The following is a 55,504-nucleotide window of genomic DNA, read 5'->3' on the forward strand; positions in this document are numbered from 1 at the left end:
TCCTTGCGTGTGCAAGGGCACACGCTGCGTCACGCGCCTAGATTGGCACGCCGGCAAGGGCCTTCGCGACCCCGAAATCAGTGTGAACAGGCCCTGGAGAGGCCCCCTGCTGATCGCAAAAAAACACACCAGATTTCAGGGGGGAGAGATTGCCACCATGGCGTGCCCACCGTTCGCTGCGAACGGCCATTCCGAAGAGGGAGATGGCCGATGTTCCGCAGGCCCGACCCCTATTTTTAGAAGGCATTTTCAGATGACCATCCTTGCGCATTGTGCGAGCCACCGCCTGCGGGCCACCCTGTCCCGCCGCCTGGCATCCCTGGCCTTTCAATGCGGGCTGCTGCTCGCCCTGGTGGCGGGCATGGGCAGTAGCGTGCACGCCGCCACGGTGGTGCACATGGCCACGGGCTATGCCAACTCCGCCGCCGTGCTCAGCGATGGCACGCTGTGGGCCTGGGGCGACAACCAGTATGGGCAGGTGGGCAATGGCACCACGGTGGGTGCCGACCGACCCGTGCAGATCGGCAGCGGCTTTGCCAAGGTGGCAGTGGGCGGCACGTACATGGTGGGCCTCAAGCCCGATGGCAGCCTGTGGATGTGGGGCTCGGTGCAGCTGAAAAACCAGATCCTGAATGAAACCCGGCCGGTGCAGGTGGGCAGCGGCTTTGCGCAGCTGATGAACTCGGACACCGCCAGCAAGGCCGATGGCGCTGTCTGGTACTGGGGCCACATGAAGAGGCTCATCAAGGCGAGTGCTGGTGGCGACGACATGCTCGACCGGCTGCCACCCGGCTACGTGCAGATGCACAACAACCGCTACAACGTGTTGCTCATGCTGGGAGACGGCGCCATACAGTTTCTTTTTGTGCCCTGGGACTACTCGGCCATGATCAGCATGGGCAGCTGGATGGGCGGCTACGGCAGCGATGGCCCGGTGGACCGTGGTTTTGTGCAGCTGGCCTTGGGCAACTACTCGGCCGCAGGCGTGAAGGAGGATGGAACCCTTTGGCAATGGTACGGGCCCGATGCCCCCGTGCTGGTGGGCGGCGGTTACCGCCAGGTCGCCAAAGGTAGCGGTCACACGCTGGCGCTGAAAGCCGATGGCACGGCCTGGGCCTGGGGCGCCAGCAACTACTGGGGCGAACTGGGCAATGGCACCCGCACCGAGAGCGTCAACCCGCAGTCCCTTGGCGGTGGGTACACACAGGTGGCGGCCGCTGGCGAGCACTCCCTGGCACTCACCACCAACGGCACGCTCCTGGCCTGGGGCCGCAACCGCGCAGGGCAACTGGGCGTGGGGCAGGCGGGGCAGGACCAACTCTCGCCGCTGCCCGTGGTGTTCGAAGGCGCGGCTGCACCGGGCCTGGGCTCCATGGTGGCCACCGGCACCCTGACGCGCCTGACGCTGTCTGCCCACCTGCGCATCCCACCCGAGCACCTCGGCGCCCAGGGCAACCCTTACCTCGTGGCGATCACGCCCGACGGCACCATGTACACCTACTCGGCGCCCAATTTCGAGCGCCTCAACCCGGCCAACCCGCTGCCCTGGGCCGACCGCCTGCAAAACACATCGTCCATGCTGTTTGCAAACCAGAACCTGACCCACCTGTCGGGCACTGCGTTTTTCATCGGCTATGGCCTGGGCGCGACCCCTGCCGAGAGCCTGGGTGACATGTTCAACAGCTACCGCTACCAGCGGGTCTACGACATCCAATAACTCAATAGGTCGATAGCCGGTAGCTGCTTCGCCCATACGTTCAAAGAGAGGGTTTTCCGATGGAATTTTTGTTGAATGGTGCGAGCCACCGTTTGCGGGCCACCCTGTCCCGCCGCCTGGCCTCCCTGGCTTTCCAATGCGGGCTGCTGCTCGCCCTGGTGGCGGGCCTGGGCAGCGTGCACGCCGCCACGGTGGTGCACATGGCCACGAGCTACACCAACTCCGCGGCGGTGCTCAGCGACGGAACGCTCTGGACCTGGGGCGACAACGAGAGCGGGCAGTTGGGCAATGGCTCCATGGTGAGTGCGGACAGACCCGTGCAGATCGGCAGCGGCTTCGCCCAGGTGGCCGTGGGTAGACCCTACATGGTGGGCCTCAAGACCGATGGCACCTTGTGGATGTGGGGCTCGGTGCAGCTGAGAAACCAGACCTTGAACGAAACCCGGCCGGTGCAGGTGGGCAGTGGCTTTGCGCGGCTGATGACCTCGGACACCGCCAGCAAGACAGACGGCTCCATCTGGTACTGGGGCCATGCGAAAACACTCTTCAACGCGAGTGCCGGTGGCGACAGGCTGGACCTGCTGCCATCCGGCTACCTGCAGATGGTCAACAATGCCGTCAAGAACGTGTTGTTCGTGCTGGGAGACGGCGCCATACAGTCTCTTCATGTGCACTTGAACCCCTCGGACATGTACTCTGGCTGGAGGGACGGCTACGGCAGCGCCGGCCCGGTGGACCGTGGTTTTGTGCAGGTTGCCTTGGGCTCCCGCTCGGCTGCGGGCGTGAAGGAGGATGGAACCCTGTGGCAATGGAAAGACAGCGAAGTCCCCATGCTGGTGGGCGGTGGCTATCGCCAGGTCGCCAAAGGTGCCGTCCACACGCTGGCGCTGAAGGCCGATGGCACGGCCTGGGCCTGGGGCGACAACCTGTGGGGCCAACTGGGCAATGCCACTCTCACGGGCAGCGAAAGCCCGCAGCCCCTTGGAGGCGGGTATGCACAGGTGGCGGCAGCCGGCGGTCACTCCCTGGCACTCACCACCAACGGCACGCTCCTGGCCTGGGGCAACAACAACGCAGGGCAACTGGGTGTGGGGCCGGTGGGACAAAAGCAAGTTTCGCCGCAGCCCGTGGTGTTTGAAGGCGCGGCCGCACCGGGCCTGGGCACCATGGTGGCCACGGGTAGCCTGACGCGCCTGACGCTGTCTGCGCACGTACAGATCAAACCCGAGCACCTCGGCGCCCAGGGCAACCCGTACCTCGTGGCGATCACGCCCGACGGCACCATGTACACCTACTCGGCGCCCAATTTCGAGCGCCTCAACCCGGCCAACCCGCTGGCCTGGGCCGAGCGCCTGCAGAACACATCGTCCCTGCTGTTTGTGAACCAGGACCTGACCCACCTGTCGGGCACCGCCTTTTTCATCGGCTATGGGTTGGGCGCCACCCCCGCCGAGAGCCTGGGTGACATGTTCAACAGCTATCGCTACCAGCGGATCTACGACATTCAATAAATGGCCGGTAGCCGGTAGCTTCACCAGTACTTTCAAAGAGAGGGTTTTCCGATGAGATTCTTATCGTCTTCTGCGCGGCATCGCTTGCGATCCATCGTCTCCCGCCGCCTGGCATCCCTGGCCTTGCAATGCGGTCTGCTGCTCGCCCTGGTGGCGGGCATGGGCAGCGTGCACGCCGCCACGGTGGTGCAGATGGCCACGGGCTCGAATAGCTCCGCAGCGGTGCTCAGCGACGGAACGCTGTGGACCTGGGGCAACGGCCGGTATGGGCAGTTGGGCACTGGCTCCACGGTCAGTGCAGACAAGCCTGTGCAGATCGGCAGCGGTTTCGCCCAGGTTGCCGTGGGCAATTTGCACATGGTGGGCCTCAAGACCGATGGCACCTTGTGGATGTGGGGCGTTGTGGGGACGGCGAGAGCCCAGGAGCTGGCCGTAACCCAGCCGGTGCAGGTGGGCAGTGGCTTTGCGCAGCTGATGACCGCGGAAACCGCCAGGAAGACAGACGGCTCCTTCTGGTACTGGGACAACATGAAAAATCTCTTCAACGGGAAGGCCGGTAGCGACGGCATACTGGACCGGGCGCCACCCGGCTACCGGCAGATGGTCAGTGGCCGCAACAACGCGTTGTTCGTGCTGGACGACGGCGCCATACGGTCTGTTTTCTTGAACGTGTACTCCGGGGACCTGTTCATCAACCCGGGCTGGGAGGGCGGCTACGGCAACGCCGGCCCGGTGGACCGTGGTTTCGTGCAGGTGGCCTTGGGCTCCCGCTCGGCCGCGGGCGTGAAAGATGATGGAACCCTCTGGCAATGGAAAGAGCGCGAAGCCCCCGTGCTGGTGGGCGGCGGCTATCGCCAGGTCGCCAAGGGGTACAGCCACACGGTGGCGCTGAAGGCCGATGGCACGGCCTGGGCCTGGGGCTCCAATGCAAAGGGCCAACTGGGCAATGGCACCCTCACCAACACGGAAACCCCGCAACCGCTGGGCGCCGGGTATGCACAGGTCGCGGCATCCGACTCGCACTCCCTGGCACTCACCACCGACGGCACGCTCCTGGCCTGGGGCAACAACGACTATGGGCAACTGGGTGTGGGGCCGGTGGGGCCATCGCAATCGTCGCCGGTGCGCGTGGTGTTCGAGGGCGCGGGTGCATCGGGGCTGGGCACCATGGTGGCCATCGGCACCCGCACCCGCCTGACGCTGACCGCGTACGTGGAGATCAAGCCCGAACACCTGGCCACTGGCGCCAAGGGCAACCCCTACCTCGTGGCGATCACGCCCGACGGCACCATGTACACCTACGCGGTGCCCAATTTCGACCGCCTCAACCCGGCCAACCCGCTGGCCTGGGCCGACCGCCTGCAAAACACATCGTCCGTGCTGTTTGTGAACCAGGACCTGACCCACCTGTCGGGCACCGCCTTTTTCATCGGCTACGGACTGGGCGCGACCCCCGCCGAGAGCCTGGGCGACATGCTCAACAGCTACCGCTACAAGCGGGTCTACGACATTCCATAAGTAGCCGGTAGCCGCTTCGCCCATACGTTCAAAGAGAGGGTTTTCCGATGGGATTTTTGTCGAATGGTGCGCGCCACCGCATGCGGGCCACCCTGTCCCGCCGCCTGGCATCCCTGGCCTTGCACTGCGGGCTGCTGCTCGCCCTGGTGGCCGGCATGGGCAACGTGCACGCCGCCACCGTGGTGCACATGGCCACGGGCGCTGCCAACTCCGCCGCCGTGCTCAGCGACGGAACGCTGTGGACCTGGGGCGACAACCAGAGCGGGCAGTTGGGCAATGGCTCCATGGTCAGTGCCGACAAGCCCGTGCAGATCGGCAGCGGCTTCGCCCAGGTGGCCGTGGGCGGTACCTACATGGTGGGCCTCAAGACCGATGGCAGCTTGTGGATGTGGGGCTCGGTGCAGCTGAGAAACCAGACCCTGAACGAAGCCCGGCCGGTGCAGGTCGGCAGTGGCTTTGCGCAGCTGATGACCTCGGACACCGCCAGCAAGACAGACGGCTCCATCTGGTACTGGGGCCATGTGAAGAAACTCTTCAACTCAGGTGCCGGTGACGACAGGCTGGACCAACTGCCACCCGCCTACCTGCAGATGGTCAATACCCGCAACAACGTGTTGTTCGTGCTGCAAGGCGGCTCCATACAGGCCAAATATGTGGACCTGGACTACAACGACGCGGTCAGGTGGCTCAAATGGAATGGCGGCTACGGCTTCGCCGGCCCGGTGGACAGCGGTTTCGTGCAGGTGGCCTTGGCCCCCTTCTCGGCTGCCGGCGTGAAGGGGGATGGAACCCTCTGGCAATGGAGCTTGGGCCAAGGCCCCACGCAGGTGGGTGGCGGCTATCGCCAGGTCGCCAAAGGTGGGCTCCACACGGTGGCATTGAAGGCCGATGGCACGGCATGGGCCTGGGGCTCCAACTCCATGGGCCAACTGGGCAATGCCACCCGCACCGACAACCCCAGCCCGCAACCGCTTGGCGCGGGGTATGCACGGGTCGCGGCATCCGCCGAGCACTCCCTTGCACTCACCACCGGCGGCACGCTCCTGGCCTGGGGTCGCAACGACCGGGGGCAACTGGGTGTGGGGGCGGTGGGGCAGGAGCAACTCTCGCCGGTGCCCGTGGTCTTCGAAGGCGCGGCTGCACCGGGCCTGGGCACCATGGTGGCCACGGGCAGCCTGACGCGCCTGACGCTGTCTGCGCACGTGCAGATCAAACCCGAGCACCTCGGCGCCAAGGGCAACCCCTACCTCGTGGCGATCACGCCCGACGGCACCATGTACACCTACTCGGCGCCCAATTTCGAGCGCCTCAACCCGGCCAACCCGCTGGCCTGGGCCGAGCGCCTGCAAAACACGTCGTCCCTGCTGTTCGTGAACCAGGACCTGACCCACCTGTCGGGCACCGCCTTTTTCATCGGCTATGGGTTGGGTGCCACCCCCGCCGAGAGCCTGGGCGACATGTTCAACAGCTACCGCTACCAGCGGATCTACGACATTCAATAAATAGCCGGTAGCTTGTAGCTCCCAAGACAACGCCCGCCCTTACCGGTGGGCGTTTTCGTTGTTGCCTCTTCACGCGCTGGCCTACCCACTCAACCAAGCACCCAAGCACCCACCTTGGCCTTGCACGCGATGCCGTGCGCAGGGGGGTGCAAGGCCCGTTAGACTGCGGCGACGAACGAACCATGCACAACCACGCCACCCCCTTCTCCGCAGCCATCGCGGGCTTTGTCCTGGGGTTCGGCCTGGTGTGCCATGAGGAGCTGGGGCTGCCCTCCTTCTTGCGCGCATCGGCGTGGGGCGGTGCCCTCGAAATTGGTGCGGCAGTGCTTGGCTTCGCCATGTTCTACCTGTTCGTTTTTGGCATTCATGCCCCGTTCGAGCGCACCTGGTTTCTGGACCGGGAGGAAAGCAAGCGGCACCACGCGATGAGCCAGCGCATGCTGGTTGCCTTCCTGGCAGCCGGGGTGGGGGGATTGGTGGCCCTGCCGCTGTGCGCGATGCTGCGCCTGCTGGTCCGATAAGGCGCGCCGGCAGCCTGCCTGCCCCTTCGCGGCCCCAGCCGATGAACCCGCGCAGCCCCTCCAGGCGGCTCGCCCCGGGTCAGCTACGGGCCACCCACCCTGCGCCGCGCAGGGCCCTTGTCACGCAGCGTGGGCGCGCAGCCAGGCAACGATGTCGGCCGTCACCTCGTCGCGGTTCGTCTCGTTGAGGATTTCGTGGCGGGCGGCCGGGTACAGCTTCACCGTCACATCGGCAATGCCGGCATCGCGGTAGCGCTGGCCCAGCAGCTCGATCAGCGCACCGCCACCGGCCAGCGGATCGGCGTCGCCCGAGGCAATGAGGAGGGGCAGGTCACGGCGGATGCCGGCCAGCAACGCGGGGTCTGCCAGCCGGGCGGCGGGGGCGAAGAGCGAGGGGATCACATCGCCCGGCACCTCCCACCCGCACCAGGGGTCGGCCACATAGGCATCGACCTCGGCCTCGTCGCGCGACAGCCATTCGTACCCCGTGCGGTGCGCAAAGCCTGCATTGAAAGCCGCCAGCCCTGCCGGCGCATCGGCCGGGGCATTGGCCATGGCCGCGGCCAGCGCATCGAGCGCGGTGGAGCCCGAGAGAACGGCCCCCGCCCATGTCGATGCGTGGTCCAGCAGCGCGGCCTGCGCTGCAAACGAACCCATCGAATGCGCAAACAGAAACACCGGCAGGCCGCCATGCTGCGCGCGCAGCGCCGACCCGTACTGGGCCACATCGGCAATCAGCCCGCCGAAACCCGCAGCACCGAAGTCGCCCAGGCGATCCCCGCCGGTACGCCCGTGCCCCCGGTGGTCGACCGCGTGCACCACAAACCCCGCCGCATTGAGCTGCTGGGCAAAGCGGTCATAGCGCGCGCCATGCTCGGCCAACCCGTGGGCAATCTGCACCACCCCGGCCGGCTGGCCCGCAACGTGGGCCCAGGTGTAGGTCGCCACCTGGGTGCCGTCGGCGTTGGAGAGGAAGGAAGCGGTGGATGTGGTGCTCATGCTTTCATTCTGACATGCAGGGGGCTGCAACGACGCCAGAAGAGTTTTGTTAGCCGCTCTCAATACACCGGCCACGGCAGCCCCAGGTCGGGCCCCAGCTCCAGCACCTCGCGAAAGCGCCCTGCGCGCAGCATCTCGTCCACATCGCTGCCGTAGCCGATGAACAGGCGCAGCCCCTCCAGGCCCGGGCCGTCCAGGCGCGGCAGCAGGGTGAGCGGGGCGGACTGCGCCTCGCCCGTGAGCTGCAGATTGCTGGCCGCAGCCGGCACCGGCCAGCCCAGCGGGCTCCAGTGGCCTTGCGCGTCGAGCTGCAGCCAGGTGCTGCCCGGGCGCGGCACGCCCAGGGTGGCCAGGGCGTACAGGTTGGCGCTGGCCGGCGTGCCGGCGCTGCCGAACACCTCGCCCTTGAAGGCCAGGCTGCGCGGGCTGCCCGCCAGCTCCATGTTCACGCCAAACGGCGGGCGCCGGGCATCGGTGGTGGCGGCCGTGGTGGGCACGTTGGGCGTGGCGGGGGCCAGGTCCAGCTCACCCCGGCCGGCCTCGCCCGCCACGGGCACGGGCTCGGCCGTGCTGGCGTAGGCGCCCGTGCCCAGCTGCCCATAGCGGCCCTGGCCCAGGGCCCACACCGTGCCATCGGCCAGGCGCAGGTGCACCGAGCCGCCGCGCTGATTGAAGATGCTGGTGAGCTGCTTGTCCTCGTCCATGCCCATCGACACCGCCACGATGGGCGCATGCATGCGCAGGCGCCGGCCCAGGTGGTTGTTGAACAGCTTGCCATAGCACTGGGCCGTGCCGTCTTGCAGCACCGCGCAGGCGTTGAATTCGCCGCCGTGGATGGACACCGCCTTGCCCGGCATGGGCAGCACCCTGGGCTCCATCACCAGCCAGTCGGCCACGGGCAGCGCGCCGCCATCCACCCCGGCGATGCCGCTGTTCATGCGCTGGCCCCAGAACCACACCTGGCCCGCTGCATCCAGCGCGTACGAGGCGCCATACGCATCATCCACCGTGGCCACCTGCACGATGGTGGCGGGCAGGCCCAGCACCTTGCGCGGCGTGCGCAGCCATGCAAACGCGTCCTGGCTCAATGGGTTGGTGCCCGCCGGCAGGTAGCCCGCGCCGCCGCTGCTGCCAATGCGCCACACCGAGCCATCCACCCCCAAAATGAGCCCGTGGCCATTGCCGCCCACCGCCACATCGCGCGCCAGCGGCATGCCCGGCGACGATTCGCCCACGATCACCGGGCGCATGTGCATCGGGGGGTACACGCCCCAGCCGCCCGAACTCCACACCTTGCCATCGGCATCCACCGCCAGCCACTGGCCCAGCGCCGTGGCCAGCTTCTTGATGGGCACCGGCAGCGCCATGGGCGTGGGCACCTGCAGGGGCTGGCTGGCAACAAAGCCAGCGCTCGGGTCGTACCGCGTGGCGCCATTGCCCCAGGCAAAAATGCGCCCATCCTGCAACAGCACATGGCTGCCCGTGCCGCTGGCGTGCACACTGGCCGCGGGCCCTGGCAAGCCCACCCGGCGCGGGCTGGCCGACGACTCCAGCTCACCCCCCGCCGGCATGGCCAGGTGCAGGCCCGAGTTGGAGCCCTGGGCATACAGCTTGCCATCGCGCGTGATGTACATGGCCACCGAGGTCAGGCCCAGCGACTCCGTGCCCGAGCCGCTGGCATCCACCACGTTGGTGGCCAGCTTCTCCAGCGACACCTGCCAGCCCGGTGGTTCGCTCGGGTTCACATAGCGCCAGCGCCACAGGTCGCCCTCGGCCGTCCAGCCCAGGTAGCCATCGCCGCCGTGCACCGTCGTCTTGATCTGCACGCCGTTGCGCACCAGCTCCGGGTGCATCGTGCTGCGGTAGGGGTCGAACGGGTCGTACGCATTGGTGGCACTGGCGGCCAGGCGCACCGGCGGGCAATCGGTCTTTGGCGGTGGCGGCAGCGAGGTCTGGCTGCGGTACACCGGGTCGGTGCCCCAGGTCCACCGCGAGCCATCGGCCGCCTTGCCCGTGATGCGCGAGGCGGGCACCTCGCGCGGCACATAGCCGTTGCGGTCTGCCACCGGGGCCGACGCCGCCACCGACACATCCACCAGCGGCGGCACATCGCGCATGGCCACCGGCTGCGCCGTGTACGCGGCCGATGCGGCGCACGCCACCCCCTCGCCCCACGACCAGACCACGCCCTGCTCGTCCAGCGCCACCGTGGTGCGCGCACTGTGAATGATGCGCGCCAGCCGCGCCGGCACCCGCGCGGCCGCAGCGCGCTGGGGCACGGTCGCATCCACCCCCGTGGGCAAGGGCCCCCACCACCAGGGCTGGCCGTCCTTGTCGATCACGAACGAAGGCGCCCATTCCCCGCCGTTGGCGATGAACGTTGCCCCGCGAAAAATGATTTGCGGCGTGGGCCGGTCCGCCCGCGTGCCATCGCCCAGCTCGCCGCGCACATTGCGGCCCCAGGTCCACACATTGCCCTCGGCATCCAGCACCAGCGCCGTGGTGCGGCTGGTGCGCACCATCGTGGCCTTGGCCGGCAGCGCAATCTCACGCGCCGTGGCGGCAAACACCGTGCGCCCCTGGCCCAGCTGCGCCTGCCGGTTGTCGCCCCATGCCAGCACGCTGCCATCGGCCTGCAGCGCCAGGCCGTGGCGGGCGCCGGTGGAGAGGGTCTGGGCGTGGGTCGTGGTGTGGAAGGCGGGCAGGGGGGCTGCGCAGAGGAGCAGCAAGGCGGGGGCGAGCAGGTGCTGCCGCTGCTGCCTCCATGCGCGGGCCCAAGCCCGGGTGGGGGCGTTGGGGTGTTGTTGTTGTTGTTGAACTACCGGCTGCGGCAATCGCCTTGCCGGGGTGCTTGCTGTTGCTGTCTGCATGGCCTCGCCTCTCTGTAGAACTATCTCGGTGTTGTGGAGGCCATTGTGGGGGTGGGGTGGAGACTGGGCGGTGACGGGGGTCACGTGGGGGTGGGCTTTGCGTAAGAGACTTTGGATGCTTTGTGGCTTCCGTTTTCAATGCTGGCGTTCAGGCGTGTGGTGAGCGAAGAGCTTCGGCTGCAGATACAAGTCCAGCGCTTTTGCTCACAGTGTCAGGCGCACGTTGAAAGCGAATGAAAGGCCGCGATCCCGTGAGGATCGATAGGGCGCTACCGCGCATCGCCATTCAGTGGTGCGGATAAAAAACCTAGTATCCGGCAGCGACCAGCTCCCTGAAGTCCTCGACAAATTCAGGCCGCAGGTAGAATTTTCGATACGCTTTTTCTACCAATCCAAAGAACTCGTTTGGATGCTGCCAAGTGACACTTTCCAGGCGTTCCTTGGCATATCCTTCTTGTGCGTGATAGTCGTTGTACTTCACAAGGTCATCGAACCTAAACCCCATTTTGGCAAGCTTTTTATAGACATGACGCTCAATGGCGTTTGCGGGTTCAACTAATTTGCGCGCCGTCTTTAAATTGGTAGCTTTGCTGATAGTCGAGAAAGCGTCGTCCCATCCAGCCAGCAATTGGTCGTAGTCAAGCAGGCTTGCCGTCACGGGATGCCCGATCTTCCGAACTTTGCGTAGTTCTTTCTGCGCATCAACGAAATCCTTATAGAGCGCGAAGTACGCCAGACTGGCCCCGGATTCCATGGCGAAGGAGATGGTGCGCTCAGTAGACTGAGCGGTTTCTTTGTGTCCGCCTATGATGAAATATGCTTTGGTGAAGATATTGGCGCTCCGAAGGCGTTTGAAGAGTTGTTGGATCGCAGCGTTCGTGAACTCTCGGCCCCCGGCCTTGAGGGAGTATCGGTTGTCGGCGTCTCCGGATTCAACGCCGAACGCCAGCATGTTGCAGCCCGCTTCAGCAAGTACGCGCACGAAGCCACCCGTCTCCCCGAACGCCTCGTATGCGGCGAAGTCTTCCAAGCGAAATATGCCCCGCCAGCTAAGCTTTCCGTCAAGTTCGTCGCGAATCTCTTTCAACCCCGCAAGAAACCTAACTGCCCAGGCCTTGCCCTCCTCCTGCCGAACACCGCTGCTGTTATAAGGTGAGGCGATCTGGGGCAGCAAGTTGTCGTCGATAAACTGGATGCGAAGGTCGCGGTACCGCTTGGCTAGTTGGCTAACCTCATCAAGAACTGACTCGACGTCGCGCCGCCGCTCACCATGGCTGAGGGGGCGCCGCTCCGTACAGAAACTGCAACTCCAATCGCAACCTTTGGACATCACGATGTGTGCCTCGTGGACGCCTCCCTTCATGTTGCGAGTTCGAGCTGGTTCGTACTGACCACTAGGCCCCGAATAGAGGCGGCGATCCACATTGACCTTCATCCAGCCCTCGTCTCTTGTAAGATTGTTCCCTTCACTCGAAGCGCTCGAATTGGGGTCTGCGACATCCCTTAGCGTAATGATTGTGCTTCGGGGGTTTATCACCAACCCCTCGCTCGCCGGCCACGGATCTGGCGACTTGAGCGCATCCACAAGCAACTGCAAGTTTCTGACTGCATCGTTGGAGATGGCAAAGTCCCAGTTCGTTAGATCGTTTTCCTCTAGGGCAGAAAAGCGCCACCCATCGAGATTCGCTGCCGGTCCTCCAACCACCAAAACGGGCCGCTGCGTCGCTGCACGGATCTGGGTCAACATTTGGCGTGTAGACCTGACAGTGCTGAATACTGTGTTGAAGCCGATTAGGTCAAAGGTCTTCGCACGGCTGACGATTTCATCAGCAAGCTCTGGAAATCGATGGCAATCCACTAGATGCACGTCGTGCCCGAGTCGAGACAGGTGGGTGGCGAGGAGGCCTAGACCGAGCGGCGGTGTGCTGGTTTTCGATGCCGCTCGTCCAGTAGGGGCGACGGAGATCGGGGGCAGTACAAGCAATACACGCTTGACGCTGCCTGCTGCCCGAGTCCTTGCGTCTTCGACTTCAGGGTGCATCGTCCGGGAAAACCGGCTGAGTTCTGTTGTTATTGCAGGGCCGAACAACTCGCGTGAAACAGGGAAATCCGTCAGCGTAAAACGAGTGAGTTGTTGGTGCTGATCGCGAGGCGCGGCGAGTTCATCGCGATAGTGATTGATGAATTCGCGCATAAGCCACGGATGGCCATCATCTTTGCTTACGGCCATGTCCACGATGCGTCCTAGACTGGCGCAAAGCTTACTTTCTCCGCTCAAGTCAGTTTCTAGGGCATGCAGCCGCGCTCGCAAAGTGGGCGAAAATGCTAGATTGAGCGCAGCCCAGCGAATCGCCTCTTCCTCGTCGTTTGCCATTGCTTCAAGTACGGCTTCAATCTTTTCGCATGGCAGCGCAACCGTTACCATACCTGCGACGAGGCGCTTATCTCCACGCCATGCGCGAGTTATCGCATTCTTATGGCTTAAATCTCTGAAGAATCCTATCGGTTGGTCAATAGACTGCCGCGAGATATCAGGCTTTAGGCTAGAAATGGCTAGCATCGCCGGTGCCAGGTCCGGCGAGTCTTCAAGGGCACGTCTGCTGTCGAAAGGCCGCATGAGTGCACGCTCACATCGACTAATCTCAGCCTCAAATGCAGTGTTACCCTCGATGGGCATGAGTTGGCGGAGGCCAGGATGAACCGCAGTTAGTCGTGCAATACGGATAACCAAGGCCGCATCTACTTTCAGGTACTGGCGTAATGGCGATAGAAAGCTCACCGCCAACTCGTCAGCGCCACTTTCGAATTCGTAAGAAAAGCGGCAGACATAGAACAACAACTCGCGTCGCAGGAAGCCATCGTTGAATATGGCTTTGCACATCTGGCTAGATAGCGTTGATACAAAATCGCTGAATGTCTTGGCAATTTTCGATGCTGCAGCGAGGTATCGCCAGCTTAGATCCAAGAAGACGGTATCCGCGATCTGGGAAGCGCCGTGTGTTGCCCGCGTATTCAGAGAGGCCTCAACTGCGCTGCCGATGGCCAGTAGATCGTCTTTCAGCGTGCGAAGCTCTCGCATCGTTGCCTTGCCGCTTACGTCGCTGAAGTAGTTAAGAGCTGAGCACACCAAAGCCCAGTTTTGCTCAACCTTCCCTGCTCGGCAAGCGGCTAGGGCCTCGAGTACAACGCCCGCGCTGGCCACGCTGTCGCCAAACTTCACGGCAAGCTCGGCTGCCTTTTGGCGTTGATGCCAATCCGCAGAATCCGCCCATGGCCATTTGAATGGCGCGATCAATTCTTTTGCACATCGCTCCCATGTGAAGTGCCGTTGAATTCGCAACGCGAGCGCGAGTGCGGCCTTTTTCCGCGCTGGGTAGTCCTCAACTACCTTTTGTAGCGCGACGGACAGAGCGTCCACATCGGATGGGTTGGGCATACCTGCGGGTGCCCCACCGGACAATTGAACTGCCTCGACGCTGAGAAAGTCGGCGTCCGCTAGAGTTGTTCGCAATTGATCAATCAGCAATGCGAGTCCCGACTGGCTTGAGCACACTAGCGGCACGCCGGCGCAGATCGCCTCCCAACCTGTGAGACCAAAACCCTCGTGCCATGACGGCATGATCGCAACATCGGATCGGGCCAGATGCTCGTACACCTCATCCTGTCTTTCTGAAAACGGGATAGCCTCAATGACGAACTTCGCATCTTGCAGTGCTTCCCTCTTCAGCAGATTTAAAAGATCCTCATCCTTCGCAGGGTCCACGCCGCAGGCGTAGAAATTGCCACGCGTTGTCCAGCGGCTTGTCTGTCCAGTCTTGCGCATGGATTCGTAAGCGGCGATGACGGCCCGGACACTTAGCACACCGTTTTTGATCGTGTCGTCTTCCAAGCCAAGTCGACCGCCGACGTAGAACGTGAGCGAATTTTTTTTCTCAGGCTCGGGTTGGATATCCGCTGCGCCTGGGGTTAAGGCGATCACACGATCGTTGTGCTCGCTACGAGCGCTCTGGAAGCTGTTCGCAAGAAGTGGTCCCACAGCGAAGGCGTGGTCAGAGTTCGCGACAATCTCGCGTTGGTCACGCGACTTGTTCAAGACTTCGGTGAGTGCTTGACCTTTACGGCGGGCGTACTCGATGTAGGACATGTGGCTGATCACCGCCGACCGCACTTGCATGCTGCGCGGCCATCGGCCTTTCAGCTGCTTCGCACACTCAATTGCCAAAGTGCCAGTATGAATGTCGTGGCCGATAACGAGAATCTCTTCAATGTCTCTCAGTGACAGCTCCTCGACTTGCTTGAAAACGAGATCTGTGATGGAAACCAAGTCCCATTTTTCGGGTCTCAGTAGCTTAGCCTTGGTGTCTGGCTCAGTTGGTGGCACCTCCTCCACCACGCAAAAGCACTGGCCAGGTTTCGGCAGGATGCTCGCAAAACCCTGCGTTAAACCTGTATTGAATACGTTGATGCCACCAAGGGCGCTGCCCCAGCGAGTAGCAATGCAGACCACGACGTAGGCCATTTTCTCCCCCCTTTTTTGTCGATCCGAGCTACCTCGTTCGACGTCTTCAATTCAGACCGCAACGACCGCGCAAGCGGTCGCCCCCATCAGGCTACGAACTTCCAATAGCGAACTGCAAAGTTAGCTGCCTGTTAAGCTCCTCTGGCTTCAATTGGGGGGAGTATGACAAAGCTAGTCGATCAAATGCTAGATGCAGTGCTGCGGGGCCTGTTTGCCATCACTCCGCGACGTTGGCTGGGCTCGCTTTCCTGGCATGTCGAGCAGTTTTTGCGTCCATGGAAGGAGTCTGCTGCTGATCTCCAGAAGAGCACTTGGTTCGAGCGCGTCGTGCTTGGCGCGACCGAAAGCCCATGGAAATTTTTAGTGGTAGCTACCCTCATTTGGACATCCATAGCGGTGTCAGTGGGTGTTTTGGTTGATTACGAATGTCTGCCGCTGATTGAGTGGGAGCAGTCTGACCAGTTGAGCTATTTCGGGACCGCTTGGTCTGTTCAAGCAACTGTTGTTGCACTTGTCTATCCCCTGGTCATCTCGTTTGTGACCTTCCTGCTTCAACGACGGGCAACTGCTCGAGTAGCGCTGACCGCTTACTTATTAGAAACTGGCGCAAAGCTTTCGGTAGCCAGTTCGTTTGCTTTATTGGTCTTGATGACACTCCAGTACTTGGTGTTGCCTTGGATCTCGATACTCAACGTGCAGGCGTTGATGGTTGCCAACATCGCTTGGCTCGCTATTAACCTGTTTCTCACAGCCTGGTTTTTGGCGTGCACCGCGCGATACCTGCAGGATGAACGTCGAGTGCGGACCTTGCAGTGGCTCACGCAGTGCGTCACCCTGCCACGGGAGGTGCAGGCCTATGCAAAGGGCCTGCTGCTGCAAAACGCTCAGAAGCGAGGCTGGGTTCCCGGAGATAGTCTGTCGGAGAACAGTCTCAAACCAAAGGTTTACTTGTTTCCGATGAGCGAAGGGCGCGCGGTTTCGTACCGTTGTTTCTCGGTGCCCAAAGAGCTTCAAGACGTTCATTTCAAGCCTCTCGGTTGGGCCATTAGCCGGTGGACGCTTGCAGCGAAGTCAGTCAGGGATGGCTCTCCGTTGCTCGAACTGCCATGCACGCCAAACGATCCTGCTGAGGAGCATGTGTTGTACCGTGTGCGTGACGCCGAACCGCCAAACAGGTTGGCAGCTCTCGCTATTCGTGCGTCATACCAGTTCGTTCGACCGGAGGTATCGGCTATGCCCTTCACTTCCCTTGAAGTCATGAATGAATTGAGCCAGGAAGCGTCGGCACAGGCCGAACTCCGGCGTGATTCTGGTTTTCGGCAAGCTTTGGATGACCTGGTGGCCGTCCATACAGGTTTGTTGCGCGCGGCCCGAGTTCGTTCGAGTGACGGTTCGCTCGATAGCGTATCCCTCCTCAGCGATCCCTATGGATGGGGCTCTCGTCCCATGCTCCGTGATTGGATGAGTTCGTATCGCCTTGTCGCAGAAGCAGCGGTTGGAGCGCTGGTGGACGACGCCCGCTTTTTCCTGCGAACTGCAGCTCTATCCGGAAGGCTTACACACAGAGCAGGGGAGCAGCCTGAGGGGGTACTAGTGCCGTTGATGCTGCCATCTACGCTGCTGATGTACCACCTGAGCCTTTGGTGGAGCCGCCATGCTGCTACAGAGCCCACCTTGCAGGCTCATGCCCCTCGTCTTCTATCAGCCCCACTGCGCACGGTGTATCGAGAGGCGTTGCAGGAATGGGTCGGATCCTGGGAGTCCATCCACGTCAGTATCGGCAAGGACGTGGAACTGCATGGCTATGAGCTGTGGAGAGCCCATGCCACGCGCGTAAGAGTCTACGCTGCACACCTCGACGAGACGGCCCGAGTGCTATTGTCTGCTGTGGCACGGGGCGATGCCGAGGCTGCGAGACGCTTTGAGGTCTCGTTGATCAAGTGGTGGAGTAGGCGCCAGCATGAATTTAAGTTGGACCACCGTGGACCCGAGCCAGGGTGGACCGAGTTCACTCTGGCGCTCGCCGAGTTGAATTGGGACGAGGCCAAGGTGCGTATTCCGGATCTACCGGAAGGCCCTCAAGCAGAGGATGCCGCCACTAGACTCCTTTCGATAACACTGCAGAGGTACTGGTCTGACGTGTGCATGGTGGTTGCGCTGGTTCTGCTTGAGAGCGCGACTGCTATGGATCAACCAGAAGAGTCGTTGTGCGTCGAAATCGTCGGCGCCCTTCTAAGCGGACAGGGTTATGACGAGGGCGGCACTGTTGATTCTGATCTGCACCACGACGCGGGATCTGCGGCGGCTCAATTGGCTCGCTCTCAATTTTCTGACCGTGCCTATTCCAATCGCCTTGACAAAATTGTGCAAACGTATCGCTCCGATACCCGCGAGACTTGGACCTCTGGCCGCACATACTTGTTGGTCGGCTCCGAAGATGTCGACTCGCTGATTCGCGGACAAGCTATATACCTAGCGGCGTTAGTGGCCGGAAATCATGACCAGCTTCGAGCATTCAAGAGACTGGTGGACGGATGGAGCGAAAACCTCCAACGGCTTGGTCGCGTACAGCGACACTTCGAATCTATCGCAGCTGAACTTCGCAGAGAGGAATTCGGCATGCATTTTGTGATTGTCGAGAAGCTGCGAGCGATCCTTGGCCGCAGCGGGGCGGCAGATGTTGCTGTCGAGGGCGCTGCAACCGTTTGCGGAGAAGCTGCCAATGCCGCATCCACTGCGCACGAAGCGACCATCAATGACGCGCAGCTCGATCCGGCACGTCTGATTGAACTGGCACAACAGGTTCACGCACACGTATTTACCAACGATGAGGGCGCAGCGTTTCCTATCGCCGCGACCAAGGATTTCTTACCTACAGATGATGAGGTTGAAGCCGCTACCCTGAGCTTCGAGAGAGTTTCTAAACTGATCTTTACCAGTCCGCAGCATGAGACATTGGACGACCACCTCGTGCGTTTGTTCAGTGAATACACGGCGCACCGTGCATTCGCTGTTGCCGTGGAAAAACTGCAGCGGAAGCTCGGTATAGAGCCTGTGCGGGATGATCGAGCCGATGCGTTTTACGCTGACCTTAAAGGTAGGATCGCCGCGGTCGTTGCCAAGGGGTGGACGCCGATCATATTGGTTGCCTCAGGCAGACGTGCTGACTATCTGGCGCCATACCGTCTTCCTGAAGATGGTGAGGTCGCTGCTGGCTTCGACATTCGCCCGCCAGATATCCCCGAGCGCGGCCTGCACGCCTTGGTCAACGATGTAAAGGTATATTCGGTTTCAAGGCTGCAAAGCCGCTACTTGGTGCTGCCCGAAGAGTGTGTCAAGACAATGCGATTTCAGCAGCGGCAGGCGGGAACAGCGTTCTCGGTTAAGGCTGATGGGGAGGCTGCGGGGAAGATCAATCTAACTTTTGAGTTCGCATGCGAATTTGTGGTGCCGTCGAATCAGGAAGAGATCACGCAACACGATGACGCTGCACTGACGCCAGAAGATTTGCCGTCGCCGTCCTCACCACTTACCTCGGCAACACCCGAATCGTCTCCTCCAACTCCAGCAACAGTAGATACATCCGGTCCCCCATCAACTGCTGGATGATGCTGATGCGCTGCCGGCATTGCCACGCCCCAGCGGCTCGGTGTTGATCCAAGCGAGCTTGGGGAAGGCGTGGGCCACGCGCTGAATTCATGAGGCACCGGGTTCTTCGTTGTGGCATTCCGCACCGCAGCCTGTCTGTAGAGTCTTGGGAGGGGAGGCCGTACCCATTGAAGAAAACGAGTAGGCTGCCTCGCCCTTGGGCTCCGATAACGTGGGGTTTCCTGTTGTCCGCGGCCCCTCATCTCTTTTGATTCAACCCCCATGCCCATCCGCACCGCCACCCCCGACGACGCAGCCTCCATCGGCGCCATCCGCGTGGCGGCCTGGCAGGCGGCCTACCGTGGCGCCATGCCCGATGTGTACCTCGATGCGCTGGACCCTGGCGCGAATCTGGACGGGCTGCGTGCGGCGCTGGGTGCAGAGCCGCCGCCCTTCACGCTGCGCGTGGTAGACGATGATGTGGAGGGCCAGCCGGTGGCCTTTTCCATCGTGGGCAAGCCGCGGTATGCGGTGGTGGCGAGCCCTTCATCCACCATGGAGCTGTGGGCGCTGAATGTGCACCCCCTGCACTGGCGCAGGGGGGCGGGCCAGCAGTTGGTGCAACAGGCGTTGATGGATGCCCGGGCGCAGCCAGGAGTCGCCTTGGTCGAGCTGTGGTGCCTCCACAGCAACGCGGCCGCGCGGCGGCTGTACGAGGCGTGTGGGTTTCGGGCCAGCGGCGCGGTGCGCACGACCAGCCATCTCACAGGCTATCCGCTGCAGGAGGTGGCGTACCGGGTTGCACTCTGACCCTTGCGGCGGGAAGGCGCGCGCGCATTGCACAGGTTGAGCGCCAGAGCACAGGCGCCACAATAGGCGCAGCAAGCCCGACGCCCCCACTTCCCCATGACGACCACAACTACCCCCGCCCCCATCCGCCTCACCCAGTTCTCCCACGGCGGCGGCTGCGGCTGCAAGATTGCCCCGGGCGTGCTCTCCGAGATCCTGCGCGGCAGCGGGGCGGCGGGCATGCTGTTGCCCCCGGAGTTGCTGGTGGGCATCGAGACGGCCGACGATGCCGCGGTGTACCAGCTCAACGATGAACAGGCGCTCATTGCCACCACCGATTTCTTCATGCCCATCGTGGACGATGCGTTCGATTTTGGGCGCATTGCGGCGACCAATGCCATCAGCGATGTGTATGCCATGGGCGGGCGCCCCATCATGGCGCTGGCCATTGTGGCCATGCCGGTCAACCAGCTGCCGGTGGAGGTGATCGGGCGCGTGCTCGAAGGCGGGCAGTCGGTGTGCCGCGCGGCGGGCATTCCCATTGCCGGGGGCCACACCATCGACTCGGTGGAGCCCATCTACGGCCTGGTGGTGCTGGGCCTGGTGCACCCTGCGCGCGTGCGCCGCAACCGCGATGCGCGCGCCGGCGATGTGCTGGTGCTGGGCAAGCCGCTGGGCGTGGGCGTGCTGTCTGCCGCGCTCAAGAAGGGCCTGCTCGACGATGCCGGCTACGCCTGCCTGGTGGACACCACCACGAGCCTGAACACCCCCGGCATGGCGCTGGCCGAGCTGGACGGCGTGCACGCGCTGACCGATGTGACCGGCTTCGGCATTGCCGGCCACACGCTGGAGATGGCGCGCGGCGCCGGCAACCTGCACGCGGTGCTGGAGTGGCAGCGCCTGCCGCTGTTGCCGGGCGTGCAGGCCTGGGCCGCGCAGGGCACCGTCACCGGCGCATCGCGCCGCAACTGGGAGGGCTATGGCGCCGAGGTGGCGCTGGCCCCGGGCCTGCCCGCGCACGCCCAGGCCCTGCTCACCGACCCGCAGACCAGCGGCGGCCTGCTGGTGAGCTGCGCGCCGCACGCGGTTGATGCGGTGCTGCGCACCTTTCGCGAGCAGGGCTTTGCCGATGCCGCGGTGGTGGGCCGCATGGAAGCGCTGGCCGCGGGCGGCGACGGCGGGCCAGCGGCTGGCCGCCCCGCCACCCGCCTCACGGTGGCGCCATGAAGGAGCCCACGCGCGTGCACGACCGGCACGCCTTCGACACGCTGATCGACGCGCGCAGCCCGGCCGAGTTCGCCATCGACCACGTTCCCGGCGCCATCAACCTGCCGGTGCTGGGCAACGAGGAGCGCCGCATCGTGGGCACCCTGTACAAGCAGGTCGGCGCGTTCGAGGCGCGGCGCGTGGGCGGGGCCATGGTGGCCGCCAACCTGGCGCGCCATCTGCAGGGCCCGCTGGCCGACAAGCCGCCCGGCTGGAAGCCGCTGGTCTACTGCTGGCGCGGCGGCCTGCGCAGCGGCTCCATGACCGCCTGGCTGCGCCTGGTGGGGTGGGACGCACAGCAACTGGCGGGCGGCTACAAGGCCTGGCGGCGCCATGTCATCGACACCATCGACCAGCGCGCGCCCGGCCTGCCCCTGGTGGTGGTGTGCGGCGCCACCGGCAGCGCCAAGACGCGGCTGCTGCACACCCTGGCGGCCCAGGGCCAGCAGGTGCTGGACCTGGAGGGCCTGGCCCGGCACAAGGGCTCGCTGCTCGGTGCGCTGCCGGGGGTGGAGCAGCCTTCGCAAACCGCATTCGAAACCGCCATTGCCAGCGTGCTGGAGCGCGTGGACGCCGCGCGCCCGCTGTATGTGGAGGGCGAAGGCCGCCGCATCGGTCGGCTCACCCTGCCCACGCCGCTGGCCGAGCGCATGCGCGCCAGCCCCTGCATCGAACTGCAGGCCAGCACCGCATCGCGTGTGGAGTACCTGCTGCGCGACTACGCCTACCTGGGCGAGCGCCCGCAGTGGCTGGCGGACCAGCTCGACCCGCTCAAGCCCCTGCACGGCAACGCCACCATTGCCGCCTGGCAGGCCATGGCCCACGCGCGCCAGTTGCCCCAGCTGTTCGAGGCACTGGCCACGCTGCATTACGACCCCTCGTATGCGCGGTCGCAGCGTGCGTACTTCAAGGCCTGGGCAGGCCGGCAGGTGGTGCCGGCCGACGACCTGAGCGCAGAGGGCATCGAGGCGCTGGCGCAGCGGGTGGTTGCGGCATTGCCCCGTGGGGCGGCCGCGGCGCCCGCCTGAGCGCAGGGCGGGCTGGGGGGAGATGGCAGGTGCTAGGGCAGGGCCTGCGCCCCGCCCCCCATCACTTCGACAACAACCGCATCGTCTCTTCCAACCCCTTGAGCGACAGCGGATACATCCGGTTGCCCACCAGCTGCTGGATGATGCTGATGCTTTGCCGGTACTGCCACACGCCCTGGGGCTCGGGGTTGATCCAGGCGAACTTGGGGAAGGCGTGGGTCAGGCGCTGGATCCATTCGGCGCCGGGTTCTTCGTTGTTGTATTCCACGCTGCCGCCGGGCTGCAGGATCTCATACGGGCTCATGGTGGCGTCGCCCACGAAGATCAGCTTGTAGTCCTTGTTGTACTTGCGGATGATGTCCCAGGTGGGGAACTTCTCGGCAAAGCGGCGGCGGTTGTTCTTCCACATGAAGTCGTACACGCAGTTGTGGAAGTAATAAAACTCCAGGTGCTTGAACTCGCCCTTGACGGCGCTGAAGAGTTCTTCCACGCGCTGCACGTGTTCGTCCATGGTGCCGCCCACGTCCATGAGCAGCAGCACCTTCACGTTGTTGTGGCGCTCGGGCACCATCTTGATGTCCAGGTAGCCGGCGTTGGCGGCCGTGCTGCGTATGGTGTCGGGCAGGTCCAGTTCCAGGTCGTTGCCTTCGCGCGCAAACTTGCGCAGGCGGCGCAGCGCGACCTTGATGTTGCGGGTGCCCAGCTCTTGCTGGTCGTCGTAGTCTTTGTAGGCGCGCTGCTCCCACACCTTCACGGCGCTTTTGTTCTTGCCGGCGCCGCCAATGCGCACGCCCTGGGGGTTGTAGCCGCCGTGGCCAAAGGGGCTGGTGCCGCCCGTGCCTATCCACTTGTTGCCGCCCTCGTGGCGTTCTTTCTGCTCTTCGAGGCGCTTCTTGAGCGTCTCCATCAGCTCGTCCCAGCCCATCTTTTCGATGGCGGCCTTTTGTTCGGGCGTCAGCTCGTTTTCCAGAATCTTGCGCAGCCAGTCGGCGGGCACTTCCTTGGTGAAGTCGGCCAGCATTTCCACGCCCTTGAAGTAGGCGCCAAAGGCCCGGTCGAACTTGTCGTAGTGCTTCTCGTCCTTCACCAGGGTCAGGCGCGAGAGGTTGTAAAAATCGTCCAGGCTCCACGCGTCGTCCGACCGGGGGCCCACCACGCCGGCGTCCAGCGCTTCGAGCAGGGTGAGGTATTCCTTGACCGACACGGGCAGCTTGGCCGCGCGCAGGGTGTAGAAGAAGTCGATGAGCATGGTGGGGTGCCTCCTCGGTCAGGCAGGGTCAGGCTGGGTCAGGCCGTCTCGCGGCGTGCGCGCAGGTACATGAGCTGGGCGCGGGCCTCGGCCCATTCGCCGGCGCGCATGCTGTACATCACGGTGTCGCGGATGGTGCCGTCGCGGCGCAGGGCGTGGCCGCGGATCACGCCGTCCTTGTGTGCGCCCAGGCGCTCGATGGCGCGCTGCGATGCGAAGTTGTAGTTGTCGGTGCGCCAGCCCACCACGTTGCAGCCCAGGGTGTCGAAGGCGTGGCCCAGCAGCAGCAATTTGCAGGTGGTGTTCACATGGCTGCGCTGCGCGCTCTGGCGGTACCAGGTGTAGCCAATCTCCACGCGCTTCACGGCCGGCAGGATGTCGTGGTAGCTGCTGGTGCCCAGCACGGTGCCGGTGGCCTCGTCGATCACGGCAAAGGCAAAGCGGTCGCGTGTGGCCAGCGCCGTTTCGATGTAGGCGCGCGTGGCCTGGGGCTCGGGCACCGAGGTCACGCGCAGCTTCCACAGTTCACCGTCGGCCGCGGCGGCCTTCAGGCCCTCTTCATGGCCCAGGGCCAGGGGCTCCAGGCGCAGGCCGTGGTCGCGCAGGGTGACGGCTTGCACGAAGGGGGCGGGCTGGGGGCTGCTGCTGCTCATGGCGGTTATTTCTTCTTCTTGGCGGGCGGTTGCTGCGGGGGCTGCTGTTGCGCTTGTTCAGCCAGCAGCTTCTGGCGCCGCTGCTGTTGCCAGCGCCGAGCGGCGTGCAGGCCCAGGCCGCCGCCCAGGCCCACCAGGGCAATGCCGAGCAGGGCCTTGGTGCCGTAGCCCGGGGCAAAGATGTCGAAGCCCGCGAGCTGGCCCAGCCAGAAGCCGGCCAGCGCGCCGCCGACAAAGCCGATGGCGTCGGCCACGCCGTCGATGAGCGAGGGGGTGGTGGGCGGGGTGGGCTGGCTCATGGCGGCCCGTTCAACGGTTCCTTTGGTTCATGAACACCAGTTTTTCGAACAGGCTCACGTCCTGCTCGTTCTTGAGCAGCGCGCCCACCAGCGGGGGCACGGCCACCTTGTTGTCGGCGCTTTGCAGGGCGCTGAGCGGAATGTCCTCGGCCACCAGCAGCTTGAGCCAGTCGAGCAGTTCGCTGGTGGAGGGCTTCTTCTTGAGGCCCGGCAGGTTGCGCACGTCGTAGAAGGTCTTCATCGCCACGCTGAGCAAGTCGCCCTTGAGCGTGGGGAAGTGCACGCCAATGATCTGGCGCATGGTGTCGGCTTCAGGGAACTTGATGAAGTGGAAGAAGCAGCGGCGCAAGAAGGCGTCGGGCAGTTCCTTCTCGTTGTTGGAGGTGATGAACACCAGCGGCCGGTGCTTGGCGCGGATGAGCTCGCGCGTTTCGTAGCAGTAGAACTCCATGCGGTCGATTTCGCGCAGCAGGTCGTTCGGGAATTCGATGTCGGCCTTGTCGATCTCGTCGATGAGCAGGGCCACGGGGCGGTCGGCCGTGAAGGCCTGCCACAGCACGCCCTGCACGATGTAGTTGCGGATGTCCTTCACGCGCTCGGCGCTGTCGCCGTCGTTCAACTGGCTGTCGCGCAGGCGGCTCACGGCGTCGTACTCGTACAGGCCCTGCTGGGCCTTGGTGGTGGACTTGATGTGCCACTGCAGGAGCGGCATGTCCAGCGCCTTCGCCACCTCTTCGGCCAGCATGGTCTTGCCGGTGCCCGGCTCGCCCTTGATGAGCAGCGGGCGCTGCAGGGTGATGGCGGCATTCACGGCCAGCATCAGGTCTTGGGTGGCAACGTAATTCTGGGAACCTTGGAATTTCATGGCAGGGAAAACACCGGATCGTTGATGAATGGGCTTGACAGGCGCTGGCTATAATCCGCGGGTTAAGCAGAGCCGTTGAGTTGAACTTCCACGAGATTGTGCGCGCAAAATGAACAAGACGTTGACCACGATATTTGCCCTGGCTGTCGCTTCCGTGACGGCTCTGTCCCACGCCCAGGAGACCAAGGGCGATGTGAAGGCAGGTGAAAAGAAGATCGCCATGTGCATCGGCTGCCATGGCATTGTTGGCTACCAGGCCAGCTTTCCTGAAATTCACAAGGTGCCCATGATCTCGGGCCAAAGCGGCGCCTATATCGCCTCCGCACTCGACGCTTACCGCAAGGGCGACCGCAAGCACCCCACCATGCGCGGCATTGCCGACTCGCTGACCGACCAGGACATCGCCGACGTGGCCGCCTACTACGCCCAGCACGGCAAGACCGACAAGCAACTGCCCGCCAGGCCCACGCGCGAGCCCAGCGCCCAGGTGGCCGAGCTGCTCAAGAAGGGCGCCTGCGTTTCGTGCCACGGCGACAACTTCGCCAAGCCCATCGACCCCTCGTACCCCCACATCGCAGGCCAGCACGCAGACTACCTGTTCGTGGCGCTCAAGTCGTACAAGGCCGAGAAGAACGCCAACGTGGGCCGCAGCAACGCCGTCATGGGCGGCGTGGCCAAGCAGTTCACCAACGCCGAGCTCAAGGCCCTGGCCAACTACCTGAGCAGCCTGGAAGGCGACATGCACACGGTGCCGCAATCGCGCTTCCGCTGATTGGGCTGCAAAGCGCCCCACAAGATAATAAAAAAAGCCCGCAACCGCGGGCTTTTTGCATGGGGGGCCGTTTCAGAAGGGGGCGCCCTGGTGCCACAAGCAAGCGCCGCCCGGCCCGGCCCATGGCATAGGGCGCGCCGGTCTCGTCTGTCTATCAGCGCCCGCGAAAATCCCGCCATTGCACGCGGGTGAACCAGGCGCACACAGCGCCGAGCACCGCGTAGAAGGCCAACAGGCCCCAATCCACCGCGGGGAACTTCCAGGCATAGCTGATCACGGCGGACACGCTGATGGCACACAGCAGGCCGCTGAGCAGCGCCAGCAGCAAGGCCAGCACCCGCTGCACGCCGGACTTGGCGTTCTCCAGGGTGACTTGGGTCTGCTGCCATGCCTCTGCCGCATCTTGCAGCGGGCTGGCTGCGGCCTGCGCGGCCAGCGCCTGCGCCACGTTGCCTTGCTCCGCCAGGGCGGCAAAGTCGCCCTGCCGGGGGCGTGCCGCGCGTTTGCGCCACCACAGGCCCCCAAAAACCAGGGCAATGATCGCGACGATGAGGCCGGCATACAGCAACTGGTCTTGCCATGGGACCGTGGATGCATGGAACAGGTAGTGGAGCATGGGGGGGTGCAGGTCCCGCAGCGGGGTCTCCAAAAATGGCCGTTGGCGATGGTGCCGCTGGTGTTGCTGGTGCCGCGTTTGCCGCTGGTGCCGTGCCTCAGCTCAATCGCGCGTGGCGCGGCGCTGCACGGCGGCGATGTAGGCGTCGCCATCGGGCGGGCGGCCCGAGCGCTGGCTCTCCCACAGCATCTGGCCCAGGCACTCCATGGTGGCGTGGTGGGCGTCGTGCAGCGAATCGAGGCGCTTGGCCAGCAGCTCCACCGCCTGGCGAATGCCGCGCGGCTGGTCGATGCTGCACTGCTCGCTGATCGACAGGTGCATCGACAGGTGCAAAAACGGGTTGGTGCGGTCGGGCGTCTCGTCGTAGTTGCGGGCCACGGCGGCCTCGGCATCGGAGAAATCGGCGTGGTACTCGGGGTGCTCGGCGATCCACAGGCTGGCCAGGGTCTCGATGGCCTCCATGGGTGCACCGGCCTGTGACTTGGCGTGCACCCCGCAGAGAAAGCGGCGCACGTCGGCTTGGGACGGGTTGAACATGATGGCCCGCAGGGTAGCACGCAGCGCGTGCCGGGGTGGGGCGCGGGGGTATGTATGCAGGGGAGCGCCGCCAGGGCTGTACAGGGCGGCTTGCCTGCCTGCCTACCGCGCCTTGAACCGGCCTGGTTCGCACCAGAAACGGGTCTTCACGCCCGGCTGGCCCTCGAACAGCTCGGCCACGTTGTGGCAGTTGGCCTGGTTGTAGGCCCGGCCATCGGCCGCATCGAAGGTGGCGACATGCATGCGCAAGGTGCCGTTGACGGCACTGTTGCGGTACAGGGTGAACACCACGGCGTTGTCATCCGTGGCGGCAGTGGTGGTGGTTGCCGTGATGGCCGCGCAGCACGCAAAAAAGAGTACCGCGAGGCCCGGCGAGCGGGGGCCTGGAAGGGACGTCATCGGCCCAATCTAGCAGCCTGGCGTGACAAGTGGTAGCGCCAAATTACCAGCGCCAGGCACGCGGTTTTTGGGGGCGCCGGGGTGCCCACGCACGGGTGTGGGTGCGGGCGCGCTGGCGAATTTGCTGCACAGGGCGGTGCGAATCCGTCCTACGGAAGTGCCCCGGGGCCGAACCTACATTGGAGCCGCGGGGGATGCACACAGTTGGTCACCCCGCGCTACATCCCAAGACAAGACAAACCAACCAAACCACCAAGGAAACTGCCATGAACTCGAACAACGCAATGCGCATCATCGGGGCCCTGCTGCTGGTGGCCGGCCTGGCCGGCTTCTTCACCGGCGGCTTCAGCTTCACCAAGGAAACCACCCAGGCCAAGCTCGGCCCGCTGGAGCTCAAGGTGCAGGAGAAAGAGGCCGTCAACGTGCCCCAGTGGCTGAGCGTGGGCGCCATGGCGCTGGGCGCGGTGGTGCTGGTGCTGGGGTTCAAGCGCAGCTGAGGCGTGCCTTCCTCCCCTCATGGGCTTCGTGCCACGCGCCCGCCATCGGCGGGCGCAGCGCTTTTTGCCCCCTCTTTTGCTTCCTTCCCCGTGACCCCCACAATCGCTGGATTGCATTCAACAGGGGTGGGCCGTGGATGGGCTTTTCATGGAAATCATGGTCTGGAAGACCATCGACAATGCATCGGCTGTCCGGTATGCGTGCCTGCGTGACCTGACAAAGGACCAATTTGCCGTTCAGAGCGCGGATTTTTTCCGGCTGCCGCTGGGGGTGAATCCGAACGAGGGATTCGCCAGGCAATTCGCCGAACTCTTCATCGAAGTTCCGCCGCGTGAGCGCTGCGTGTGGTTCGATTCGCTGGAGGAGGCCATAGGGCACCATGAGCGCGGGTTTTCATGAAGCACGGCATTCCCTGGTCCCGCTGCTGGTGCATGGAGGTCGTCGAGCGATGCCCAAGGAAACTGAAGCGAGGGAGGTGCAAATGACCGTTGATTCGAATGACTGGCGCCTGCAAGGACAAGAGAAATACCTGCAAGGCGCCGTGCTCCAGAGGAAGGGGTACCAAGCGTACCGAGCAGACTGGGAGCATGACCACTGCGAGTTTTGTGGTGCGGAGTTCTCGCTCAAGACCCAGGGCGCCCTGCAGGTGGGGTATGCCTCCCTCGATCACTACCGCTGGATTTGCGAAGCGTGCTTTGGCGACTTCAAGGACTTGCTGGGGTGGACGCTTCGGGAGGCTCCGCCCCCCGGTTGATCGCACGGGCAATCACCCAGGCGGGCAGTGCAGCAAGGCGCGGGCAGTGCGCGCCATCGGAGGCATGTGCCCATGGCCAATCGCCGAACGGGGGCTGGCCTTCTGGCGCTGGTGGCATCGCCCCCTGCCGCCCTCACGGCCGCGGCGCTATCGTAAAACTCCCCACCGTCACCACATCCCCCCGGCCCGTGAGCCGCAGCACCACGTCCTGGTCCTTCTGCGCGGGCGTGCCGAAGCCGGTGGACAGGCGCAGCATCAGCGTGGTGGCCGGGGCCACGACCTGCTGGTTGTGGCCGTAGAAGCGGGCGCGCACGGTGTAGGTGCCGGGCTTGGCGTTCTTCAGTGAAAACTCCTCGGGGCCGTAGCCGCCGGTGAAGTCGGCCGACATGCGCCCGCCCTGGTAGGTGAGGCGGTGGCCGAAGTAGGCCTCCTCGCCATTCGGGTCCACCACATACAGGTCGATGTCGGTGTTGTCGGCGTCCCAGGCCAGCACGGCGCGCAGGTCCAGCGGCAGGTTGCGCAGCAGGCGCGGGTCCACGGCGCTGGTGTTCACGGGCTGGCCTGCGGCCTGGGCCTGCGCCGCGATCGTGTTCAGCTCGGCCAGCGCGATCAGCTCCACGCCGGGGAAGCGCCCGGCCCAGGGCTTGGCCACCACCTGCCACAGCTGGTCCACCGCGGCCTGGTGCTGCCCCGCCTTGGCCAGGGCCAGGCCCAGGTCGCGCCAGGACTGCGGCTCGTCAGGGGCCAGCTCCAGCACGCTGCGCAGCACGGGCAGGGCCACGGCGGTGTCGCCCGCCTGCAGCAGGCGGTAGGCCAGGATGCGCAGCACGTGGCGGTTTTCCAGCTCCATCTCGGCCAGGTTCGAGAGCACGCGCCGCGCCAGGGCGCTGTGGCCGCGCTCGTACAGCAGGTCGGCCACGTCGAGGAAGAAGGCCGTGCTGTGGGTGTGCGAGGGGCGCTCGTCGAGGTAGATGGCCTCCATGTCTTGCACCGAGCCGGCCGCGCGCAGGCGGCGCAGGTAGGGCGCGTCGGGCTGCCAGGCGCGCAGCTGGATGGAGGCGGCAGGGGCGGGCAATGCAGACGCAGCCATCGGCGCGGCCTCGGCGGGAGATTCTCGTGCGAGGCCCCTGGAGCCCGTCATTGGGCTTGGTTTTGCTGGGCCCGAGATGCTCAGTATCTTGCCGGATGCGTCCCGAATCGCCGTGCGCGCAGGCGCTGGTGGTGGCGGCACGGCAGACTTGTCCACCACGCCGCCACGCGACTGCTCCTGCAGAGGCTGCTTGGGCGGCATGTCGTCCTTGGGGAAGTCCTTGTCCCACCAGGCCTGCTTCTCGTCGAACTGGCGCGCAATGCGGTCCAGGTGCTGGGCGCGGGTGGCGGCTTCGCGGCCGGCGGTGTCGGTGCGCAGCTGGGCCCAGCGGGCGCGCAGCGCGGGCGGGGGCTCGATGTCGTGGCGCGCGTAGTCCTGCACCGTTTCGAGCACGATGAGCGAGGTCTCGCGGCTGGCGATGCGGAACGCCTGGCCCAGGCGCCGCGCGGCGGCGCGCTGGCGCTCGCCTTCGGCTTCGAGCCGCGCCATGCGCAGCGCGGCCCAGCGGTGGGCGGCCACGCCGGTGGCCAGCTCGGCTGGCGCGTCGGCGGTGGGGGCCTGGATGCGCAGGCTGCGCGTTTCGCTGCGGCCCCCGGGCAGGGGCCACTGCAGCGTGACGATGGCCTCGGGCCCGGTGAAGCGCCCTGCCAGCGCGATGCGGCCCTGCTCGGGCAGGGCCGAGGCCAGCTCCACATCGTCGGCGCCCTCGCTGGCTGCCACCTCCACGCGCGGTGCCTGCCGGGCCAGCGCATCGAGTGCCTGGGTGGTGGACACGGTCAGCAGGTCCAGGTAGTTACCACCGCTGGCCTCGGCCATGCGGCGCAGCGCGGCGGCGTTGCTGCCGGCGCTGGCGGCCAGGGCATAGGTGGGCACGGGCTGCGCGGGCAGGGCGGTGGGGTCTGTGCCCGCGCCCCAGTTGCCCAGGCCGTCGCTGAAGACCAGGGCCATCTGCACGCCCTCGGGCGCGCGCAGTGCGGCGGCCTGGGTGGCGCCGTCGTAGGCCATGCCCTTGAGCCGGTCGCGCAGCGCAGACCAGTTGCCGCCCTGCACGGCAAAGCGTTCGATGGGCCCGGCCACGTCGCGCACGGGCTGCAGCAGCACCTCCACCGTGCCCAGGCGGCGCAGCCAGCCGTCCAGCAGCGCGAACTCGCGTGCATGGTCGCGCGCCGCGCCCGAGCCCGAGGCGTCCCACACCAGGCCCACGCGCTCGGGCCGTGCGCGCTCGGCACTGCGTGCGGCCACGGGCACCTCGGCATAGAAATAACTGGCGCCGTCGAAGCGCTGCGTCGCCACCAGAGGCTGGGGCCTGGAGAACCAGGTGGACGACGGTGCAGGCAGTTCCACGCGCAGCTCCTCGCCCCGGCTGTTCTGCGCGCCCACCAGGGCAATGCGCGTGTCCGCCCCCTCGGCGCGCGCCGGCATGCCCAGCGTGCCCAGCTGGGCCTTCACAGCGCCCGGCGCCATGCCCGCCACGCGCACCGATACATCGAGCCGTGTGGCCGGCGCCTGCAGGCCCAGCGGCAGGCGCCATACCGGTGCGGCGGCATTGGGCAGCACCTCGCTCAGCTCCAGCACCACGCGCCGGCTACCCAACGCGGGCAGCGGGTAGACGCGCAGGCGGTGGTGGTTGCCGCCCACCGATTCGAGCAGCGCCGGGTCCACGCGGGCGCGTGTGATGTCCTCGAAGACCTGGCGGCCTTTGGCCTTCTCGACCGGCACCGCAGGGCGCAGCTCGCCGTCGATGTCGAGCGCAAAGCCCGTCACGCTCTGCCCCTCGGCCAGGGGGAACTGCAGCTGCGCTTCGAGCACGCGCGCATTGGGGTTGAACAGCTCCAGCTCGATGCGCGTGGCCGCCGTGCGCCCGACGATGGTGGCCTGCACGTCCAGGCGGCGCAGCTCGATGGGCGTGGCCGCCCCGCGCACCTGCCAGGTGAGCACGCGCGGAAGCAGTCTCTGCGGTTGCGTATCCGTGGCTTTGACCATCGCATCCACTCTCGCCCGCAATGCCTGTAGGCGCTCCTGCTCTGCCTGTTGTGCTTGCGCCTGTGGCGTCGGCATCACGCGAAAGCGATGCTGTTGCATCTCCTGTTCGGGCTGGGCCTGGGTGGGCGCGGCCAGCGGCAGCAGGGCCAGGGCGCAGAGCAGGCCGAACAGGGTGCGCTGCCCGTTTCGGCGTGGCTGCTGCTGCAGCAGAGGGGCGGGGGCCAGGGAGGTGGTCATGCTCGTCGCTCGCTCAGGGTGGTGCTGGCGGGACGATACGCGGGGCTGGCGGTCCACAAGCGCTTGCGCGGCGAGGCAGGCCGCGTTTGCGTGACATATTGGACGAAACGCTCAGTGCCCGTGCCGGTGGTGGGCGTCCGGCACATGGGCATGGGCGTGGCGCAGCGGTGCATGCACGTGGGGGTGGCTGTGCGGGCCCTGCGGCATCACCGCATGGCTGTGGTCGTGGTGCCCGTCGTCGTGGCGGTGGGCATGCTCGTGCTCCAGGGCCTCGTGCTGGTGTTCGTGGCTGTGCGACTCCATCAGGTGCAGCAGCACGCCCAGCACCATCAGCACGCCGCCCACCACCATGGCCCAACTGCCGCTGCGGTCGCCCAGGCCCATGGCCAGGGCCGCGCCGATGAAGGGCGCAAACGCGAACACCGAGCCCGTGCGCGCGGCGCCAAAGGCCCGCTGGGCCAGCAGGTAAAAGCGCAGGCTCAGCCCATACCCGGTGGCGCCCACCGCCAGCAGTGCCAGCGCCGCGGCGACAGAGGGCAGCGGATCCCTGGACACGAACGCCAGGACAGCGGTCGCGCTCGCCCCCAGCAAGGCCTTGCCCAGCACCACCTGGCCCGGGTCGCGCTCGGCCAGCGCGCGCGAGAGCGTGTTGTCCGCACCCCAGGCCGCCGTGGCCAGCAGCACGGCCAGCAGGCCCAGCAGCTGGCTGCCACCGGCCTGGCCCTGGTCCAGCACCAGCGCGATGCCCCCGGCCAGCAGCAGGAGCATGGCGGCCCAGACGCGGCGGTCCATGGTCTCCTGGTACAGCAGGCGCGCGAGCAGGGCGGTGAACAGCGCCTCCAGCGTCAGCATCAGCGAGGCGCCGGTGCCGCTGGTGTGCTGCAGCCCCCAGGCCATGGCCACGGGGCCCAGCACCGCGCCAAAAGCGGCCATGGACAGCAGCCGGGGCAGGTCGCTGCGCTGCAGGCGCGCCTCGCGCTCGACCCGCTGGCGCGACACCGCGCCCACCGCCGCGGCGCCCGCATACAGCAGGGCCGCAGTGGTGAACGCGCCCAGCCCGGCGCCAAAGTGCTGCACCAGCGGCATGCTCACGCCGAACAGCGCGGCCGCCAGCAAGGCCAGCAGGCCGCCGCGCAGCGAAGGCCAATGCAGGTGGGCGTGGTTCATGGGCGGCTCACTTCACCGCGAAGCGCACGGCCGTGGGCTTTCGCAGAGGCCGTCGGCGTGGCGGCAGCGGCGCTGGTCTGCGGGCGTTGCGGGTAGTGGTGCTGCCCGGTCATGGGATGTTCCTTGGGTGGGCGCGGCCGGTCAGCCGCGCGGCGCCCCCATCATGCGCGAGATCAGCTGGGCTGCCTTGAGCAGCGCGGGCAGCATGGTCTCCTGCATCACCTCGGCACTGGTGCGGTTGGCCTGGCCGCTGATGTTGAGCGCGGCCACGGTCTGGCCCGTGCGGTTGGTGAGCGGGGCGGCAATGGAGATCAGGCCCTCCTCCAGCTCCTGGTTCACCAGGCACCAACCCTGCTGGCGCGCCTGGCGGATGCGGGCGAGCAGGGTGGGCACGTCGGTGGCGGTGTGCTCGGTCCAGCGCTGCAGGGTGTGGGCTTCGAGGCGCTGCTGCAGTTCCTCGTCGGGCAGGGCGGCCAGCAGCACGCGGCCCATCGACGTCCAGCACGCGGGCAGGCGCGAGCCCACGCCCAGGTTGGTGCGCATGATCTTGTGCGTGGGAACGCGCAGCACGTAGACGATATCGAGGCCGTCGAGCACGGCGGCCGATGAGGACTCGCGCACCTCTTCCACCAGGTCTTCCATCACCGGCTCGGCCAGGTTCCAGATGGGCAGCGACGACAGGTAGGCAAAGCCCAGGTCCAGGATGCGCGGCGTGAGGCGGAACTGCCGGCCATCGGTCTCCACATAACCGAGCGTCTGCAGCGTGAGCAGGATGCGGCGCGCGCCGGCGCGCGTGAGGCCGGTCTGCGCGGCCACCTCGCTCAAGGTCTGCTGCGGCGCGCTGGCGCTGAACGAGCGGATCACCTCCAGCCCGCGCGCAAAGGATTGCACGTAGCTGTCGCTGGGTTTGGGGTCTTTGGCGGGCGCGATTTGGGTGTTCATGGAGAGGGTGACTATAATTCTTTCAGCGAACATTTGTTCTATATGCGAACAAATGCAGGCACATTTCCAAGGCGAAGTTGCGGGCGCGAGACAACGAACGCGCAGCTTGCCTCCATTCTCAGGAAAGCAGATCGATGATCAACAAGATTGCGGACTCGGTGGCCCAGGCGCTGGCCGGGGTGAAGGATGGCGCCACGGTGCTGATCGGCGGCTTCGGCACGGCGGGCATTCCCGGCGAGCTGATCGATGGGCTCATCGCCCAGGGCGCGCGCGACCTCACGGTGGTCAACAACAACGCCGGCAATGCCGACCACGGCCTGGCCGCGCTGCTCAAGGCCGGGCAGGTGCGCAAGATCATCTGCAGCTTTCCGCGCCAGGTGGACAGCTACGTGTTCGACGAGCTCTACCGCAGCGGCAAGCTGGAGCTGGAGCTGGTGCCCCAGGGTAACCTGGCCGAGCGCCTGCGCGCCGCGGGTGCCGGAATTGGCGCCTTCTTCTGCCCCACGGCCTACGGCACCGAGCTGGCCGCGGGCAAGGAGACGCGCGAGATCAACGGCAAGCACTACGTGCTGGAGTACCCCATCCACGGCGACGTGGCCCTCATCAAGGCCGACAAGGGCGACCGCTGGGGCAACCTCACCTACCGCATGTCGGCGCGCAACTTCGGCCCCGTGATGGCCACCGCCGCCAAGACCACCATCGCCACGGTGCATGAGGTGGTGGAGCTGGGCGCGCTGGACCCCGAGGCCATCGTCACGCCGGGCATCCACGTGACGCATGTCGTCCGCATCGACCGGGTCGCCACCCAGGCCGGCGGCATCAAGAAATCGGCTTAACGAGCAGCGGACCGAGTGCACACCACCATGACCACTTCCACCAGCTACCAAAAACGAAGCAAGGACGACCTGGCCCGCCGCGTGGCGCAGGACATCCACGACGGCGCCTACGTGAACCTGGGCATCGGCCAGCCGACGCTGGTTGCCAACCACATCCCCGCGGGGCGCGAAGTCATCCTGCAAAGCGAGAACGGCATCCTGGGCATGGGCCCGGCACCGGCCGCGGGCAATGAGGACTATGACCTCATCAACGCCGGCAAGCAGCCCGTGACGCTGCTGCCCGGCGGCGCCTACTTCCACCACGCCGACAGCTTTGCCATGATGCGCGGCGGCCACCTCGACATCTGCGTGCTGGGCGCCTTCCAGGTGTCGGCCACGGGCGACCTGGCCAACTGGAGCACGGGCGAGCCCGGCGCCATACCCGCCGTGGGCGGCGCCATGGACCTGGCCATCGGCGCCAAGCAGACCTGGGTGATGATGGACCTCTTGACCAAGCAGGGCGCCAGCAAGGTGGTGGCGCAGTGCAGCTACCCGCTCACCGGTGTCGCCTGCGTCAAGCGCATCTACACCGATCTGTGCACACTGGCATGCACGCCAGCAGGGCTGCAGGTCATCGACACGGTGGACGGGCTCACGCATGCCGAGCTCGAACGCCTGGTGGGACTGCCCCTGCTCGCTGCCGCCTGATCGCCTTTTTCATCACCGCTTTCATAAACCCCTCAGGAGACAAGAACCATGAGCCAGCAAGCCTTCATCTGCGACGCCATCCGCACCCCCTTCGGGCGCTACGGCGGCGCGCTTTCCAGCGTGCGCACCGATGACCTGGGCGCCATTCCCCTCAAGGCGCTGATGGCGCGCAACCCCGGTGTGGACTGGGCGGCGGTGACCGACGTGCTGTACGGCTGCGCCAACCAGGCCGGCGAAGACAACCGCAACGTGGCGCACATGGCGAGCCTGCTGGCGGGCCTGCCCATCGAGGTGCCCGGCGCCACCATCAACCGCCTGTGCGGTTCGGGGCTCGACGCCGTGGGCTCGGCCGCGCGCGCCATCAAGGCCGGCGAGGCGGGCCTGATGATCGCCGGCGGCGTGGAGAGCATGAGCCGCGCCCCCTTCGTGATGCCCAAGGCCGAGACGGCCTTCAGCCGCAACAACGCGGTGTACGACACCACCATTGGCTGGCGCTTCATCAACAAGCTGATGAAGGAAAAGTACGGCGTGGACTCCATGCCCGAGACGGCCGAGAACGTGGCCGTGGAGTTCGGCATCGAGCGCGAGGCGCAGGACCGCATGGCCCTGGCCAGCCAGCTCAACGCCGTGGCCGCGCAAAAGGCCGGCCACCTGGCGCGCGAGATCACGCCCGTGACCATCCCCCAGAAAAAGGGCGATGCCATCGTGGTCGACAAGGACGAGCACCCGCGCGAAACCAGCCTGGAAGCGCTGGCCAAGCTCAAGGGCGTGGTGCGGCCTGACGGCAGCGTGACGGCCGGCAACGCCAGCGGCGTGAACGACGGCGCCTGCGCCCTGCTGCTGGCCGACGAGGCCAGCGCCGGCAAGTACGGCCTGACGCCGCGCGCCCGCGTGGTGGGCATGGCCACGGCCGGCGTGGCGCCGCGCATCATGGGCTTTGGCCCCACGCCCGCCACCTTGAAGGTGCTGGCCCAGACCGGCCTGACCATTGGCCAGATGGACGTGATCGAGCTCAACGAAGCCTTTGCCGCACAGGGCCTGGCCGTGCTGCGCGCCCTGGGCCTGAAGGACGACGACGCCCGCGTGAACGCCTGGGGCGGCGCCATTGCCCTGGGCCACCCGCTGGGTGCCAGCGGCGCGCGCCTGGCCACCACGGCCGTGAACCGCCTGCACGCCACCGGCGGCCGCTACGCGCTGTGCACCATGTGCATCGGCGTGGGCCAGGGCATCGCCGTCGTTCTCGAGCGCGTCTGACGCCAGGAGCCCAGGCCGTGCCCCTGTCCACCACCACCATGTTGCAGACCCCCGCCGGGGCCTTTCGCGTCGCCATCGACGGCCCCGAGGGCGCGCCCGTGCTGGTGCTCTCCAACTCCCTGGGCACCACCCTGGAGATGTGGGACGCGCAGGCCGCGCGCCTGTCTACCCGCCACCGCGTGCTGCGCTACGACACGCGCGGCCATGGCGGCAGCGTGGTGGCGCCTGGCCCGTACACATTCGAGCAACTGGGCGGCGATGTGCTGGCCCTGCTCGACGCGCTGCACATCGAGCGCGCGAGCTTCTGCGGCATCTCCATGGGCGGCTTCACCGGCCTGTGGCTGGGCGTGCACGCCGGCCACCGCCTGAACCACCTGGTGGTGGCCAACAGCGCCGCCAGGATCGGCACCGAAGACGGCTGGCGCACGCGCGCCGCGATGGTGCGCGAGAAGGGCGCCGCCGCCATGGCCGAGCTGGCCGCATCGTCGCCGGGCCGCTGGTTCACCGAAGGCTTTGTGGCCGCGCAGCCGGACCTGGTGCGCCGCGCCCAGGGCTGGATCGCCGGCATCGCCCCCGAGGGCTACGCCGCCTGCTGCAACGCGCTGGCCCAGGCCGACCTGCGCAGCGATATTGGGCGCATCACCGTGCCCACCTTGTTGATTGCCGGCGTGGCCGACCCCGTGACCACGGTGGCCGATGCGCGCGCCATGCACGCCGCCATCCCCGGCGCGCAGCTGGTGCAGCTGCCCGCATCGCACCTGTCCAACCTGGAATCCCCGGCCGAATTCGACGCCGCGCTCGCCGCCTTCGTGGCCTGAACAACCACTGAGCCAACCGTCCTTGCCACCGCACCGAAGGGTGCATGTGGCGCCCGCTGGCTGGGCGCAACCCTGGCCACCCCTGAGTTTTTGAAGGAATCCCCATGACCCAGCCCAGTACCTCGCGCCCGCGCGTCCTCATCACCGGCGGCGGCGCCGGCATTGGCGCGGCCACGGCCGAGCGCTGCCGCGCCGACGGCTACGAGCCCGTGGTCATCGACCGCGTGGTGGACCATGTGCCCGGCGGCATCCAGGCCGACCTGTCGAACACCGCCGACACCGCGCGCGCCCTGCTGCAGGCCCTGGCCGGCGGCCCCATCACGCGGCTGGTGAACAACGTGGGCGTGGTGGTGCCGGCCGATGCCGAGCACCAGACGCTGGAAGAGTTCGACCTGGCCGTGGCGCTGAACCTGCGCTGCAGCCTGCAGTGCATGCAGGCCCTGCTGCCCGGCATGAAGGAGGCGGGGTTCGGGCGCATCGTCAACATGTCTTCGCGCGCCGCGCTGGGCAAGGAGCTGCGCACCGCGTATTCGGCCACCAAGGCCGGCCTGATCGGCATGACGCGCGTGTGGGCGCTGGAGCTGGGGCGCCACGGCGTCACGGCCAACGCCATCGGGCCCGGCCCCATCCGCACCGAGCTGTTCGACCGCGCCAACCCTCCCGACGCACCGCGCACGCGCGCCATCATCGAATCGGTGCCCGTCAAGCGCGTGGGCACGCCCGACGATGTGGCGCATGCCGTGTCCTACCTGCTCGATGCACGCAGCGGCTTCGTGACCGGGCAGACCCTCTATGTCTGCGGTGGCATGACCGTAGGCGTGGCCGGCGTCTGACGCTGACTCTTTCTTTCCTCTTTTCGCAACCGCTGTTCAAGGAGACACATGAACGCCACCACCACCACCCGCCGCGCCGCACTGGCAGCCCTCGCCGTTGCCGCCACCGCCGCCATCCCCGCTGGCGCCTTTGCCCAGGCCGCCTACCCCAACAAGCCCGTGACCATCGTCGTGCCGTTTGCGGCCGGCGGCACCACCGACATCCTGGCGCGCATCATCGCGCAGGCCCTCACGGTGGAAATGGGCCAATCGGTCATCGTGGACAACCGCGCCGGCGCGGGCGGCAACATCGGCGGCGCGCTGGCGGCCAAGGCCCCGGCCGACGGCTACACCCTGTTCATGGGCACGGTGGGCACGCACGCCATCAACGCCGCGCTGTACAAGAAGATGCCCTTCGACCCGGTGAAGGACTTCGCGCCGCTCACGCGCGTGGCCAATGTGCCCAACCTGCTGGTGGCCAACCCCGCCCAGCCCTACAAGACCGTGAAGGAACTGATTGCCTACGCCAAGGCCAATCCCGGCAAGGTGAACTTCGGCTCGTCGGGCAACGGCAGCTCCATCCACCTGTCGGGCGAGCTGTTCAAGTCGCTGGCCAAGGTGGACATGGTGCACGTGCCCTACAAGGGCAGCGCCCCGGCCGTGACCGACCTCTTGGGCAACCAGATCGGCATCATGTTCGACAACATGCCCTCGGCCATCCAGCATGTGCGCTCGGGCAAGCTCGTGCCCATCGCCGTGACCACCGCCAAGCGCTCGCCCGAGCTGCCCAACGTGCCCACCATCGCCGAAGCCGGCGTGCCCGGCTACGAGGCGACCTCGTGGTTCGGCATGTTCGCGCCCACGGGCACGCCCGCGCCGGTGCTGGCCAAGCTCAACGGCGCCCTGGTCAAGGTGCTGGGCCAGGCCGAGGTGAAGAAGAAGATCAACGAGCAGGGCGCCGAGACCTACAGCGAAACGCCCGAGCAGTTCGCCGCCTTCATCAAGACGGAAAGCGTGAAGTGGGGCAAGGTCGTTCAAGAGTCGGGCGCTAGCCTGGACTGATCGAAGCCTGGGGGCTCAGGCTGCCACGGCCCGGGGGCGCAACGCCCACCAGGTCAGCAGCCCCAGCGCCAGCCCCCAGCAGGCCGAGCCCAGGCCCAGCAGGCTGGCGTTCGACGCCGTGACCACGAAGGTGACGAGCGCGGCCTCGCGCTCGCTGGGCTCGGCCAGGGCGCCGGCCAGGCCGTTCTGGATGGCGCCCAGCAGCGCCAGCCCGGCCACGGTGCTCACCAGCGCGGCGGGCAGCTGCGCAAACGCGAACGTGATGGCCCCGGCAAAGCTGCCCAGCAGCAGGTAGAACACGCCGCAGGCCACGCCCGCCACCCAGCGCCGCTCGGGCCGGGGGTGGGCCTCTTCCCCGGTGCAGATGGCGGCCGTGATGGCCGCGAGGTTGGTGCCGTGCGCCCCGAACGGCGCCAACAGCAGGCTGGCCAGCCCGGTGCCGCCGATCAGCGCATTGTTGTTGTGGCGGGTGTAGCCCGCTGCGCGCAGCACCGCCACGCCCGGCACCTGCTGCCCGGTGAGGCACAGCAACGCCAGCGGCAGGGCCGTGCCCAGCGCGGCGTTCCATGAAAATTCGGGCGTGGTCCACACCGGCCAGGCAAAGCCCCAGCCGGCGAGGCTGGCGGCGGCGGTGGTGGCAACCGGTGCGGTGGCCTGCCCCCAGCCCAGGCCCTGCCACAGCGCCACGCCCAGCAGCAGGGTGAGCGCAATCGCATAGCGCGCCGAGCGCTGCTTGAACAGCAGGTAGCCCGCGAACATGGCGCCCACCAGCCAGGGCGCGCCCGGCACGGTGCTGCGCGCCGCGCCAAAGGCGTCCATGCCAAAGCGCAGCAGAATGCCCGCCAGCATGGCCGCGCACAGGCTGCGCGGGATGCGCGCCATCAGCCGGTCGAAAACGCCCGTCGCGCCGATCAAGAGCAGCGCCGCGGCGGCCAGCAGGTAGGCGCCGATGACCTGGCTGTAGGGCAGGGCCACCAGGGCGCTGGCCAGCAGCGCCGCGCCCGGCGTGTTCCAGGCGCAGATGACGGGCACGCGCTGGCGCCAGCTCATCCACACCCCGCAGACCCCGGCACCGATGGAAATGGCCCACACCCACGAGGTGAGCTGCGCCGCCGGCATGTGCCCCGCCTGCGCGGCCTGCAGCACCAGCAGCAGCGGGCCGGCGTAGGAGATGAGCACGGCCACCAGGCCGGCCAGCACGGCGGGGAACAGGTCGCGCGCGGTGGCCAGCAGGCGGGCGCTGGCGGGGAGCGCGGGGGCAAAAGAGCTGTGGGGTGTCGTCATGCTGCCCATGGTGCCCGCGCGCCACGCGCCGGCGCGCACAGAGCGCGCTGCGTTTATGCTGTACAGATGGCCAAGACTTCATCTGTACTGCAGCACAGTTACCTGCAGCTGGCGCAGCAGCTGCGCCGCGACATCGCCCGGCGCCGCTACGCGCCGGGCGAGCGCCTGCCCTCGGTGCGCGCGCTGGCCGCGGCGCAGGGCGTGAGCGTGGACACCGTGGTGCGCTGCTACCGCCACCTCGAAGCCCTGGGCACCGTGCAGGCGCGCCACAAGTCGGGCATGTACGTGGCGGAGCCGGCGCCCGCGGGGCGTACCCCCGCCCTGGCCGCCGTGGCCGCCGCCGCAAAGGCCGACAACAGGCCTGCGCCGCCGCCCCCGGTGGAGCTCGACCGCCTGGTCTCGCTGGAGCACCGCATGACCCAGCTGTACGCGCTGACCACGCAGCAGCCCCTGCAGTGGGGCCTGCACCTGGCCAACGCCGCGCCCGCCTGGTACCCCACGGCAGCACTGGCGCGCATCGCCCAGCGCCTGCTGCGCAGCCAGCCCGAGATGCTGGGCACCTACCCCACGGGCAGCGGCCTGCCCGTGCTGCGCAGCCAGCTGGCCGCATGGATGGCGGGCTACGGCCTGGACCTGCAGCCCCAGGAGTTGATGGTGACCCACGGCAGCACCGAGGCGCTCAACGTCGCCCTGCGCGCCGTGGCCCGGCCCGGTGACGCGGTGGTGGTCGAGTCGCCCGTGTATTTCGGCCTCTTGCAGATGCTGGGCAACCTGGGCCTGCGCGCCATCGAGCTGCCCTGCACGCCCAGCGAGGGCATGGGGCTCGAAGCGCTGGAGTACGTGCTGGAGCACGAAAGCGGCGTGCGCGCCGTGGTCGTCATGCCCAACTTCCAGAACCCGCTGGGCCACACCATGCCCGAGCGCAACAAGCGCCGCCTGCTGCGCCTGGTGGAGCAGCACGACCTGGCGCTGATCGAGGACGACGTGTTCGGCGACCTCTCGCACACGCCCCACCGGCCCCAGCCCGTGAAGGCCTGGGACCGCCATGGCCGCGTGATCTACTGCGGCAGCAGCAGCAAGAGCCTGGCGCCCGCCTTCCGCCTGGGCTGGGCCGCGGGCGGGCGCTGGCATGCGCGCATGGAATCGCTCAAGCTCAGCACCTCGCTGGCCGCGCCCTGGCTGGAGCAGGCCGTGCTGGCCGAGTTTCTGCGCACCGGCGGCCTGCAGCCCCACCTGCGCAAGCTGCGCGAGCGCCTGGCCCAGACCACGCCGCGCGCGGCCGAGGCGGTGCAGCGCCACTTTCCGGCTGGCACGCGCGTGCACAGCCCCGCCGGCGGCTGGTGGCTGTGGCTGGAGCTGCCCGAGGCCGTGGACGCCCTGGCCCTGCTGCGCCTGGCCGTGGGCCAGGGCATCGCCTTCACGCCCGGCGTGCTGTTTTCCACCACCGCCAAGTACGCCCACTACCTGCGCCTGAACATCGCCCGCCCCTGGACGCGCGAGTTGGAGCAGGCCGTGCGCGTGCTGGGGCAGTTGGCGGGGCAGTTGCAGCATGCGGGTGGGGGCGGGCGTTGACGTGGTAGAGCCGGCCGAGGCTTTTCCATCGGGCGCCTGAGCATGAACCCGTGCTGGAATTCCCGGTCTTCCATGCGATTTGCGCAGGACAACGAAGTGCTTGCTGAGTTGGCGGAGTACGATGAAGAGGAGGGGAAAGTCGCGGTGGAATTCTTCCCGGAACGCCAATTTGTTTCACTCATTCTTGCGTGGCGGAGGCGTGGATTCTTTCCTGTACCGACTGCGCGAATTGCTCCAGGCACTGAGGGGATTGCTTTGCGGACTGACGGCAGAAGAATCATGGCGGCCAAGGCCATGGCAGGCGTTTCCCTGGCCTTGGCAATGGCCATGCTGGTCGTGGTGCTGGAGAGGCTTTTCGCCGCCCTCTTCGAGATGTACAGATTCTTCTTTGATTGGCCGGTGCCCATTCATTTGAATGCAGGTACGGTGGGCTTCTTCGGGGCCCTCTCTCTTGCGGGCCTTGCTCTCAACGGGATGTGCCTGATGGCGATCGGGAAGCGCCAGCGTGGTCTTCGGATGGCCTTTTTGACATCCACCGGACTGATGGTCGCAAGCCTGGGGATGGGGTTGGCGATGCTTGTCGCAAGGCTGGCGATCATTGGATAGCCTTTTGCTGGCATCAGTGGCCAGGACGTGGCATTGCGCTGTGGCATTTCGGTCCCCAATCGACCCTCCATCGGCCCGCAACCCGCCCCTGCAACGCAAAGTTTGGCGCCCCACACGCCCTGAACTAAGATAATCTCCGTCTGTTGCAAATTTTTGCAATTGGGGTGGCGCGCCTCCAGGGAAAGCCCGCTTTTTCTGCACCTGCCGCCCCCTGCGCGTCCTGCCAGGGCCCGCCTTTCTTCTCCCGGAAGGCTGCCTGGGCGGTATGTCCCACCGAATTCATCTCTTCTTTCATCCACGCCATGCCAACACCGACCATTGCCGAACTTCTGGGTGCTTCCATGACAGGCCCAGGCGGGCAGCAGCTGATCGCACGCGCCATCCTCACGCTGTACGGCAATGTCGGCAGCAACCTGGATACGCGCGACTGGACGGCCATCATGCAAAGCAGCAATCCGCTGGAGGCTGCCGAGCGGGCCCTGGTGCGCCAGTACCAGGACAAGAACTACCTGCTGAGCAACCTGCAGCTGTACAGCGCGCGCGGGGCCCGGCCCGAGCAGGCCGAGTACACCTACCGGCAACTGGCCGAGCGCATGGGCTTCACCTACGATGCCAACTGGTCCGTCGGCACGCCGTACGAGTACCTGCGGCTGAAGACCACGCCCGAGCTGGCGGGGATTCTCGAACCCATCACCAACCGCACCATCACGACCACCGCGGGCGGCACGTTCACCGGTCTCGTCGGGGCCACGGACGTGTTCAAGTCCACCATTCCCGCCCTCAACGGGACGACCATCGCCGGCGATGCCTCGGACAACGATGTCCTGACCCTGACCACCGCCGGCACCGTCACCCTCAACAACGGCAGCACCGGTGGCACCATCAGCAACATCAAGGTGCTGAACCTAGCCGATGGCACCAACACCATCACTTACAACACCTCGGCAGGCTTCGCCACCATCAACGGCGGCTCGGGCGACGACACCTTCATCCCCAACGCGGCCCTCTTGCCCATCAAGGTCAATGGCGGCGCCGGCACCGACACCATCGTCCTGACGGCCTCCTATGCGGCCACGGCGTCGGGCAGCGGCACCTTTGCCGCCAACGTGACCGGCTTCGAGAAGTTGCGCCTGACCGGCGTGACCAACCAGACCATCGACCTGCAGACCCTGGGCAACTACAGCGATGTGACCTTCTCCGGCGCGAACGGCCTCACGCTGAGCAACATGCCCAGCAACGGCAAGATCACGCTGACGGGCGCCGGCACGGCGTTCACCATTTCCAACGCCGCGTTTGCCGGCGGGGCCAACGACACCATCAACCTCACGCTCACCGACGGCAGCACCTCTGCCGTGGCGTTCGCCAGCACCGGCGTCACGGCCAGCGGCGTCGAGAACGTGAACATCACCGTGCAGGACACCCAGGCCACGCCCACTGGCCTTTTCAACAACACCCTGACGTGGCTGGGCAATTCGGTCAAGTCCATCACCATCAGCGGCAATGCCGGCCTGACCATGCCTGCGACCAGCACGTCGCTGACCAACGTGGATGCCAGCGGCATCACCCTGGGCGGCTTCACCTGGACGGCCAATGCGCTGACCGGCACGGCCACCGTCAAGGGGAGCGCCAGCGGCACCAACACGGTCAACATGAACTCCGCGACGGCGGGTGTCAACTACACCGGCGGCACAGGCAACGACAACGTCACCATCAACGGCACCGTCTCCAGCACGGCGGCCCTGGGCAATGGCAACAACAGCCTGGCGCTGAACGGTGTCACCATTTTGGGCACCTACACCGCGGGCAGCACCGGCACCGACAGCCTGGCCTTCTTCTCGGCCATACCCGACCTCAGCAATGCCACCATCACCGGTTTCGAGAACCTGACGGTGGTCAACAACGCCAACATCACCATGACGGCCGCGCAGATGGCGCAGTTCACCGGCACCGTCAATGCGTCGGGCACCGAAACCATCAACCTGACCACGGCCGGCACCGTCACCGCGTTCAGCACTGTCGAAAAGTACAACCTGGCCAACGGCACCAACAACTTCACCTCGGCCAACGTGGCGGTCACCGTGGTGGGTGGCACCGGGTCGGACACCTTCAATTTCTCGTCGAACCAGTTCCTCAACTTCCTGACCAGCCTGGATGGCGGCAGCGGCACCGATAGCCTGAACATCGGCGCAACCACCACCAGCACCATCGACCTGAGCACCAAGATCACCGGCATCGAGATCGTCAACATCGCCGGCAGCACCGGCACGGCCAGTGTCATCAACCAGGACGGTGCGGGCGCCACCCTCAACTACACCAAGAGCACTGGCGACAACACGATCACCCTGGGTTCGGGCGGCCAGACGCTGAACCTGCTGGGCTCCAGCCCCGCTTCGACGACGATCACCGGCGGGGCTGCGAGCGATACGATCAACCTGCAGTTCTCGGGCTCGGGCTCGGAGACAGTGATCGCCACGGGCGCCAACATGTCGAACCGCACGCAGATCGACACCGTGGGCAACTTCAACTCCACCGGCACGGACTTTTTCAAGACCGGCGTGAATGCCTCGTCCGTGGGCTCCTACATCATCGGCAATGCCGACACCGGCAACTACATCGCCACCATCGGCAGCGGCCTGTCCATCGTGCTCAACAACACCGGCCAGTCCTACCTCATCACCATCCAGACCGGTACGGCTGCAGGCACCTACCTGTTCCAGAACACGGGCTCCAACACCGCCCAGTTCGACGACACCGACTTCTTCGTCAAACTGGTGGGAACCATTGGCACCATTTCGACGGGCAACCTGATCGCCTGAGGCGGGAGTGCATGGCCGGGGGCGGCCGCCAAGCCCCTCCAGGCCGGCAGCCAGGTGGGCTTGGCAGGGCAGACTGCGCCATGGTCAATCACCCAACCGGGGGCGCCCTGCGACCCGGTGCATCGCTTGTGCCAGCCTTGGCGCTGGGGGACACTGGACTGATCGGGCGGCAAAGGAGTCGGGATGTCAGAAGAAGGCTGCGCATGTCCAAGGTGATCGGGGTTCTGGTTTTGGTCGTTGGCTTGCAGGGCTGTTCTTCACCATGGGTGGTCAGCGATGCCGACCTGCAGTTCTTGCGCATGCCCGCCAAGGAGCAGGCCGTGAAGTTCCATGCCCAGGGCCTGGATGAGCAGTACCGGCTGGTGGGTGTAGGAAACAGGAACAGGCACCCACCGAAAGTTCACCTCTATTCGGAGTTCGCCAAGAATGGAGAAGCGGCCATCCCCTTGCTGGTAGCCCGATTGGGCGCAAGCGGCGATGCCCTGGAGGTGCGCGATATTGTGTGCATCTTGCAGGATATGAAGTATTCGGGTGCTTATATTCCTTCCTCCAATGCCGTGCTGATGGGCTTGGTTTGGACGCGGGTGGACGCTATGGATGGTATTTGGAAGCGTGGGGTCGAAGAGATGCTGGAAGATATTGAGAAATAAACTTCTCTCAAATTTTTAGGCAATGCGGATGATGCGATCCTTTCTTTTTGGCTTCCTGGGTTGCATCACAGGACTGATGGCCTGTCTTTTTGCCTATGCCCAGTATTCGGACTACAGGGAGACGGTCGAGTTGGAAAGCCTCGTCTTCAGCGCCGAGGGCTTGCAGCGGGAGCTGGAGGCTTCTTTCAAACGAACTGGCAAGTTTGACGACGGGGCCATTGGGGGCAACAGCCTCAAGGCCAGGCATGTGGCGGTGGAAAAGGGAACGATTTTCGTAACCGGCTACTTGGGTCAGCTGCTGGTGCTGGTGCCAAGGGTGGATGGCGATACCGTGCGATGGCAATGCCATGCCGGCCCTGAAAGGGCGAGGCCGAGCAACTGCCGCGCCGAATGATGGGGCGGTGCCTTGGGTAGGATGCTGCGTATCACCCTGCGGCCATGGACATGGAAAACGGAATGAACTTTGCAGCCCTTGCTTTTTGTGGCGGCCCGCCGTTGATCTTCTTTCTCGTTGCGTACTTTTCAAAAAGCAGAGGGCTGTTCCAATGGATGGTGACGCTGGTGTTTTTGTACTTCTGCCTGATGTGTATCTTCGGTATCGATGCACTATTCAGGGCAGTGGGAAAGAGGGCGCACGAGAGTGGCCAATCGTCAGAAGCATTCTCTGCGGGGATGTCCGCCTTGTTTGACGTGCTCGCGGAAATGAGGTTGGGGCTGCTCGCCATGGCGGCCTTCATGTGGCTGCTGGCGATGTGCGCCATCTATCGGTTCAAGGACTGAACGCGGCCCCGTGGGTGTTGTTGCGCGCGCAGGCGTGCCACCTCGGGGCGTGGAAAAAATGGGAATACAGAAGACGAGGCCTGAGAGGTCAATGGCCCAGGCCCGCTGCACCCCTTTGCCGAACAGCGCCCTGCCCAGCGCAACTCTGCCTACTGGATTGCCCATGCCGAAATTCCTTCGCCTTGTCGCTTGCGTTCTGTTGCTTGGCAGTGTCCTGGCCTGCGATGAGCCGCACAATTATGTGCCGGAGGGGGGAATCGTCCCGGACGCCGATACGGCGATCAAGATCGCTGAGGTGGTTGCCGCGCGCATCTACGGCCAGGATCGGATTGACAGGCAACAGCCGCTGGTGGCCTCTTTGTTTGGCGGCACATGGACCGTCAAGGGGACCTTGCCACCGCACTTGCTGGGTGGAACGGTGGAGATCGATGTGGCGCGCGCCGACGGGCGGGTCAGCCGCGTAACCCACGGAAAGTGATTCGGGATCCTTGGCGCCCGCAACGGGCGATCCTCCGCCGCCGCCCGGCGAGCGTCAACCCCCCACCCGGTAGACCCGCCCCGTCTGCCCGCCTTCCACGCTGCGCTGGTAGGCCAGGGCCACGCGCACGGCGGGCACGGATTCAAAGCCCGGGAAGAAGGGGCCATAGCTGCCCATGGACTCGGTCAGCACGGTGGGGCTCACGGCGTTGATGCGAATCCCGCGCGCCAGCTCGATGGCGGCGGCGGCCACGAAGCCTTCGAGGGCGGCGTTCACCGCCGTGGCGTTGGCGCCGTTGCGGATGGGTTCGATGCCCACGATGCCGCTGGTCAGCGTGATCGAGCCGCCGTCGTTCAGCACATGCTGGCCCAGCAGCGCCAGTTGCACCTGGCCGAGCAGCTTGTCTTGCAGGCCCAGGTTGAACTGCGCGGCCGTCATCTCGGCCAGCGGGCCGAAGTGCAGGTTGCCGGCGGTGCTGACGATGGCGTCCACCTTGCCCACGGCTTTCAGCAAGGCTTCCACCGAGCCGGGCTGCGCGAAGTCCACGCGCTGCGCACCGCTGCTGCGGCCGGCGGTGATGACCTCGTGGCGTGCCGACAAGTTCGCGAAGACCGCTTGGCCGATGGTGCCGCTGGCGCCGATGAGAAGAATTTTGCTGGACATGGCTTGTTCCTTGAAAAGTAGTGCTCTGAAAGCGTTGAAGAAGCCTGGATTGTTTTGTGAATCAATCAGCGCATAAAGTACAGTGAAGTTCTTCTTGAACTAACCCAGGGTTTGCAATCGCCATGGACAAGCTGCGCAACATGGAGGTCATGGTGGCCGTGGTCGAGGCCGGCAGCTTTGCCGCCGCCGCGCGCCAGCTCGATCTCTCGGCCGTGATGGTGGGCAAGCACATCCGCCAGCTCGAAGAGCACCTGGGCGCGCGCCTGTTCCAGCGCAGCACGCGCCAGAACAGTCTGACCGAGGTGGGCGCCGCCTTCCACGAGGACTGCCGGCGCGTGCTCGAGCAGGTGCGCTGGGCCGAGTCGGCCGTGGAGCGCCAGCGCGCCGTGCCCCAGGGCCTGCTGCGCGTGAGCGCGCCCTTCACGCTGGGCAACGAGGTGGTCGCGCCGCTGGTGGCCGACTTTCTGCTGGCCCACTCGCAGGTGCGTGTGGAGCTGCTGCTGACCGACAGCGTGGTGGACCTGGCGGGCGAGGGCTTCGACGCGGCCGTGCGCATCGGCGCCATTGCCGACGAGGGCCTGGTGGCCCGGCCACTCCAGCCCTACCGCATGGTGATCGCTGCCACACCGGGCTACCTGGCGCGCCATGGCCGGCCCGAGCGGCTGGCCGACCTGGCGCGGCACCAGTGCCTGAGCCACTCGGTCTGGCAGCGCCGCGTGGAGTGGACGCTGCGCGACGGCGCCGAGGCCGTGCAGTGGCCCGACATCGCCCGCTTCACCTGCAACCAGGGCGATGGCCTGCGCCAGGCCGCGCTGCGCGGCCTGGGCCTCATCATGCAGCCCGAGGTGCTGCTGGCCGAAGAGATTCGCGAAGGCCGGCTGGTGCCGGTGCTCACGCACTGCGTGCCGGCGCCGCGCCCGGTGCACCTGGTCTATGCGCCCGACCGGCGGCAGTTGCCCAAGCTGGCGCGGTTCATTGAGTTTGTGGTGGGGGCGCTGGGGGTGGAGGGCAGGGCTGTGTGACGGGTTGGGGCGGGCATGCGCGTGTTATGGTTCGCGTCCTTTTGAATGCACTCAGTGAGGGTAGGTTATGACTGTTGTTTCGAACCATTCGCGCCACTATCCAAAAACCACGATCCCGGTGGGCTCGGCCCGTTAGCAGTCGGCCGGCCGGGATTCAAAGGAACCGCATTGAAATCCCTGACCGATCATTTTTTGAACGAATGCAGAGCGAGCCTGCAACGCGAACAAGCGCAGTCGCTCGCTGCCACCCAGAACTGGAGCCATGTAGACAAGACCCAGGTCCATTCCGATTGGGATGCGCTGTACAAGCAGCTCGCCCCCTTGGTCGGCACCCTGGCGCCTGAGGACGACGAGGTTCAGCAGTGGATGGCCCGGCATTTCTCCATCGCGTCGCGCTTTTACGTCCCGACGCAGCAGGCGTACATCGGGCTTGGCATCTTCTACCGAGAAAATCCCGACATGCGCGCGTTTCACAATGGCTACCACCCCGCGATGGCCGATTTTCTGGAGCTGGCCATCCGGTGCTACGCCCTCGACCATCTGTGACGTGAGCTAGACGCTTTGCCCTTGAAGCCCCTGCGGGTCCACCTGCAGGGGCTTTTTTGATGGTGGACCGGGGCCAGCAGCCTAGGCGCTGGCTGGTGCCAGCTCAGGCATCCTCACCGTGGAATTTCTCCCACGCGATGGATTCGATGTGCCCCGTCAGTTCATTCGATTGTTCGTCGAACAGCTTGTACAGGATCTGGTGCTGGTGGATGGAGGCGCTGCCCTCCAGCCCGAGCAGCACGGTGTAGAGCGCATCGGTCAGCGCGCCGCTGACCACCTCGCGCGCCACGGCGATCTGTGCTTCGGTCAGGCCCGCCTGCTGAAGCGCCGCGATGCGCGAGATGCCGGAGCCGGGGCTGAAGTAGCCCGCGAGCAGGTGCTCCTTGAGGTCCTTGAACTCCTGCACAAAGGCTTCGGGCGTGATCGACAAAGTGGGGGCTGAGGGTGCATCGCTCATGGGTCGTTCGGGGGCGGGGTGGATCGGGTGGGAACGAGGACAAAATACCGCAGGCAGACCGCGCACAGAAAGGCCACGGGCAGGTACAGCACGCCATCCAGGCAGGCCAGGCAATGCCCGGAGGCCAGCACGAAGGGCGCGGCCCAGAACAGCGGCACCAGCAGTGCATACAGCGCCAGTGCACGCCAGCGGCCGGCCAGGAAGATGCCCACAGCGCAAATGGCCTGCACGGCCAGCCCCAGGGCAAGCATCACCTCGGGTTGCAGGCTGGCCAGCAGGGGCATGGGGAGAACGGAGCGAGCGTGCCGGCCGCTACAGCCTGCGCACCTTGCACGCCGCCGAAATCATGCGCCGCGACCACTCGCTGGACATGTCCTTGAACAGCACGGGCGCCTCGCCTTCCTTGTACTCCTCGCGGCCCACGCTGGGGCCGGCCCACTCGGGCTGTGCGTAGTACGCAAGCCACAGGTACCAGGCCTTGCGCGTGGGGCAGTCGACCACGACCTTGGCGTAGTACGAGCGGTACTTCTGCCCGCGGAACGAGGTGCGTTGCTGGTCGCGCGAGACGCGCAGGTCGAGCACCACGCGCTGGTCCACGCCAATGGGCTCGGGCAGGATCTCGATGAGGTTCTTGCCCGCGTCGGCGCGGTCGCCGCTGAGCGTGAACCAGCCGTCGGAGGAGACGCGTTGCGGCTGCGGCTGTGGTTGCGTTGGCGGTTGCGCCGGCTGGCCCCCGGCCAGGGCTGCAATACACAGGACAACGGCGCAGAGCATGGGCGGCTTGGGAAGGGGTGCGTCCGGAGACGGGTGGCGGTCAGGGAAAAATTCATTATCACTGAGGCGGGCGCGCTGCATTTGCCCGTTACACAAAGGGCCCGCGCCGGGCCGTGGCATGGCCACCCGATCAGGTGTTGCGCCAGGCCGCAGTTTCTGCCAGCACCCAGTCGCGAAACGCCGCCAGGCGGGGCTGCTGCGCGGCGGCCGGCGGGTAGGCCAGCCAGTAGCTGTAGTCGTTGGGCAGGTCCAGGGGAAAGGGCTTGACTAGCCGCCCGGCCGTGATGTCGGCCGAGGCCAGGAACATGCGGCCCAGCGCCACGCCCTGGCCCTCGGCAGCCGCCTGCAGCACCAGGGCCGAGTCGCTGAAGCCCGGGCCCGTGCGCGCGATGGCCTCGGCCTCGCTGCGGCTGGCGCCGGCCAGGGCCAGCCAGCGCGGCCACAGGTCGCCGGGTTGGTCGTGCAGCAGGGTGTGCGCGCGCAGGTCGGCCACGGTGCGCAGGGGCCCCTGCGCCGACAGCAGCGCCGGGCTGCACACGGGCGACAGGCGCTCGCGCGAAACCAGGTCGGCCTGCAGGCCGGGCCAGCGCCCCAGGCCCAGGCGGATGGCGATGTCGAAACCCTCGTCGCGCGCAAAGTCGTGCAGCGCCAGGTCGCTCGTGACCTGCAGGTCGATGCCCGGGTGCAGCGCCCGAAAGCGCGCCAGGCGCGGCACCAGCCAGCGCGTGGCGAACGAGGGCAGGGCGGTCACGCGCAGCGGGCCCACCAGGCTGTGGTCGTTGCCGGCCACGCGCTCGGTGGCGCCGGCCAGGGCGTCGAGCAGGCGGCTCAGCTCGGGCGCATAGGCCTTGCCGGCCGCGGTGCTGGTCAGCGCATGGCCGTGGCGCTCGAACAGCCGGCAGCCCAGCCACTCTTCGAGCTGCCGCACCTGGTGGCTGATGGCCGCCTGGGTCACGTGCAGCTCCTCGGCCGCCCGCGTAAAGCTGTGGTGGCGCGCCGCGGCCTCGTAGGCGCGCAGGGCGTTGAGCGGGGGCAGGCGGCGGGCCATGGTGTGTGGGGGAGAGGAGCTTCGATCAATGCAGCTTATCGAGGGCATGAGATTACATCGTTTGGCAACGGTGCGTGCCGCCGCTGTAATCGCTGCTTCCCCCCACTTCTTGTACTGGAAGCGCCGCCCATGATCGCCCTGTCCACCTGGCTTTTGATCCTTGCCTTTGCCGTGCCCATGATCGTCAGCCCCGGCCCGGGCAACACCGTGCTCGCCGCATCGGGCGGGCAGTTCGGGCTGCGGCGCGCCGTGCCGTTCTGGATGGGCTTCGAGGCCGGCAACCTGGTGTGGTGCCTGGTCTACGGCTTTGGGCTGAGCGAGGTGTTCGCACGCCACCCGCTGGCCTACAGCGTGCTCAAGTGGGGCGGCACGCTGTACATCGTGTACCTGGCCTGGTGCTTCTTTCGCAGCGCGGGCGCGGCCGAGCGGCTGGACCTGCGGCCGCTGGGCTTCATCGACGGTTTCGTCTCGCTGAGCCTCAACCCCAAGGTGCACTCGATGATTCTGGTGATGTTCTCGCAGTTCCTCACCCCCGGCCTGCCGCTGGCCGCCCAGGTACTGCAGATGGCGGTGGTCTTCGTCGTGGTGGGCCTGGCCTGCCACTTCGTGTGGATCTACGGCGGGCAGCTCATCTTCAGCCGCGCGCAAAGCCCGCGCGCCGTGCGGCTGCAAGGGGTGGTGTTCGGGGTGTGCATGCTGGTGGTGGCGGGGGTGATGGCGGTGTCGTGACGGGCCGTCGCCCGGGCCTAGTCGAACTTCTTTGTGAGCTTGGGGTACAGCCGGGCCAGTTCGTCTTCGCGCCACGATGTGCCCTTGGGCGCCGCTGGGTAGGGCATTTCGTGGTCGGGGAATTCATCTTCGTCCTGACCCGTCGCCTCGGCCCAGGCTTCGCGAGGCAGGTACTCGAATCCTTCGACCTGCGTCTCCTCATCTTGCGCAACGGCATCGGCCAGGGAGTCGGGCGACTCCAGCGCCTGCTCGTAGACCTTTTGCCCGCGCGAAATCAGCCAGCCGCGGAAATCGCTGAATCCATCGTCCGAGCACCCACCCCCGATGACGTAGGCCGCGCCCCAGAGGTTCCAGGCGTATGCGTTGACGTGCAGCTCGGAGAAAAGGCGGCCGAACTCCACGATCTCTGGCGGCGGGAGCTTGGACAGCAGCGACCGAAGCGCTTCGATCTGCGCGTCGGCGTCACCCTCTGCCGCCTGGCGTGATTGGTCGATGAGGCTCCAGAAATCAAGGTGGTTCATTGCGCGTTTCGATGGGATAGAGGGTTGGTATCGGGGCATGGCATGGAGGGCCGTACCCGCACGCCGAAGCGGCGATCCACAGTATCGGCGCAAAGTGGCCGTCAATCTACCTGGGCCGGGGAATGCAACAGGTCCTGACCTGCCTGCAGGATCGCTTTGCAGCGCAGGCCGACCTGGCCGCAGGTTGACGCGCCTGCTCTTTGAAATTAATATCCAACCGGTCGGAAATAAATATGGAACTTCCATGGGGCGCACACGTGTCATTGATCGAGACCAGTTGCTGGATGCTGCGGAGCGGGTGGTGGCCCGCGATGGCGCTGCCAAGCTGACCCTGGAGCTGGTGGCCGCGGAAGCCGGCGTGAGCAAGGCCAGCGTGCTCTATGACCACAAGACCAAGCAGGCGCTGATCGAGGCCATCGTTCGCCGGGCCCTGGCGCGCGACAGCGCCTTCAATGCACAGGCGGCCGAGCGCCTTGGCGACGTTGACGCCCGCGTGCTGCGCGGGCGCATTGCCGCGGCGGCCGACCCCCTGGCGCCCGAGCAGCGCGCCGTGGCGCTGAGCCTGTGCGCCGCGCTGGCGCAGGACGCCGGGCTGCGCCAGTCGATGCAGGCCAACCAGTCCGCCGTGATCCAGGCACTCCAGGCGGACGCCACGCGCCCGGGCGCCGCGTTGCTGGCCTATCTGGCGCTCGAAGGCTTGAAGCTGCTCGAAAGCCTCGACTTCCACACCTTCGCGAAGCCCGAGCGCGATCGGCTGCTGCGCGATATCGAAGCGCTGGCGGTGCCGCCCTCTGCTTCACCGGCATCAGCACCCGCATCCCAGCCAAGACGGCGTCGCTGACGCATCCGTTTTTCCATCGTTCTTTCCGTTGTGTGCCTCGGTCGACCGCAGAAAAGGTCGACGGCCTCGCCCCGTCACGTCCGGACCGTCCACCCTTTTCGCTGTTGCTTCCCAACGCTGTCCCATGACTTCTACCCATTCCCCGTCCCTGCCGGCTGTACCGCCAGCTTTCTTCCTGGAGGGGCTGCCCCGCCGACTCTTTCTGACCGGCGGCAGCGGCTATGTCGGCCGCAATCTGATCCGCCATTTCGTGGCCCAGGGCGTCGAGGTCGTCGCGCTCGTGCGCAGTGCGCAGGCCCGCCAGGTGGTGCAGGCCCTGGGTGCAACGCCGTTCCTGGGCGACCTGTTCTGCCCGCAACTGGGTGCGGGCATGGCGGGGTGCGATGCGCTGGTCCACGCTGCGGCGGACACCGGCCATGGCCCTGCATCGGCCGCGCAGAAGCGCACGAACGTCGATGGCACCCGGCAGGTGTTCGAGGCCGCGTCACGCGCAGGCGTGCGCCGTGCCGTGCACTTGAGCACGGAGTCTGTGCTGCTCGATGGCCGGCCGCTGGTGAACGCCGATGAAAGCCACCCCCTGCCGGCGCGCCCCATCGGTGGCTACTCTGCCTCCAAGGCCCGTGCAGAGCAGGCGGCGCTGACTGCGGCTGGAACAGGCCTGGCGGTCGTCATCGTCCGTCCTCGGTTCATCTGGGGTCGGGACGACACCACGGCGCTGCCGCAGCTGCTGCAGGCAGTCGATGCCGGCCAGTTCGCCTGGATCGACGGAGGGCGCTACCGCACATCGACGACGCACATCGGCAACCTGGTGCATGGCATCGAGCGCGCCCTGGCCGCAGGAGCTCCGGGCGCCTGCTACTTCATCGCCGACGACGACACCGTGGAGTTCCGCAGCTTCATCAGCGCCCTGCTCGAAACCCAGGGGCGACAGGCTCCCGGCAGGCAGGTGGCCGGATGGCTGGTGCGCTCGGCGGCCTTCATCGGCGAGCGCCTGTCGGCGTTGACCGGCGGGCGCTGGCACCCGCCGGTGACGCGGCAGGCGCTGGCGACATCTGCCGTCGAGGTGACGCTGAACATCGGCAAGGCGCGCCGCGAACTGGATTACCAGCCGCCGGTCAGCCGGGCCGAGGGGCTGCTCGAGCTCGCCGCGTCTGGCTGCCGCTGACCGCCCACAGGCTCAGATCGCAGCGCCCTGGACCGCCTGGGCCAGCGGTTCCAGAGCCGCCAGCTCCTGCGCGTCCAGCGCAATGGCGGCCGCCGCCACGTTCTCCGCCAGCCGGCTGCGCCGGCGAGTGCCCGGAATGGGCACCAGACTCACCCCCAGTTGCCGGGCACGGGCATACAACCATGCCAGCGCAA

General features: G+C 66.2%; 52 protein-coding genes (1 of these 52 cut by a window edge). 31 read left to right on the forward strand and 21 right to left on the reverse strand.

Translation table 11 applies throughout. The features are described 5' to 3' along the window. Positions 1-253 precede the first annotated feature (253 nt). The 5 genes from AC3WOH_RS21485 (at position 254) to AC3WOH_RS21505 (ending at position 6,769) form a co-directional block, all read left to right on the forward strand. Positions 254-1,717, forward strand: coding sequence for an RCC1 domain-containing protein (locus AC3WOH_RS21485; RefSeq protein WP_492231358.1), 1,464 nt, complete (start codon positions 254-256; stop codon positions 1,715-1,717). 59 nt (positions 1,718-1,776) lie between these two features. Next, positions 1,777-3,228, forward strand: coding sequence for an RCC1 domain-containing protein (locus AC3WOH_RS21490; protein ID WP_492231360.1), 1,452 nt, complete (start codon positions 1,777-1,779; stop codon positions 3,226-3,228). Between the two features lie 84 nt (positions 3,229-3,312). Further along, on the forward strand, positions 3,313-4,746 hold the full coding sequence (locus AC3WOH_RS21495) for an RCC1 domain-containing protein (protein WP_492231361.1): 1,434 nt from the start codon (positions 3,313-3,315) through the stop codon (positions 4,744-4,746). A gap of 47 nt (positions 4,747-4,793) precedes the next feature. Further along, a complete protein-coding gene (locus AC3WOH_RS21500) occupies positions 4,794-6,248 on the forward strand; it encodes an RCC1 domain-containing protein (RefSeq protein ID WP_492231362.1) in 1,455 nt (484 codons plus the stop codon). 182 nt (positions 6,249-6,430) lie between these two features. Further along, entirely contained in the window at positions 6,431-6,769 is a 339-nt protein-coding gene (locus AC3WOH_RS21505; protein ID WP_492231363.1) for a hypothetical protein, read from the forward strand. A 120-nt stretch (positions 6,770-6,889) separates the two neighbouring features. Here the strand turns inward: AC3WOH_RS21505 and AC3WOH_RS21510 are convergent, their stop codons facing one another. From AC3WOH_RS21510 to AC3WOH_RS21520, 3 genes are all read right to left on the reverse strand, one after another. Next, positions 6,890-7,768 (reverse strand): alpha/beta fold hydrolase, encoded by an 879-nt coding sequence (locus AC3WOH_RS21510; RefSeq protein WP_492231364.1) that lies wholly within the window; start codon positions 7,766-7,768, stop codon positions 6,890-6,892. A gap of 59 nt (positions 7,769-7,827) precedes the next feature. Continuing rightward, positions 7,828-10,497, reverse strand: coding sequence for an RCC1 domain-containing protein (locus AC3WOH_RS21515; RefSeq protein ID WP_492231365.1), 2,670 nt, complete (start codon positions 10,495-10,497; stop codon positions 7,828-7,830). Between the two features lie 448 nt (positions 10,498-10,945). Continuing rightward, positions 10,946-15,157: a radical SAM protein gene (locus tag AC3WOH_RS21520; protein WP_492231366.1), complete on the reverse strand. Its 4,212-nt coding sequence runs from the start codon at positions 15,155-15,157 to the stop codon at positions 10,946-10,948. A 162-nt stretch (positions 15,158-15,319) separates the two neighbouring features. Here AC3WOH_RS21520 and AC3WOH_RS21525 point away from each other — a divergent pair, with 162 nt between their 5' ends. The 4 genes from AC3WOH_RS21525 (at position 15,320) to mnmH (ending at position 21,828) form a co-directional block, all read left to right on the forward strand. Further along, on the forward strand, positions 15,320-18,766 hold the full coding sequence (locus AC3WOH_RS21525; RefSeq protein ID WP_492231367.1) for a hypothetical protein: 3,447 nt from the start codon (positions 15,320-15,322) through the stop codon (positions 18,764-18,766). A gap of 261 nt (positions 18,767-19,027) precedes the next feature. Continuing rightward, positions 19,028-19,555 (forward strand): GNAT family N-acetyltransferase, encoded by a 528-nt coding sequence (locus tag AC3WOH_RS21530; protein ID WP_492231368.1) that lies wholly within the window; start codon positions 19,028-19,030, stop codon positions 19,553-19,555. 96 nt (positions 19,556-19,651) lie between these two features. Next, the gene (gene selD, locus AC3WOH_RS21535) at positions 19,652-20,761 is read left to right on the forward strand and encodes a selenide, water dikinase SelD (RefSeq protein WP_492231369.1); all 1,110 of its coding nucleotides are present in this window, start codon (positions 19,652-19,654) and stop codon (positions 20,759-20,761) included. Next, positions 20,758-21,828: a tRNA 2-selenouridine(34) synthase MnmH gene (mnmH, locus tag AC3WOH_RS21540; protein WP_492231370.1), complete on the forward strand. Its 1,071-nt coding sequence runs from the start codon at positions 20,758-20,760 to the stop codon at positions 21,826-21,828. Before selD ends, mnmH begins: the two co-directional genes overlap by 4 nt. Positions 21,829-21,889: 61 nt before the next feature. On the opposite strand, the gene AC3WOH_RS21545 is transcribed toward mnmH, so the two are convergent. The 4 genes from AC3WOH_RS21545 to AC3WOH_RS21560 are packed head-to-tail and all read right to left on the reverse strand — an operon-like array spanning position 21,890 to position 24,894. Beyond that, positions 21,890-23,077: a vWA domain-containing protein gene (locus AC3WOH_RS21545; RefSeq protein WP_409961780.1), complete on the reverse strand. Its 1,188-nt coding sequence runs from the start codon at positions 23,075-23,077 to the stop codon at positions 21,890-21,892. 38 nt (positions 23,078-23,115) lie between these two features. Beyond that, entirely contained in the window at positions 23,116-23,730 is a 615-nt protein-coding gene (locus AC3WOH_RS21550; RefSeq protein WP_492231371.1) for a GNAT family N-acetyltransferase, read from the reverse strand. A 5-nt stretch (positions 23,731-23,735) separates the two neighbouring features. Then, on the reverse strand, positions 23,736-24,029 hold the full coding sequence (locus AC3WOH_RS21555) for a hypothetical protein (protein WP_492231373.1): 294 nt from the start codon (positions 24,027-24,029) through the stop codon (positions 23,736-23,738). Between the two features lie 10 nt (positions 24,030-24,039). Continuing rightward, positions 24,040-24,894 carry an AAA family ATPase gene (locus tag AC3WOH_RS21560; RefSeq protein WP_492231375.1) on the reverse strand — a complete coding sequence of 285 codons (855 nt, stop codon included), beginning with the start codon at positions 24,892-24,894 and terminating at the stop codon, positions 24,040-24,042. 109 nt (positions 24,895-25,003) lie between these two features. Here AC3WOH_RS21560 and AC3WOH_RS21565 point away from each other — a divergent pair, with 109 nt between their 5' ends. After that, the gene (locus AC3WOH_RS21565) at positions 25,004-25,666 is read left to right on the forward strand and encodes a c-type cytochrome (RefSeq protein ID WP_492231376.1); all 663 of its coding nucleotides are present in this window, start codon (positions 25,004-25,006) and stop codon (positions 25,664-25,666) included. A 154-nt stretch (positions 25,667-25,820) separates the two neighbouring features. On the opposite strand, the gene AC3WOH_RS21570 is transcribed toward AC3WOH_RS21565, so the two are convergent. The 3 genes from AC3WOH_RS21570 to AC3WOH_RS21580 all read right to left on the reverse strand — a co-directional run bounded on the left by AC3WOH_RS21570 (position 25,821) and on the right by AC3WOH_RS21580 (position 27,218). Further along, positions 25,821-26,282, reverse strand: coding sequence for a hypothetical protein (locus AC3WOH_RS21570; RefSeq protein ID WP_492231377.1), 462 nt, complete (start codon positions 26,280-26,282; stop codon positions 25,821-25,823). 102 nt (positions 26,283-26,384) lie between these two features. After that, a complete protein-coding gene (locus tag AC3WOH_RS21575) occupies positions 26,385-26,819 on the reverse strand; it encodes a DUF1841 family protein (protein WP_492231378.1) in 435 nt (144 codons plus the stop codon). 102 nt (positions 26,820-26,921) lie between these two features. Beyond that, positions 26,922-27,218, reverse strand: a complete 297-nt coding sequence (locus AC3WOH_RS21580) for a hypothetical protein (RefSeq protein ID WP_492231379.1) — start codon at positions 27,216-27,218, stop codon at positions 26,922-26,924. 266 nt (positions 27,219-27,484) lie between these two features. Here AC3WOH_RS21580 and AC3WOH_RS21585 point away from each other — a divergent pair, with 266 nt between their 5' ends. The 3 genes from AC3WOH_RS21585 (at position 27,485) to AC3WOH_RS21595 (ending at position 28,470) form a co-directional block, all read left to right on the forward strand. Beyond that, positions 27,485-27,715 (forward strand): hypothetical protein, encoded by a 231-nt coding sequence (locus AC3WOH_RS21585; protein WP_492231380.1) that lies wholly within the window; start codon positions 27,485-27,487, stop codon positions 27,713-27,715. Positions 27,716-27,863: 148 nt separating this feature from the next. Beyond that, entirely contained in the window at positions 27,864-28,115 is a 252-nt protein-coding gene (locus tag AC3WOH_RS21590) for a hypothetical protein (protein ID WP_492231381.1), read from the forward strand. Between the two features lie 82 nt (positions 28,116-28,197). Continuing rightward, positions 28,198-28,470 carry a hypothetical protein gene (locus AC3WOH_RS21595; protein WP_492231382.1) on the forward strand — a complete coding sequence of 91 codons (273 nt, stop codon included), beginning with the start codon at positions 28,198-28,200 and terminating at the stop codon, positions 28,468-28,470. Between the two features lie 133 nt (positions 28,471-28,603). On the opposite strand, the gene AC3WOH_RS21600 is transcribed toward AC3WOH_RS21595, so the two are convergent. The 3 genes from AC3WOH_RS21600 to AC3WOH_RS21610 form a co-directional block, all read right to left on the reverse strand. Next, the gene (locus AC3WOH_RS21600) at positions 28,604-31,780 is read right to left on the reverse strand and encodes a DUF2135 domain-containing protein (protein WP_492231383.1); all 3,177 of its coding nucleotides are present in this window, start codon (positions 31,778-31,780) and stop codon (positions 28,604-28,606) included. A gap of 111 nt (positions 31,781-31,891) precedes the next feature. Further along, positions 31,892-32,947, reverse strand: a complete 1,056-nt coding sequence (locus AC3WOH_RS21605) for a DMT family transporter (protein WP_492231384.1) — start codon at positions 32,945-32,947, stop codon at positions 31,892-31,894. A 141-nt stretch (positions 32,948-33,088) separates the two neighbouring features. After that, the gene (locus AC3WOH_RS21610; protein WP_492231386.1) at positions 33,089-33,889 is read right to left on the reverse strand and encodes an IclR family transcriptional regulator; all 801 of its coding nucleotides are present in this window, start codon (positions 33,887-33,889) and stop codon (positions 33,089-33,091) included. A 134-nt stretch (positions 33,890-34,023) separates the two neighbouring features. Between AC3WOH_RS21610 and AC3WOH_RS21615 the strand changes: the two genes are divergently transcribed. From AC3WOH_RS21615 to AC3WOH_RS21640, 6 genes are all read left to right on the forward strand, one after another. Further along, a complete protein-coding gene (locus AC3WOH_RS21615) occupies positions 34,024-34,725 on the forward strand; it encodes a 3-oxoacid CoA-transferase subunit A (protein WP_492231387.1) in 702 nt (233 codons plus the stop codon). A gap of 27 nt (positions 34,726-34,752) precedes the next feature. Then, entirely contained in the window at positions 34,753-35,412 is a 660-nt protein-coding gene (locus AC3WOH_RS21620; RefSeq protein WP_492231388.1) for a 3-oxoacid CoA-transferase subunit B, read from the forward strand. 48 nt (positions 35,413-35,460) lie between these two features. Then, entirely contained in the window at positions 35,461-36,666 is a 1,206-nt protein-coding gene (gene pcaF, locus AC3WOH_RS21625) for a 3-oxoadipyl-CoA thiolase (protein ID WP_492231389.1), read from the forward strand. Between the two features lie 38 nt (positions 36,667-36,704). Then, entirely contained in the window at positions 36,705-37,484 is a 780-nt protein-coding gene (pcaD, locus tag AC3WOH_RS21630) for a 3-oxoadipate enol-lactonase (RefSeq protein ID WP_492231390.1), read from the forward strand. Positions 37,485-37,588: 104 nt separating this feature from the next. Then, positions 37,589-38,317 carry an SDR family oxidoreductase gene (locus tag AC3WOH_RS21635; RefSeq protein WP_492231391.1) on the forward strand — a complete coding sequence of 243 codons (729 nt, stop codon included), beginning with the start codon at positions 37,589-37,591 and terminating at the stop codon, positions 38,315-38,317. Positions 38,318-38,365: 48 nt separating this feature from the next. Next, on the forward strand, positions 38,366-39,358 hold the full coding sequence (locus tag AC3WOH_RS21640) for a tripartite tricarboxylate transporter substrate binding protein (protein ID WP_492231392.1): 993 nt from the start codon (positions 38,366-38,368) through the stop codon (positions 39,356-39,358). 15 nt (positions 39,359-39,373) lie between these two features. Here the strand turns inward: AC3WOH_RS21640 and AC3WOH_RS21645 are convergent, their stop codons facing one another. Beyond that, on the reverse strand, positions 39,374-40,642 hold the full coding sequence (locus AC3WOH_RS21645) for a benzoate/H(+) symporter BenE family transporter (RefSeq protein WP_492231393.1): 1,269 nt from the start codon (positions 40,640-40,642) through the stop codon (positions 39,374-39,376). A gap of 66 nt (positions 40,643-40,708) precedes the next feature. Between AC3WOH_RS21645 and AC3WOH_RS21650 the strand changes: the two genes are divergently transcribed. The 7 genes from AC3WOH_RS21650 to AC3WOH_RS21680 all read left to right on the forward strand — a co-directional run bounded on the left by AC3WOH_RS21650 (position 40,709) and on the right by AC3WOH_RS21680 (position 47,544). After that, complete coding sequence (locus AC3WOH_RS21650) at positions 40,709-42,214, forward strand: aminotransferase-like domain-containing protein (protein WP_492231394.1); 1,506 nt, start codon at positions 40,709-40,711, stop codon at positions 42,212-42,214. Positions 42,215-42,286: 72 nt separating this feature from the next. After that, positions 42,287-42,820, forward strand: a complete 534-nt coding sequence (locus tag AC3WOH_RS21655) for a hypothetical protein (protein WP_492231395.1) — start codon at positions 42,287-42,289, stop codon at positions 42,818-42,820. A 302-nt stretch (positions 42,821-43,122) separates the two neighbouring features. After that, entirely contained in the window at positions 43,123-45,636 is a 2,514-nt protein-coding gene (locus AC3WOH_RS21660) for a beta strand repeat-containing protein (RefSeq protein WP_492231396.1), read from the forward strand. A 203-nt stretch (positions 45,637-45,839) separates the two neighbouring features. Beyond that, a complete protein-coding gene (locus AC3WOH_RS21665; RefSeq protein ID WP_492231397.1) occupies positions 45,840-46,286 on the forward strand; it encodes a hypothetical protein in 447 nt (148 codons plus the stop codon). Positions 46,287-46,314: 28 nt separating this feature from the next. Further along, a complete protein-coding gene (locus AC3WOH_RS21670; protein ID WP_492231398.1) occupies positions 46,315-46,680 on the forward strand; it encodes a hypothetical protein in 366 nt (121 codons plus the stop codon). Between the two features lie 44 nt (positions 46,681-46,724). Next, a complete protein-coding gene (locus AC3WOH_RS21675) occupies positions 46,725-47,066 on the forward strand; it encodes a hypothetical protein (protein WP_492231399.1) in 342 nt (113 codons plus the stop codon). Between the two features lie 163 nt (positions 47,067-47,229). Next, entirely contained in the window at positions 47,230-47,544 is a 315-nt protein-coding gene (locus AC3WOH_RS21680) for an NTF2 fold immunity protein (protein ID WP_492231400.1), read from the forward strand. Between the two features lie 54 nt (positions 47,545-47,598). On the opposite strand, the gene AC3WOH_RS21685 is transcribed toward AC3WOH_RS21680, so the two are convergent. Continuing rightward, entirely contained in the window at positions 47,599-48,207 is a 609-nt protein-coding gene (locus AC3WOH_RS21685) for a short chain dehydrogenase (protein ID WP_492231401.1), read from the reverse strand. A 122-nt stretch (positions 48,208-48,329) separates the two neighbouring features. Here AC3WOH_RS21685 and AC3WOH_RS21690 point away from each other — a divergent pair, with 122 nt between their 5' ends. Further along, complete coding sequence (locus AC3WOH_RS21690; RefSeq protein ID WP_492231402.1) at positions 48,330-49,229, forward strand: LysR family transcriptional regulator; 900 nt, start codon at positions 48,330-48,332, stop codon at positions 49,227-49,229. A gap of 168 nt (positions 49,230-49,397) precedes the next feature. Continuing rightward, positions 49,398-49,775, forward strand: a complete 378-nt coding sequence (locus AC3WOH_RS21695) for a TipAS antibiotic-recognition domain-containing protein (protein WP_492231403.1) — start codon at positions 49,398-49,400, stop codon at positions 49,773-49,775. Between the two features lie 103 nt (positions 49,776-49,878). On the opposite strand, the gene AC3WOH_RS21700 is transcribed toward AC3WOH_RS21695, so the two are convergent. From AC3WOH_RS21700 to gcvA, 4 genes are all read right to left on the reverse strand, one after another. Then, entirely contained in the window at positions 49,879-50,232 is a 354-nt protein-coding gene (locus tag AC3WOH_RS21700) for a hypothetical protein (protein WP_492231404.1), read from the reverse strand. Further along, positions 50,229-50,516: a hypothetical protein gene (locus AC3WOH_RS21705; protein ID WP_492231405.1), complete on the reverse strand. Its 288-nt coding sequence runs from the start codon at positions 50,514-50,516 to the stop codon at positions 50,229-50,231. The genes AC3WOH_RS21700 and AC3WOH_RS21705 overlap by 4 nt, the downstream gene beginning before the upstream one ends. Positions 50,517-50,544: 28 nt before the next feature. Beyond that, on the reverse strand, positions 50,545-51,006 hold the full coding sequence (locus AC3WOH_RS21710) for a surface-adhesin E family protein (protein ID WP_492231406.1): 462 nt from the start codon (positions 51,004-51,006) through the stop codon (positions 50,545-50,547). A 130-nt stretch (positions 51,007-51,136) separates the two neighbouring features. After that, a complete protein-coding gene (gene gcvA / locus AC3WOH_RS21715) occupies positions 51,137-52,054 on the reverse strand; it encodes a transcriptional regulator GcvA (protein WP_492231407.1) in 918 nt (305 codons plus the stop codon). Positions 52,055-52,183: 129 nt separating this feature from the next. Here gcvA and AC3WOH_RS21720 point away from each other — a divergent pair, with 129 nt between their 5' ends. Further along, on the forward strand, positions 52,184-52,783 hold the full coding sequence (locus AC3WOH_RS21720) for a LysE family translocator (RefSeq protein WP_492231408.1): 600 nt from the start codon (positions 52,184-52,186) through the stop codon (positions 52,781-52,783). A 17-nt stretch (positions 52,784-52,800) separates the two neighbouring features. Here AC3WOH_RS21720 and AC3WOH_RS21725 read toward each other — a convergent pair whose 3' ends face one another. Next, a complete protein-coding gene (locus tag AC3WOH_RS21725; RefSeq protein WP_492231409.1) occupies positions 52,801-53,304 on the reverse strand; it encodes a DUF4240 domain-containing protein in 504 nt (167 codons plus the stop codon). A 244-nt stretch (positions 53,305-53,548) separates the two neighbouring features. On the opposite strand from AC3WOH_RS21725, the gene AC3WOH_RS21730 reads away from it, so the two are divergent. Together AC3WOH_RS21730 and AC3WOH_RS21735 are read left to right on the forward strand one after the other, a co-directional pair. Then, a complete protein-coding gene (locus AC3WOH_RS21730; RefSeq protein ID WP_492231410.1) occupies positions 53,549-54,145 on the forward strand; it encodes a TetR family transcriptional regulator in 597 nt (198 codons plus the stop codon). 124 nt (positions 54,146-54,269) lie between these two features. Further along, positions 54,270-55,310, forward strand: a complete 1,041-nt coding sequence (locus tag AC3WOH_RS21735; RefSeq protein ID WP_492231411.1) for an NAD-dependent epimerase/dehydratase family protein — start codon at positions 54,270-54,272, stop codon at positions 55,308-55,310. Between the two features lie 12 nt (positions 55,311-55,322). Here the strand turns inward: AC3WOH_RS21735 and AC3WOH_RS21740 are convergent, their stop codons facing one another. Next, a protein-coding gene (locus tag AC3WOH_RS21740; RefSeq protein WP_492231412.1) for an aldo/keto reductase crosses the window boundary here: on the reverse strand, positions 55,323-55,504 show its final stretch. The gene runs 805 nt beyond the window's last position; the window shows 182 of its 987 coding nt (coding positions 806-987); its start codon lies off the right edge, out of view; it ends in the stop codon at positions 55,323-55,325.

It is taken from the genome of Acidovorax sp. FW305-C-20-28 (assembly GCF_058783375.1).

Coding starts and splice junctions, on each gene's coding strand:
- AC3WOH_RS21505 (WP_492231363.1), top strand. CDS start 6,431: ATGCACAACCACGCCACCCCCTTCTCCGCAGCCATCGCGGGCTTTGTC.
- AC3WOH_RS21560 (WP_492231375.1), bottom strand. CDS start 24,894: ATGAAATTCCAAGGTTCCCAGAATTACGTTGCCACCCAAGACCTGATG.
- AC3WOH_RS21735 (WP_492231411.1), top strand. CDS start 54,270: ATGACTTCTACCCATTCCCCGTCCCTGCCGGCTGTACCGCCAGCTTTC.
- AC3WOH_RS21565 (WP_492231376.1), top strand. CDS start 25,004: ATGAACAAGACGTTGACCACGATATTTGCCCTGGCTGTCGCTTCCGTG.
- AC3WOH_RS21685 (WP_492231401.1), bottom strand. CDS start 48,207: ATGTCCAGCAAAATTCTTCTCATCGGCGCCAGCGGCACCATCGGCCAA.
- AC3WOH_RS21635 (WP_492231391.1), top strand. CDS start 37,589: ATGACCCAGCCCAGTACCTCGCGCCCGCGCGTCCTCATCACCGGCGGC.
- AC3WOH_RS21655 (WP_492231395.1), top strand. CDS start 42,287: ATGCGATTTGCGCAGGACAACGAAGTGCTTGCTGAGTTGGCGGAGTAC.
- AC3WOH_RS21585 (WP_492231380.1), top strand. CDS start 27,485: ATGAACTCGAACAACGCAATGCGCATCATCGGGGCCCTGCTGCTGGTG.
- AC3WOH_RS21605 (WP_492231384.1), bottom strand. CDS start 32,947: ATGAACCACGCCCACCTGCATTGGCCTTCGCTGCGCGGCGGCCTGCTG.
- AC3WOH_RS21580 (WP_492231379.1), bottom strand. CDS start 27,218: ATGACGTCCCTTCCAGGCCCCCGCTCGCCGGGCCTCGCGGTACTCTTT.
- AC3WOH_RS21645 (WP_492231393.1), bottom strand. CDS start 40,642: ATGACGACACCCCACAGCTCTTTTGCCCCCGCGCTCCCCGCCAGCGCC.
- AC3WOH_RS21620 (WP_492231388.1), top strand. CDS start 34,753: ATGACCACTTCCACCAGCTACCAAAAACGAAGCAAGGACGACCTGGCC.
- AC3WOH_RS21675 (WP_492231399.1), top strand. CDS start 46,725: ATGGACATGGAAAACGGAATGAACTTTGCAGCCCTTGCTTTTTGTGGC.
- AC3WOH_RS21490 (WP_492231360.1), top strand. CDS start 1,777: ATGGAATTTTTGTTGAATGGTGCGAGCCACCGTTTGCGGGCCACCCTG.
- AC3WOH_RS21550 (WP_492231371.1), bottom strand. CDS start 23,730: ATGAGCAGCAGCAGCCCCCAGCCCGCCCCCTTCGTGCAAGCCGTCACC.
- AC3WOH_RS21660 (WP_492231396.1), top strand. CDS start 43,123: ATGCCAACACCGACCATTGCCGAACTTCTGGGTGCTTCCATGACAGGC.
- AC3WOH_RS21545 (WP_409961780.1), bottom strand. CDS start 23,077: ATGCTCATCGACTTCTTCTACACCCTGCGCGCGGCCAAGCTGCCCGTG.
- AC3WOH_RS21670 (WP_492231398.1), top strand. CDS start 46,315: ATGATGCGATCCTTTCTTTTTGGCTTCCTGGGTTGCATCACAGGACTG.
- pcaF (WP_492231389.1), top strand. CDS start 35,461: ATGAGCCAGCAAGCCTTCATCTGCGACGCCATCCGCACCCCCTTCGGG.
- AC3WOH_RS21665 (WP_492231397.1), top strand. CDS start 45,840: ATGTCCAAGGTGATCGGGGTTCTGGTTTTGGTCGTTGGCTTGCAGGGC.
- AC3WOH_RS21705 (WP_492231405.1), bottom strand. CDS start 50,516: ATGCCCCTGCTGGCCAGCCTGCAACCCGAGGTGATGCTTGCCCTGGGG.
- AC3WOH_RS21530 (WP_492231368.1), top strand. CDS start 19,028: ATGCCCATCCGCACCGCCACCCCCGACGACGCAGCCTCCATCGGCGCC.
- AC3WOH_RS21525 (WP_492231367.1), top strand. CDS start 15,320: ATGACAAAGCTAGTCGATCAAATGCTAGATGCAGTGCTGCGGGGCCTG.
- gcvA (WP_492231407.1), bottom strand. CDS start 52,054: ATGGCCCGCCGCCTGCCCCCGCTCAACGCCCTGCGCGCCTACGAGGCC.
- AC3WOH_RS21710 (WP_492231406.1), bottom strand. CDS start 51,006: ATGCTCTGCGCCGTTGTCCTGTGTATTGCAGCCCTGGCCGGGGGCCAG.
- mnmH (WP_492231370.1), top strand. CDS start 20,758: ATGAAGGAGCCCACGCGCGTGCACGACCGGCACGCCTTCGACACGCTG.
- AC3WOH_RS21555 (WP_492231373.1), bottom strand. CDS start 24,029: ATGAGCCAGCCCACCCCGCCCACCACCCCCTCGCTCATCGACGGCGTG.
- AC3WOH_RS21725 (WP_492231409.1), bottom strand. CDS start 53,304: ATGAACCACCTTGATTTCTGGAGCCTCATCGACCAATCACGCCAGGCG.
- AC3WOH_RS21690 (WP_492231402.1), top strand. CDS start 48,330: ATGGACAAGCTGCGCAACATGGAGGTCATGGTGGCCGTGGTCGAGGCC.
- AC3WOH_RS21730 (WP_492231410.1), top strand. CDS start 53,549: ATGGGGCGCACACGTGTCATTGATCGAGACCAGTTGCTGGATGCTGCG.
- AC3WOH_RS21720 (WP_492231408.1), top strand. CDS start 52,184: ATGATCGCCCTGTCCACCTGGCTTTTGATCCTTGCCTTTGCCGTGCCC.
- AC3WOH_RS21520 (WP_492231366.1), bottom strand. CDS start 15,157: ATGGCCTACGTCGTGGTCTGCATTGCTACTCGCTGGGGCAGCGCCCTT.
- AC3WOH_RS21615 (WP_492231387.1), top strand. CDS start 34,024: ATGATCAACAAGATTGCGGACTCGGTGGCCCAGGCGCTGGCCGGGGTG.
- AC3WOH_RS21680 (WP_492231400.1), top strand. CDS start 47,230: ATGCCGAAATTCCTTCGCCTTGTCGCTTGCGTTCTGTTGCTTGGCAGT.
- AC3WOH_RS21640 (WP_492231392.1), top strand. CDS start 38,366: ATGAACGCCACCACCACCACCCGCCGCGCCGCACTGGCAGCCCTCGCC.
- pcaD (WP_492231390.1), top strand. CDS start 36,705: ATGTTGCAGACCCCCGCCGGGGCCTTTCGCGTCGCCATCGACGGCCCC.
- AC3WOH_RS21590 (WP_492231381.1), top strand. CDS start 27,864: ATGGAAATCATGGTCTGGAAGACCATCGACAATGCATCGGCTGTCCGG.
- AC3WOH_RS21600 (WP_492231383.1), bottom strand. CDS start 31,780: ATGACCACCTCCCTGGCCCCCGCCCCTCTGCTGCAGCAGCAGCCACGC.
- AC3WOH_RS21510 (WP_492231364.1), bottom strand. CDS start 7,768: ATGAGCACCACATCCACCGCTTCCTTCCTCTCCAACGCCGACGGCACC.
- selD (WP_492231369.1), top strand. CDS start 19,652: ATGACGACCACAACTACCCCCGCCCCCATCCGCCTCACCCAGTTCTCC.
- AC3WOH_RS21575 (WP_492231378.1), bottom strand. CDS start 26,819: ATGTTCAACCCGTCCCAAGCCGACGTGCGCCGCTTTCTCTGCGGGGTG.
- AC3WOH_RS21485 (WP_492231358.1), top strand. CDS start 254: ATGACCATCCTTGCGCATTGTGCGAGCCACCGCCTGCGGGCCACCCTG.
- AC3WOH_RS21595 (WP_492231382.1), top strand. CDS start 28,198: ATGACCGTTGATTCGAATGACTGGCGCCTGCAAGGACAAGAGAAATAC.
- AC3WOH_RS21570 (WP_492231377.1), bottom strand. CDS start 26,282: ATGCTCCACTACCTGTTCCATGCATCCACGGTCCCATGGCAAGACCAG.
- AC3WOH_RS21610 (WP_492231386.1), bottom strand. CDS start 33,889: ATGAACACCCAAATCGCGCCCGCCAAAGACCCCAAACCCAGCGACAGC.
- AC3WOH_RS21500 (WP_492231362.1), top strand. CDS start 4,794: ATGGGATTTTTGTCGAATGGTGCGCGCCACCGCATGCGGGCCACCCTG.
- AC3WOH_RS21650 (WP_492231394.1), top strand. CDS start 40,709: ATGGCCAAGACTTCATCTGTACTGCAGCACAGTTACCTGCAGCTGGCG.
- AC3WOH_RS21700 (WP_492231404.1), bottom strand. CDS start 50,232: ATGAGCGATGCACCCTCAGCCCCCACTTTGTCGATCACGCCCGAAGCC.